A 56,541-nucleotide genomic window follows, 5' to 3' on the forward strand; every position below is an offset into this window, starting at 1 on the left:
GACTTCCGGCGGATTCGTGCTCGGACTCGCGACGACCATCGTCGCATTCATCGCCGCCGCCGTCGTCGTGTTCTTCGCGCCCGAAACGCGCGGCAAGGCGTTGTCATGACGATGGCCGCACAAACCGGCTTCGTCAGCAGACTGTTTCCGGCGCTTGCCGAGGCGTCGCTGCGACGCTACCTGAGCGGGCAGGTCGCGTCCGTGCTGGGAAGCTGGACGCAGAACGTCACGCTGAACCTGCTCGTCTATGACCTGTCGGGGTCGGCGGCGATTCTCGCGCTGCTCAATTTTTTGCTGTACGGACCTCAGCTGATCGTCGCGCCGATTGCCGGCTCGCGGATCAGTTCAGCCAATGCGAAACGCGCGACGTTGTGCGTGCTCACGGCGTCGCTGGTATTGACGGCCAGTCTTTTCACGCTGTCGCTGCTCGGCGTGCTCGGCGTGAAGCTGATACTCGCGCATGCGCTCGCCATCGGTGTGTCGAGCGCGGTCGAGACGCCTGCGCGCCAGGTTCTTCTGCTCACGAGTCTCGAAGATCCGGCGCATACGTCGAACGCAGTCGCGATGAACACGATGGTCTACAACGTCGGCCGCATGGTCGGCCCGACGATTGCGGGCTTCGTCTACCCGACGCTCGGACCCAGAACATCGTTTGTGATTTACGCGGTGGCGCTCTGCTTCATGGCGACGTGCGTGCGTTCGATCAGAACGGCCAGGGCGGCGCGGTCCGCGCGCGCGGACGGCAGCCTGCGCGACGCAGTCGGGTATGTGATGTCCGATGCGTTCTCGGCGCGCTATCTGCCGATTCTCGCGTGCATCGGTTTGTTCGCCGGCAGTTACCAGACGCTCGTGCCGCTACTCGCGGACCAGGGCTTTCATGACGCGGCGCGCTTTACGGGCGTGTTCTTCGCGTGCGCCGGCGCGGGTTCGTTGAGCGCGGCGATTCTGCTTTCTTCGGCGATCGGTCCGTTGGCGTCGCGAAGATCCATCGCGTGGGCGCCTTGGACGGCCGTCGGCGCCCTCGCGCTGCTCGCCGCGACATCGGAGGCGGCAGCCACGGTGGCGGCGTTTTACGCACTCGGTTTCAGCCTTACTTTCGCGGCCACGTCGACCAACGCGACCATCCAGCGGCAATGCCCGGAACACGTGCGCGGCGCACTCGTTGGCATGTACGGGATGGCCTACAACGGCACGATGCCGTTCGGCTATCTGCTCGTCGGAACCGCGTCCGAGGCGCTAGGGGTACGACACACGTTCGCAGCCATGGCAGTGGTGCTCGCCAGCGGCGTCATCGCCGTCATTGCATGGCAACGATTCACGAATCAGCGCGCAGGCGCACAATAAACGGAGACGAGGATGCAAACTGGATTCATGGACAAGTCCGCGATCGAGCGCCAGACGATACGAAAGGTCGTCTGGCGACTCATTCCCTTTCTGATGGTGTGCTATTTACTTGCCTTTATCGACCGGGGCAACGTGGGCATGGCGTCGCTGCAGATGAACCACGACCTTGGCATGTCGGCGAAGGTGTTCGGCTTCGGCAGCAGCCTGTTCTTCGTTTCCTACTTCTTTTGCGAGGTGCCCAGCAATCTCGCGCTGCAAAAGTACGGCGCGCGAATCTGGATCGCGCGGATCATGATTACATGGGGCATCGTGTCGGCGGCGACCGCGCTCGTGCATAACGCGACGTCGTTCTATGTCCTGCGCTTTCTGCTCGGCGCCGCCGAAGCGGGCTTTTTCCCCGGCGTGCTGCTGTATCTGTCGTACTGGATTCCGGCGTCGTATCGCGCTCGCATCGTCGCGACATTCATGGTTGCGATTCCCGCCGCGAGTTTCGTCGGCTCGCCGGTTTCGGCGTTGCTCCTGCAGATGGATGGCTTCTGGGGTTTGCGTGGCTGGCACTGGCTGTTCATTCTCGAAGGCATACCGACCGTGCTGCTCGGCGTTACATGTCTGTTCATGCTGACCAACAAGCCGGAGAACGCGAAATGGCTCGACGATGACGAGCGCAGGTGGCTCGTCAACGCGCTCATCAGCGAACACAAGGCGCCGAAGAAGGTGCCGTCGCTGCCGCTCGCGCAACTGTTCCGCAATCGCTATGTGCTGTGTCTCGCGCTCGTCGATACGTGTGCGTCGGCGGCGGGTAGCACGCTGTCCGTGTGGCAGCCGCAACTGCTCAAGTCGTTTGGTTTGTCTGTCATGCAGACAGGCTTGCTGAACTCCGTGCCGTACGCCGTCGCCTCCGTCCTGATGGTCTACTGGGGACGCCGTTCGGACCGGCTGGGCGAACGCCGCTGGCACACCGTCGTGCCAATGCTGCTGATTGGCGTGGGCCTGTTCGCGACGTCGCTGAGCGGCTCACTTCTGCCGACGATCTGCATGCTGTGCGCGGTGCTCGTCGGAGCCTATTCGTTCAAAGGCCCGTTCTGGGCGCTGGCCACCGACATGCTGTCGAACAGCGCCGTGGCAGCGGGGCTCGCGACGGTCAATGCGATCGCGAATCTGCTCGGCGGCGGACTGATGGTGAACGTCTACGGATGGGTGAAAGAGGCCACGGGTAGCTACGCGCTGGCACTCATGCCGCTCGCCGTTCTTACGCTCGTGAGCGTTGCGACATTGTTGCTGCTGACGCGCAATGGATCGGCAAACCGTCTCGCCGGCAAGACGGAGACCATCTGAGCATGAAAGCCGCTACGAGACGCGAGTTCCTCCAGTTCGCCGGCGTTGCGCTGATGTCGGCAGCGCTGCCGAAGCTGGCCGCTGCCGAACAGACGTGGTCGAGCGGCACGGAACGGCCGGCGTTCAGGTTGCCGGAAGGTGCCATCGACTGTCATATGCATATCTACGACGACCGCTTCCCGGTTGCGCCGGGCACGACGCTGCGTCCGCCGAATGCGACGGTCGCGCAATACCGGCTCCTGCAGTCGCGGCTCGGCGTGACGCGCAACGTGGTCGTCACGCCGTCGACGTACGGCACGGACAACCGCTGCACGCTGGAAGCCATCCGGCAGTTCGGCGGCAACGCGCGCGGCGTTGCCGTCATCGACAGTTCGGTCAGCGATGCGCAACTGCAGACCCTGGATCGGGGCGGCATTCGTGCGATTCGCTTCAACCTGAGCTATCCCGGCGCGACGACGCTCGACATGCTTGCGCCGCTTGCCGCGCGCATCGCCAATCTCGGCTGGCATATCGAACTGGTGGTGCAGGGCGCGCGACTGCCGGAACTCGAACGTCATTTGTCGGCGTTGCCTTGCCCGCTTGTCATCGACCATATCGCGCATGTTCCGCAACCCGGCGGGCTGTCGTCGGACGCGTTGCGTACGGCGCGACGCCTGGTCGAACAAGGCAATACATGGATCACGTTGTCGGGGCCGTACGTCGACAGCAAAACGGGCGCGCCCGCTTACGAAGACGTTGCGCCTGTCGCGAAAGCGCTGATCGATATGGCACCGGAGCGGATGCTATGGGGCACCGACTGGCCCCACCCGACGGAGAAGACCGACAAGCCGGATGATGCGAGTCTGGTGGACACCGTCGTGGCCTGGATCGGGCGCGCGGATTGGCAGCAGCAGATATTCGTTAGTAACCCAACGAAGTTGTACGGATTCGCATAGCGCGGAGATGATGTTGCGAACGGAGCGACCGACACCACTGCGGCCAGGCCGCGCAAAGGCCGCTAGCAGAGAGGGATTCATTCCGCAAACGAAGCGCGGGCCGTGAGTGCGCCAACACCCAGTAGGTTCGATAGGGCATACCTACACGAAGACAAGTAGGCGCAAGAATCGAAAAGCGCAATCAACACCAGGACCCCAATCAGAATTCGGCGTGAATCACGCGGCCTGCAGGGCATCATCCGATACCGCCTGCATCTCTCCGTTTAACGCGCCGCGCAGCATCCGCACCCGCGCGCCCTCGAGCCTGCCCGTCCGGGCCCCATCGCACAACGCGCTCCGAAACCCGGCAAAATCCGGCAACAGCGCCCGCACGCGTGGCACATGCTCGACACGCAGCGCGCCCGCGAGCCCCACCATCACTTCATGCGCACGCGCGATCTGCACCATGCTATCGAGCACGGCGAGCGGCACGCAGTGAAAGAGGCTGCCGGCTTCCTTGCGCTGCGTATCGGCCATCACACCGGCGAACCCCAACTCGCACGCATATTCAACCAGCCTGAGATCGAGCCCGTCGTCGCATAGCAGCACCGGCACCATGCTCCAGCGCAGCGCGCGCATGCGTTCGAGCGTCTCGCGCGCCGCGGGCCCAGGGGCCACGCCCGCCTTCACGTAATCCACGCCGCAGCGGCCGATACGGTTCGCATGATGCGCCACGGCCGCGTGGTCGCCGGGGCGCAGGTCACCGATCGTCGCGCTCACGGGCAGGCCCGGATAGCTCTCGTGCAACGCGTTGACGATGCTCGCGACGCGCGTAGCCGGCAACGCGCCCAGCGCACCCGCGCGCGGCTCCTTGAGGTCGATGAAATCCGCCCCTGCGGCGGCTGCTTCACGCGCCTCGACGAGGTCGCGCACACTGGTGAGGAGTCGGATCATGTCGGTTCGCGCATGCACGCGCGCTCGTTGTGTGAATCGTGGAGGGAATCGTGGTTTGAATAGAAAGCGGCCGTGGCTTCGCTCAGCCACCGCCAGGCTTCGCGCTCGGCGGGGCCTGCCGTTCTATCGATGGCGATCGTGAGCCACGCCATTTCCGTTTCGATCTTTTCGCGCGGCAGCAGATGCAGGCGGCTCACCAGCACGGCGGCTTCGATCACGGCGGCCTGCGCGCGGTTAAAGCCCGTGAAAGGCGCGTGCGTGGCCTCGGCCACGCGGCGTAGCGTCAGCACCGGACGGGCCGGGTCGCCGCTCGCGTCGACGAGGCGCAACTCGGTATGCGCGAGCGCCCCCGCGAGTCGCACGCCCGGCACCGTGCCGGCGGGCAGCGTCGGCCAGCCTCGGCGGCCCGTCACGCAGCCGGCGAACACGCGCACGTCGGTGGTGAAATTCATCACCGCGCAGCCGCTCGCCATGATGTTGTCGTAGGTGGTGGACGGCGTGAACGGCATCAGCACGACGCTCTCGCGCTCGAGGCGCGCGCCCATTGGCGCGATATGCGGCGTGCCGTCGGCGGAGCAGGTGGTGACTACGGTCTCGTGGATCATTCAGGCCTCCTTGCGCAGCGTCGTGCCTGGCGCGCATTGTTCGAGCAGGTTTTCCGCATCGCGCTCGGCGGCGCAGCCCCAGTCGAGCGACTGATCCTGCGCGTAGCGCTTGCCGAGGCGCCACGCCACTTCGGCGCGCGCCAGTTCCACGCCCATGTAGAACGCATGCGCACCGTCGCTTTCGAGCTTCAGGCGCGGCCAGAGCGCGAACGGGTCGACAGCCACATGATGGCCGTCGCGGTTGTAGACGTGCACGCCTGCGCTCGACACCTGCACCCGAAAGTTCGGATCGCGGATCGCGCGCGCGGTGTCGGCAATCTCCTCGGGCGAGTCGGGGAAGGGCCGTTTCGCATGAACGGTCATCAGCGCGTCCGAGATGCCCTTGGGCAGCGTGCGCTGCTCGCGCGCGGCGTACATCACGCGCCGCGCGACGTCCGCTTCGCGAATCGCGCGGCGGGTGTGCTGGCTGACCTGGGTCGTCAGGATGGCGGCAATGCCCAGCTCCGCGCCCATGCCGAGCAGCACGGCGTTGATGCCGCACGTATCGGCCTCGGTGAGCTCGGTGACGTTGCCCACGCCCATCATGATGGGCGCATCGGGGAACGCGTCGCGCACGCGCTGGTAGCGCACCAGCGACTTCAGGAGGCCGAATGGAATCGGGTCGAGAATCGGATCGGCAAGAAACGGCCGTCCCATCGCGCTCACGGTTTCGATCGCGGTGAAGAGCGACGATTCGTCGGCGGGCTCGCGCGCCACCAGGATGGGCGTCGATTCGACCTCGTTGAGAATCCACAGCGTCTCGGTCGAGAGACTGAGCAGATAGTCGGCGCCGGCGCGGCCGCCGCGCACGAGCTCCTTCGCGTCCATCGAGTCGACGCTGACCGTGAAGCCGCGCGCCTTGAGCGCGCGCACCGCGTCGGCCAGATGCGGGAATGGCGTGGAGGGCAGGCAGCCGAGATCGATCACGTTGGCGCCGTCGGCCTGGAGTTGTGCGGCACGCTGGCAGATGGCCTCGACGTCGAGGCGGGGCGCGTCCACGATCTCCGCGAAGATGGCGATGTCGTACTTCGAGAGGTCGACCGGCCGCGCTGCGCGGTTGAAGTAGGCCGGCAGATCCTTGAGCTCCTCGGGGCCGCGCGCGAAGGGGATGCCGTAGTGAGCCGAGAGCGCATCGAGGTCGCCCCGGCAGCGGCCAGGCACGATCACGCGGTCGGCTGCGATGGGCGCGCTCACGCGGCGGCGGATCATGTCGGCCGTCATGAGCGCGGCGACTTGCAGGCCGATCTCGCGGATCTCCCAGGTGAACGGCGCGGGCTCGAGGCTGCGCAGCACCCGTTCGAGCCCGGGCTGGGCGAGGCGTCCAGTGAGAAAGACGATGTGTTCCATGGTGTGTGAGTCGGGCTCGCTTTGAATCGTCGCTGGGGTTGTCGCCTGGGTTTGTCGCTCTTGAGCGTCTCTCTTGATCGTCGATCAACCGGCTTGATCAGGCACGGCCGCAAGCAGGCCGTGCGTTCTGTAACGCGTCTCCAGCGCCGCACGTAGCGCGTCGATCGAATTGGCCACCACGCAGTGGTCGATCTGGCGCAGGCGCTCGACGTTCTGCAGCTCGATGTTGCGCGGCCTCAGTTCGACCCAGTCCAGCGGGCTTTTCGTGACCACGACCGGTTCTGTGTCACATGCAAAGATGATGCCGGGAATGCCGAGCTTGCCAGCCTGCGCGAACAGGTTGGTCGGCAGCGTGTCCGAGATGCCGAAGGCGCATTTCGCCACCGTGTTGCTGGTGGCCGGGGCGATCACGAGCGTGTGATAGAGACCGGCTTCGTAGAACATGCCCACCGGCACGGCGCTCGCACTGTTGTCGCGGAACACGCGAAAGCGCGCCTTCAGTTGCGCGATGCCGATCTTGTAGAGCGGCAACACTTCCTCGGCGGCGCGTGAGAGAAACAGGTCGACGTTCGGCTGCTCGGCGGCAAGCGCGAGCGATTCTTCGAGGCAATGCCCCGATCCGGTGATGGCCCACGCAAGGCGAGGCCTCGCGAGCGCCGTATCGTCCCGGCCTTCGTGGGTTGGGTGCGCCTGGTTCGATGGATGGGCTCGGGTCATTGTCTGCCTGCTGTTGCTATCGGTTCGTGTTCGGTTCGTCGTCGGGTGGCTGCCGTGCGCGTGCGCCGTTCCACATGCGCTTTTTGATGGACAGGCAGCTTGCGCAGTTTGCGATACACAGTGTCACCGGGCGCGCGGCGTGCCAGATGCGCTTTGCCACGCTGGGACCGCGCTTTTGCTGTGCTTTTGCAGTGCTTTTGCCGCACAGTTGCGCTGCCGCGGACCTGCCGTGAACCACTATGCGGGTTTTGCTTGCGACATTCGTGCCTGGGACGGTTCTTGCATAAGTTCGTGCCAACCCATTCAGGGCAAGCGAGAGGAGCAAGCATGAACGCAATCGACACCAGCATGTTCGACCGGCCCGCGAGGCAGGCAGTCAGCACGGCGCGCCAGATTGAAGGCGAGGGTGCGCAACCGATGGACCTCATTTTTATCGAGGGTTTTACCGGCGAGACGGTGATCGGCATCGACCCGGAGGAACTGCACGACCCGCAACCGGTGCAGATCGATCTTTGGGCGGGTCTGCCGCGTAGCCGGGCGTGCGATACCGACGCGATTCACGACACCATCGACTATGGAAAAGTCCACGGTGCACTGCAGGCCTTGTTGTCGAATCATGGCGTGCAACTGCTCGAGGCGCTGGCCGAGGTGATTGCGCAAATGCTGCTGGTCGATTTCGGCGCGCACTGGGTGCGAGTCGCGCTCGTGAAGCCGAACAAATTCGCCAATGTGAAGGCGGTGGGCGTGACGATCGAGCGGCGCCGCGCGGGCGTGGCACCCGCGCACAAGCGCGAGGGCGTGGCGCTGGCGTTGCTCGGCGCGGGCATGTTTCCGCCGGAAGGGACCTTTTGAACGGGCGGCCGGACGGGGCTTGCCAGGACCCGTCCGGCGCCGCCCGCATGAGGTGCTGTCCGGTTCGTTGAGCGCCCTGGTTGGGCGCTTGGGTTGTGTGCCTTGGTTCCGCGCTTTGGTTCCGGGCGTGCCGCTCAGCTGGCGGCAAACGGATGCTTCGCTTCGCCCTTGCGGCGCACCACCTCGGCCGCGCGGGGTTCGCGGTTCACGGCGCGCTTGAGCGCCTCGCGTGTGGCGCGATAGTTGTAGTCCTGGATCTTCTGGTCGTCTTCGGCCTGCCAGTGAATGAATACGCCTACGCTGATAAAGACGTCGTCGGCTTCGTCGGCGGGAATCGTGCCGTCTTCCACACTGTCAGCGACCGCGAGCGCCACCGCGCGCTGAGCCGGGCCGAACATCTGCACGGCCTGCTTCGCGCCCTTGATCGTCACCTTGTTGAACAGCACCGTGTTGGGCTTGGCGACCAGGTTGGGCGCGACCACGGCGAGCAGCGAGGTGAAGCCGTCCTTATTGTTGGTGAGCGCGTTGCAGAAGGCGCTTTCCGCCGCCGAGCCGCGTGGGCCGACGATCAGGTCGATGTGCGCGACTTCGTTGCCAACGCCTACGAGCGATTCGCCAACTAGCACGCGATCTATCTTTGCCATGGGGTTGTCTCCGGTGACTCCAGTGAAAAGGCGGTTAAAGGCGTGATCATCGACGGGTCAAGGCAGGCGGCCGCGAAGAGCGTTGCGACCGTGAGGTCCGCGCTCGTGCCCGGATTGATCCCGCCGGCCTTGAGCGCGGCGTCCCAGTCGTCGAGCGTGCCGGGTGCGCACAGGCGCGCCTCGCCCTGCGCGAGCCACGCCGCCGCTTCGTCCGAAATTCGCTGCGCGCAGGCGTTGCCATGTTTGCGCGCGATGTGCGAATCGGGCCAGCGCGCGAGGAAGGCGAACCAGGTGAGCAGCACCGCGTCGGCGAGCGGCGTGGGCGAAGCGGACCGCGCAGCGCGGGCCGCGCGAAATGTGGCGAGGCCGAAGCTCAGCACATCGCGGAAGTCTTCGGCATACTGGCGCGCGATGCTGTCGCGATCGGCGGCAAGCGTCATGGCCGCGCGCAGATCGACCGTGGGTGTCGTGCCGACACTCTGGCTGTCCGCCTCGCCGAGCCCGCCTGGATTCGCGAGTGCGATCGCGCGATAGGCAGCACAGGCGTCCTCCACGTTCAACGCTCGCAGGACCTGTTGCAAGGATGCGGCGCAGGCGGGCAACGAGGCCGGCGGCGGGTTGGCTTCGAATGTGCCTTCGAATGCGGCAGCAAGCGGCGCGCAGAGCAGCACGATGCCGAGATTGGTGTTGCACCCGGCCACGGCACGCGTGCTGGCGATGGCCGCCTCGATGCGTGCGCCCACCGACGTGCCCGCGCGCGCGAGCGGCGCGCAGGCCGCTCGCGCGCTGGCGAGAAAATGGTCCGCGGTCATGCCGTGCCCGGCGGAGGCGACGCTGACATTGCCGGGCTTCGCGCACGCGACATCCTGCTCGCAGGCCCAGAGAAACGCGGCCTCGATCGCCGCCGCTTTCGTGACTGCTGTGGCTGCATTGGCTGCGGGGATGAGCTTGTGATCCGGCCGCGCGTTCATGCGACCGCCTCGCGCGGCGTGCAGCCGTACCCGAGCCTGCGTGTGAGCAAGTCGTCGACGATACAGCCCGCGATATCGAACGATGTCACGGACTGCAAACCGCGCCACGCGGCCACGCCGTTGACTTCGATGACCTGGGCGCCGGCGTCGGCGGCGCCGCAGGGCACCAGGTCGATGCCGGCATAGTCGAGCCCGAGCGCGGCGCTCGCGCGCTCGGCGAGCTGCGCGAGTTCGGGCGTAAGCGGCTGAGTTTCGCAGCGTCCGCCTTGCGCGACGTTGTGGATCCAGTGCTCGCTCACGCGCCGCATGGCAGTGACCGCCTTGCCGCCCACCACCAGCACGCGCCAGTCGAAGCCGGGCGTGGAGGCTGGCGGTACGAAGCGCTGCATATACGCGAGCCCGCCATAGGCCCGCAACGCAGGCAGCGCCGCGCAGCCGGTTTCCGCGCTGCGTGCCAGGCGCACGAGCCCCTTGCCCTGCGAGCCGAACAGCGGCTTGAGCACGACCTCACGGCCTGCCGCCGCCTCGCGCATCACGATGCGGCGCGCGTGTGGCACCGACTCGCCGGCCCACGCGGGCGGCGTGGGGATGCCGGCGCGATGGAGCAGGAACGACGTCATCGACTTGTCGACGCTGCGCTCGATCGCGCGCGCGTCGTTGTAGACCGGCACGCCCAGCTCGCGCAGCGCATGGAGGATGCCAAGGCGCACGGTCACCTGCTCGAACGTGCCGCCCGCGATGCCGCGCACGATCACGGCATCGGGCAGACCGCGGCCATAGCCCGGAATCACGAGGCCGTGCGCGGCCCAGGTGGTGTCGATGCGGCAGTCGGCGAGATCCACGCAGCGGCCCTGCGCGCCGCGCTCGCGCAGCGCGCGCTTCAGGCGCGTGGTATGCCAGCCGGTCTCGTCGGTCATGATGGCGATGCGCGGTCCGCCGGGGTTCGCGCTCGTGTTCGCGCTTGCGATCGCGCTCGCTTTCATGTCATGCCTCGCCGAGCCACAGCGGATGAAGCAGGTCGAAGCGTGTCGCGCCCGCGTGCCAGGTGCGGCCCGTCGCGAGACTGCTGACCCAGACCTCGGCGGGCGCGAAGAGGGCCGGGTCGATCTTGTAGAAGTCGTAGTCGTACTCGGTGAAGATCTCGGCGAACGAGCGGCCGAAGTCGCGCGAGGCCGACGAAGGCAGGCGCTGCGCGAGATCGCGCGCGTCGTCGTCGTTGCCGTTGACGCTCAGGTGGACGCGTCCGCCGTAAAGGATCGCGTCGTTGGTGCGGCCCATCGCTTCGATCGCTTCGCGCGCGGGGGGCGGCAGCGGCGCGCTTGCGCTGCCCTCGACGATGTCCCCGAGCGCGAAGCCCAGCACGTGCGCCTTGTGCAGCGCCACTTCGAGCGCGCGCGCGACCACTTGCGTCGTGCCTGCGCGGCTGGCGGTGGGCGTGAGGATCAGCGTGAGTTCGTGCGGCTCCAGCGCGCAATCGCGCAGGATCTTGTCGATGACGACTTCGGGCGGGGCCCGGTCCACCTCCAGCACGAGGCAGCCGCGCTTCGCGACGTCGCGATAACCGAGTTCCTCGTAAAGCGGCTCCTTGCAGGCGAGCGAGCGCGCCGGTCCCGAGCCGAGCGCGAAGAACTTCTTGGCGCCGGTCTCCTCTTTCGAGGCGGCAAGGCTCCAGCCTGCGTACTGGCTCGCGAGGCAGGCGAGCACGGGCTGCGCGCTCGCAATCTCGACCACGGTGGGCCATTCGTCGCGCGCGCCGGCGCCGCCGTTCGCGCGCACGCGCACGGTGCCAAGCCCGCCCATGCAGATTTCGGCGATCCCGGCGCCGGCGGCCACGCTGCCGGGCGCATCGATGCCGGCATCGACGATCAGCACGCCGCGCGGGTCGCGTCGCGCGGCGATGCCCAGTTCGGTCTGCCGTTCAAGGAGCGCGGCGAGCAAGGGCTGCGCGAGTGCGTTGACGCTGAGCGATGCGGCGGTAGTTGCTGACGCAACCGATTCAGCCGCTTCAACCGATTCAACTGAATCAACGACAGGCGAATGAGCGTTCATGGGACACCTTCAGCAAGGGTTCGATGGCGGCGGCGCGGGCGGCGAGGGCCGCGCGCACCGCATCCGCGGATGTGCCCGGCGCACAGGTCGCCGAGACGGTGCAAAGCGGCGTGCCGGCGGCAATCGCGCTGCCGGCGACGGGAATGTCGTGACACCAGCCAAGCCGCCGCGCCTGATCTTCGAATGCGGGGGTGACGGTATGGTGGTCTTGCGCGAACACGACCAGTTGGCCGCGCACGGGCAGCGCGCGCGTGTTGGCGCCGGGTTCCTGTTCGGCTTCGAATGCCGTGAGGGCTTCGCCCCGGCAGGCCCGCACGTGACGCGCGAGCAGCGGAGTACGGGGATCGCAGTCGTAGAGCGCCATCGTGGCCGACGGGCGCGCGTTGACTTCGAGGACGATGCAACGTTCGCCGTCGCTCAGGAAATCGAGGCTGTTGAGGCCGACGAGCCCGCTCGCCGCGACGATCGCCTGCACGGCGTGGCGCACTGCGTCCGCGAGGCGAGGGCCCACCTGCACGGGGCCGATCGCGCCGCGCCAGGCGAACGAATGCTCTCCATGCCGCGCGACGAGCTGCTCGTTGATGCCGAGCACGCTCGCGCGGCGTCCATCGGCGAGAAAGAGCGCCGACATCGGGCGGCCTTCGCAAAACCGCTGGTAATAGACGCCGTCGCGCACGTCATGGCCAAGGTCATGGCCCGGACCGTCGACCGGATCCACAAAGCGAATATGCCGGCCACCCGTACCCGAGGCTTCTTTGCGTAACCAGTCGCGCGCGTCGAGCGGGGGCTCCATCCGCGTTTCGGGGAAGGCAATGCCGTGCTCGCTCAACATGGCAAAAAAACGCGTGGGCGTACGCATGGCGTCATAGGCTGGCGCTGCGTTGCCGATGAGCGGCAACCCCGCGACGGGCGCGCTCAGCAGGGCCGGGCAGGCCTCGAAGCCGCTGCCCGCGATCCACCCCATCACGCCGGGCTCGAAGCTCGCGCGCTCGAGCGCCGCGCGCGTGCGCATCGGATCGAGCGCGAGCGCCGCGGCATGACCGACCGGATGCCAGCGCTGCGCAGCGCCTCGCGTGTCGCTGTCGCCGAACAGGTCGAGCGCGATGACGCGCCAGCCCGCGCGATGCGCGGACTCCGCGAGCATCCGCGCGGAGAGTCCGGCCACGACGATGGCGGGCCGCGTCATGATCGCGCCTCGCTGCGGTGATATTGGCGGCAGCAGCGGTAATGGGTGGGCTTCGCGTGGCGCATCGCGATTCTTGATGGGCTCACGCTGCCTGAACTTCACCCTCGGCCACGACCTCGCGGGCGAGCGCGAAGGCTTCCTCGAAACCGAGGTAGACCGGACTGGTGGTCGCAAGCATGCGTTCGAACAGGCGCCGCTGCACCTGGTATTTGACGTTGCCGATCGCCAGCGCGCCAATGCCGAGCGCACGGTGCATCCCGAACGGCTTGCCGTCGTCGGCGACGCCCACGCCGTCGATGCCCGCTGGCGGCACCGCATTCACGTCGGCGGCCACGAGTAGTTGGGAAGCCTGATCGACCTGGCGCGTGTTCATCACCTGCACGCCCGCCGCTGCGGTTGCGAACACCAGCTCGGCACGCGCGAGCGTGGTGTCGAGCGCTTCGGTCAGCTGGGCATCGGCGCCGCGCGTCTGCACGTCGAAGCGCGCGTTGATGCGGCCGCTCGCGGCCTGTGCGGCTTCGAGACCTCGACTGCTGGCAATCGAGACGTGCGCGCCCGCGCGCGCGGCCAGCACGCCCGCGATCACGCCCACGGGGCCCGTGCCGCCCAGCACGACGACGCGCTTGCCGTCGAGCGCTTCACCGTGCGTGCGCCGCAGATGCCACTCGACGCTGGCGACCAGCGCGGCCGCTGTCGTGTAGGCGCCGCTCGGGTCGGCGAATACCGAGACCTCGAACGGCGGCACCATTGCTTCGCGCGCGCGCTTGAGCATGTCGGCGGCCAGCACGACGTCGCGTCCGCCGATGAAGAGACCGGTGCGTGCCACGCCCTTGGGGCCGCGCGAAAAGATTGCGTCCTGCGTGAGGGCCGCAACGTTGTCGATGCCGACGTCGGCGTAGGGCACGACGACCTGGTATCCCGCATCGACGGCCATGTTCACGTCGAATGGGCTCATCTGCCGGGTCGGCGTGAACATGTGGAGAATGAAGGGACGTTCCATCGTTTGTCGGATGTGCAAGAGAGGTTGAAAGAGGGCGTCAGGCATTGCCCGGCGCATGAATGACGGTCGCGCCGGCGTTGCGCCCCTTGACGATTTCGAGCCGCAGCGTGGGACCGACCACACCGGCCTCGCGCGCCGCCGCCACGGCGTGGGCGGCCTCGTCATGCGAGGCCAGGATCGCGAAACCCGTGGGCCCCCATGAGCTTTGTCCGATGCCGGCGCGATGCCGCGCGCTGATCCAGTCGAGCACGCGCGCGACGGCCGCGCTCGTGTAGATGCCGCCTTGCGACGGCGCGAAATAGCGGCCGATGCGGTCCTGCAATTCGCTCACGCCGCGCGCGAACGGCGCGAAGTCGTGCTCCGCAGCGGCCGGCAGGATCTGCATCAGCGCGAGGTGGCAGGCGTGCGCGGCCAGCTCTTGCGGAAACGGCGGCAACGCGGCCATCGCCTTGCGTTCGGCGGGGCCGGACAAGCCGGTGTGCGCGTCGTCCAGCACCAGCAGCACGCGCCATTCGTCGGGAAACGGCAGGCGCGACAGCACGGGCGGCAGCTCCGTCGCCGAGCGCGGGCCGCCGTCGAGAATCAGCCCGCCTTGCTCGAAGCCCGCTACGCCAACGCCCGAGCGCGCGCCGCGCGCGAGTGCGAGCGCAAGCTGCGTGGCGTCGAGTTCGAGCCGATGCAGCCGCGCGAACGCATGACCGGCGCACAGCGCGAGCTGCGTGCCGGAGCCGAGGCCCGCATGAACCGGCAGTACGTGGCGCAAGCGCACGTCGAGCGGCTCGCGCCGGCCGCTCAGGCGCTTGAGCGTCTCCATATGCGCGCGCAGGCGCGGCAGCTCCTCGCTCGCGTAGGGCGGGGCGGAGTAATGATCGTCGTTGCTTTCGCTGCTATTGATAGCGTGATGGTTGCCGGCGAGCCGCATCTCGAGCGTCGTGCTGATGCCGTCGATCACGAGGCCGAGGCTGCCGAAGCGCCGGCCGAGCGACGCGCCCGGATCGAGAAAGCCGAGATGCAGTCGACCGGGTGCATTCACGGTGACGGCACTCGCGGCTTTCGTGGGGTATTGCGTCGTGGCGTATTGCGTCATGAGCGCTTCCTCGGTGAGCGGACGGCCTGGTCCGCCGACTCATGCAAGCGTCGTGCCATACGGACCGCGTGCGGTCCGCGTGTGTGTGCGGATCGACTCAAGCGCCTATCGCAGATCGCGCGTATCGAGCACGCCCTGGCGCGCAGGCATGGGAAGCGGCACGCTGCGCGAACACGCGCGTGCGCCGTATCGGTGACAGTGTGTCACTCGCCTTGGCGGATGCGCACGGGGTGAGTGGGCAGATCCACGTATTCGCCGGCCAGATACGTCTCGGTGTTTTCCAGTACGAAGCGGCGAAACGATTGACAGGTGGGCGAGAGTTGCCGCGCGTTCAGATGCACGATTTGCCAGGCGCGGTCGATCGGTGTGCCGCACACGTCGAGCAGCGCGATCTCGCGCGTGCGCAATTCGAGCCGCAGCGTGTGCAGCGAAAGCAGGCTGATGCCCATGCCCGCCATGACGGCCTGTTTGATGGTCTCGTTGCTGTCGAGCGTGACGACCTTCGCGGGCGTGAAGAGGTGATGCTTGAACATTTGCTCGACGACCGTGCGCGTGCCCGAGCCCGGCTCGCGCATGAGGAAGGTCTCGTGGCGCAGTTCCTGCACGTCGATGCGCTGCACCGCCGCGAACGCGTGATCGCGCGCCGCGACGATCACCTGCGGGTTATAGGCGAGCGGCTCGGCGACGGCGTCGAGATCGCGCGGCGGGCGGCCCATTACCGCGAGATCGATGGCGTTGTCCTGCAGCATGCGCAACAGCGGCTCGCGCGGGGCGATCGTGAAGCGCACTTCCACCTTCGGAAACTGGGCGCAGTAGCGCGCGATCAGTTGCGGCACGAAATAGCGCGCGGTGCTCACGAGGCCCACCGAGATCGCGCCGCTGTCTGCGAGCGAGAGCGACTGCAGCGCGTCCTGGGCGTCCTTCACTTCGCCCAGGATTCGCTGCGCATGATGCGCGAGCGTGGCGCCGGCTTCGGTCAGCACGATGCGGCGCGCGATGCGCTCGAAAAGCGGCAGGCCAACGGCTTCTTCGAGCTGCTTGATCTGCATGGAGACGGCCGGCTGCGTGAGATGCAGTTCCTGCGCCGCGCGCACGAAGCTCACGTGCTTCGCAGCGGCGGCAAAGATCTGCAACTGGCGCAGCGTGAGCGTGCGAATGAAGTTGAGCATGACGGAGACCACGCGAAGAAGCGCCAGAACGGAATGCCGAAGGGCGCGCGGGAACAGGTAAGGGATCCCTTATAGGATGACTAAGAATATCTGAATTTCGCTGATTCGATCAGCGCTTTATCGTTGAGCCGTGTTCCGGGGAGGCTCGCGGAACCTGGCAGGCATCTTGCTCGGTCTGGCTGTATTCGTGCGCGCCGCGTATTTCGCGTGGCGCGAAGCAAACTCCTGCAATGAGGCGACCATGCCATCCCGATACATGACGCTCGATGACTTCCTTGCACGCGCACTGGACGGCGAACACGACGAAGCCGGCGCATACCGCCTGCGCAGCGTAATCGGCGAGATCGCGCTTGCGGTGCGCGCCATCGCGGCGATGATCGAGAGGGTCATGCTCGATGGCAGTGCGGGCGCAGGCGCGGATATCCAGGCGGCCGCGCATGAATTGATGATGGCGCTGTGCGAGCGCAGCGCGTGCGTCGCGGGCTATTCAGCGGCGCAATCGAACGGCGCCCGGGCCGCGACGGTGACGGCGGCCACGGCGGCAACCGCACGCAACGGCTATCTGCTGACCTTCGAGGCGCTCGACGGGGCTGCCCAAATTGCGGAGAACGGTCTGGCGGGCAGCATTTTTTCGGTGCGCGAGGCGGCGTGCGGATCGATGGCCAATGAGATGGACAAGGACGCGCGCGAGACCGCATGGCGGCGCGGCGGCGATGCCCTGCGCGCGGCGGCGCACGCGCTCTACGGTCCTTCGACACTGCTCGTTCTGACACTCGGACGCGGCACTCATGGCTTCACGCTCGATCGCGCGAGTGACACGTTCGTGCTTACGCACCACGCGATGCGCGTGCCGGACGAGGGCCTGGAAGTCTCGATCGACGGCGCGCGCGAGCACGCCTGGGAGCCGCCGGTGCTGCGCTATGTGCGCGAATGCCGGGCGGGCAGCGTGGGCGTGCGCGAGCGCGACTTCAGCCTGCGCCATGGCGGCTGCGCGGTCGCCGATCTGCATCGCATCCTGATGCGGGGCGGAGTGAGCATTGTGCCGCGCGAGTCCCGCGACCTGCAGGATGCAAGTGGCCTGGACCTGGTGCACGCGGCACAGCCGCTCGCGTGGCTGGTCGAGCAGGCGGGCGGCGCGGCCAGCACGGGCCGCGAGCGTGTGCTCGATCTGCGGCCCGGCGCACTCGACGCGCGCACGGGTGTGATGCTGGGAACGACGCGCGAAGTCGCGCGGATAGAGCGCTACTACGGCGAGTACGAGCGCGGCGTGGACCGGCCGTTCGATTCGCCGCTCTTTAACGAGCGCTCGCTGTTCCGGCCCGAAGCCTGCGCCTGAGCGAGCAATCATGTCGATCAAACATCCGATCGTGGCGGTCACTGGTTCGAGCGGCGCGGGCACGACCACGGTGATGAACAGCTTTCAGCACATTTTCCGGCGCGAGAAGCTCAAAGCGCAGATCGTGGAGGGCGATGCGTTCCACCGTCACGACCGTGAGGGTATGCACATCGCGATGAAGGAGGCGGAGGAGCAGCGCAAGCAGTTCAGCCACTTCGGTCCCGATGCGAACGTGCTGGACCGGCTGGAGGATCTGTTCAGACAGTACGGCGCAACCGGCCGGGGGCGCGTGCGTAAATACATCCACGACGAGGCCGAAGCGCTGGAATACGATGTGGAGCCGGGCAAGTTCACCGCGTGGGCCGACGTCGAGCCGGACACCGACCTGCTCTTTTACGAGGGGCTGCATGGCGGCTTCGTCGGCCACGGCATCGACGTTGCGCAGCACGCGGACCTGCTGGTGGGCGTGGTGCCCATCATCAATCTCGAGTGGATCCAGAAGCTGCATCGCGACAAGACGTTGCGCGGCTACTCGCAGGAGGCGGTGATGGACACCATCCTGCGCCGCATGCCCGACTACGCACATTACATCTGTCCGCAGTTCAGCCGCACGCATGTGAATTTTCAGCGTGTGCCGACCGTGGATACGTCCAATCCGTTCACGGCGCGCGATATTCCGAGCGCCGACGAAAGCTTTGTGGTGATCCGCTTCGCCAATCCGCGGGGGATCGATTTTCCCTATCTGCTGACGATGCTGCAGGACTCGTTCATGAGCCGGCCCAACGTGATTGTCGTGCCGGGCGGCAAGATGGGGCTCGCGATGCAACTGATCTTTACGCCGATGATCCTCAAGATGATCGACCGGCAACAACGCGCGGCCTGAGAGCCCGAGGGCGCGCCTAACAACAGGAGATACCTTCATGCAAGTCATGTCGCGCAAACTGCCCATCGACGCTGTCCTTTTCGATCTTGCCAGCACCTTGCACGGCAAGCGCATCGGCGGCCTCTTCGCCGAGCTATTTCCCGATGTCGAGGTCGCGCTGGAGGGACTGCGGCGGATGGGGTTGAAGCTTGGCGTCGTGACCGACAAGGCGATGGATGCTGTCGAGCCTGTATTGCAGCAATTCGGTTTGTCGACGTGGTTCGATATTGTTGTGGACGGCGGCGCTGTCACGCAGCGCAAACCTCATCCGGCGCCGCTGTTGCATGCCTGCGAGGCGCTGGCGGTGCAGCCTGCTCATGCGCTTTATGTGGGGGATTCCACGAACGATGCGCTGGCCGCGCAGGCCGCCGGGATGCAGATGATCCGGGTGAGCTATGCAGAGGGCGCGGCTCGTTCCGGTGGTGGCGAGGAGGCAGATTTGCCGTGCCTGCGAGTGATCGATTCGCTTGGCGAGTTGCTGGAGTTGATTGGGAGTCCGCAGCAGCCCAAACGCACCAGGCGCGTGGTGCAGGCCGGCTATCGGCATGATGATTGGGCTGGGTTGTATATCTGAGTTTTCGTCGCGTTTCCTTGTATGCCGAGACGAATACAAGGAAACGCCGCATCATCGTTTGATACGAACACGCCGCATTTTCCGGTACAGCGTGTTGCGCGTGACACCCAGCGCATTAGCGACCTCGCTGACATTCCAGCGATGCGTATCCAGCAATCCCATCAGCGCCTCGCGTTCCGCCTGCAAGATGGCATTGAGTGGCTCGCAGTCGTCATCGCCGTCGTCGCTCTGATCGATGTTCCCATCGCCGTCCGATGCCATGGCAAGCGGCGCATAACCGTTTGCATCGCCCCTCTGCATGGCGGGCAGCGCCGCCCCTCTCACGAGCTCCGCGGGCAGATGCGCTGCAGTCAGCTCAGGCCCGTCGCACAGCGCGGCGGCCGTGCGCAGCACATTGCGCAGTTGGCGCACGTTGCCCGGCCACGCGCTCGCAAGCAGGATCCGCCGGGCGTCCCGGCCGAGCATCGGCGGGACTTCGTTATCCTGCTCGAGCAGATGAAGGATCAATTCGAGCTTGTCTTCGCGCTCGCGCAGCGGCGGCACGCTCACTGCCACACCGTTGAGCCGGTAATAGAGGTCTTCGCGAAACTGTCCGTTCGCAACAAGCGCAGCAAGGTCGCGATGGCTCGCGCTGATCAGCTGGAAATCGACCTTGATTGCGGACTCCGAGCCAAGCGGCGTCACTTCGCGCTCTTCGAGCACGCGCAGCAGCCGCGCCTGAAGTGCGAGCGGCATGTCGCCGATCTCGTCGAGAAAGAGCGTGCCGCCGTTGGCCTGCAGAATCTTGCCGCGCCGTCCCTCGCGCTGCGCGCCCGTAAACGCGCCCGCGCGATAGCCGAACAATTCGCTTTCGATCAGGTGTTCGGGCAATGACGCGCAGTTGATCGCGACGAACGGCCCCTCGCGGCGTGCGCTGGCCGCATGCAGCGCGTTGGCGAAGACGTCCTTGCCTGAGCCCGTCTCGCCGCGCACCAGCACGGCGATGCCGCGATCGATCACGCGCTCGCCAAGGCGCAACTGGCTCGCGAGATGCGTGTCGCCAAACTCGACACGCGGGCCACACGATGCCCGTCCGGGGTGGCGCGCAGTGGCGCGGCGCGGCGTGGCCGTTTCGCCCTCGTGCGGTTTTTGGGCATCTTGCGCGGCGACTGGCTGCGCCATGGTGCGGCCCATGCTCGCCGCGGTTTGCTTGAGCGGTGCTTGCGCGACGGCGAAGAAGCGATTCGGCGCATGGGCGCGATACACCGCAACGGGGTGAAACGAGCTCTGCACACTGCGCGCGACGAGGTCGGCGAGTGTGGCGCTAAAGAGGTCGGTGATGCGCTTGCCGGCAATCTCGGCCAGCGTGCCGAAGCCAAGCTGGAACAGCGCGCTGCGGTTCGCGGCGAGCACGAGGCCGCTCTCGTCGATCGTGAGCTTGCCGGCATGCAGTGTATTCACGAATTCCGGGCGGCTATGAAAGTGCACCATATGCGCCTGGGTGTGGCGTGCATCGAGTAGACGGTTTTCGATCATTTGCCGCGACATGCCCACGAGCACGAGTGAATGTTGTTGCTGCAACTGGGAGCGGCTCGTCACGTCGAGCACGCCTGCGAGCGCGCCGCGCTCGTCGAATACCGGCGCGGCCGAGCAGGTGAGGGCGGCATAGCGGGAGAAAAAATGCTCGTGCTGGCGTACGGCGAGCGCTTCGCCTTCGGCCAGGCAGGTGCCCATGCCGTTGGTGCCCGCTTCGCGCTCGCTCCAGACCGCGCCCACGCAAAAGCCCCAGTCTTCCACTTGCTCCGCGAAGCTCGCCGAGGACACCAGATGCAGGATCACGCCGTCCGCGTCGCTCAGCACGACCGCGAGGTCGGCGTCGCCCAGTTGCTGGTAGAGCGTTGTCATCTCGAGCTTCGCGCAGCCGATCAGATCGGCGAGGCGCTCGCGGCGCTGCGCGAGTTCGGCGCTCGTGAGCACGGGCGGCGGGCGGCACGCGTCGGGGTCGAGCCCGTAGTCGTTCAGGCAGCGCGTCCATGAGCGCACGATGGCAGCGCTCGGCTCGTAATGTCCGAGCCGCTGGCGCAATACGCCGTCGACGCCGCTCGCGCGGGCCGGCCGCTCAATACATTCCTCGGCATATTGGGTTGACTGCATGACACGTGTCTCCGGAGGCTCCGACTGCCAATAGTGGGCACATCGGCTGGCGCATCGCTCGTGAATGGCGGCGCTGCTGCCAGCTTGGGTCCAATTATTTGCACTCAAATTTCCGGTGACAATTCGCCTTATGGGGCTACCCCCTTGTGGGTAGGGGGGCATATCGCCGGGCCGATCCGGAGTTCGTCGGGCGACTGAGCCCGCTGCCGCTTCAGCGTTCGCGCGAGCCCTGCTCGTGGCGCCACACCACGGCTTCGAGCCGCGAATGCAGGTCGAGCTTGCGCAGCACGTGCTTAACATGGACCTTCACGGTACCCACGCTGATGCCGAGCTTGCGCGCAATGACCTTGTTGCACATGCCCTCGACGAGGTAGTCGAGTACCTCGACTTCGCGCGCGGTGAGGTCCGATTGCGCGGGCGCCATGCGCTGGCCGCCCGAGAGGGCCTGCACGAGACTGCCCGTGACCGCGTCGCTGAGCACGGCTGCGCCCGCCAATGCTTTCTGCAAGGTGACACAGAGGTCCTCGGGGTCCATGTCCTTGAGCAGATAGCCATGAGCGCCCGCACGCAGCGCGGCGACCACGTCGCGTTCGTGATCCGAGACGGTCAGCATGATGAAGCGCGCGTTCACGCCGGCATCACGCATCAATTGAAGGGTCTCGATGCCGCTGACTTCCGGCATGTTCAGGTCGATCAGCACGATCTCGGGCTTCAGGCGCGCGGCCATCTCTACGCCTTCGCGGCCCGAGGCGGCTTCGCCTGCGATCGAGAACAGCGGATTCATCTGGATGAGCTGCGCGACGCCTTTGCGAAAGAGGGCATGGTCGTCGATAAGCAAAACGGAATGGGGGGGCATGGCGTTTCCTTGGCGCGTTAACCAGACTGCCTGTCTCTACTGGAACGGCGTGATCCGCTCTTGCTACGCTGCTCGCGTCATTGCACAGGCATAGCGGCGCAGCAACCGGATTTTTTCTTGATTAGAGGATCAAGTCTACGGGTGGAATCCCGATGGACAATATTCACCAGCAAGAAAAAAAACGGGCCGGTCATGGCGAACCGGCCCAAATCTCTTCTCACTACCCCGCACTACTCAGAAACGCCTAAAAGTGACTGCGTAATTCCTCAGCGATGTCGAAAATGTCGCCCACGATGCCGTAGCGTGCGATTGTGAAGATCGAGGCTTCGGGATCGGTGTTCACGGCAATGATGTTGTCCACGTGCTTCATGCCGGCCATGTGCTGCACCGAGCCCGAGATGCCCATCGCGATGTACATCTTGCAGGCCGCCGCGGTCTTGCCGGATTGGCCGACCTGGTGCGCTTTGGGCAGCCAGCCCGAGTCGGCGATCGGGCGCGAGCAGCCGAGCGTGGCGCCCACGGTCTCCGCGAGCTCGCGGAATTGCTCGACGTGCGTTTCCTCGCCGATGCCACGGCCGACCGAGAGGATGAATTCCGCGCCCGGAATGTCGACATCGCCGCTCGCGGCCGGTTCCTCGAACGCCAGGTGCGTGCTGCGCGGCGCGAGCGCCGGCGCCGCGAACGTGCTCACGCTGGGGCTGCCGGCGGCATCGGGCGCTTTGAAGGCGCCGGGGCGCAGGGTCACGAGCGCCGTTTCCTTGCCCGGAAACTCGATCTCCATGTTGACCTTCTGCCCGTAGCCCGAGCGCGTCGCGAGCCAGTCCGAGCCGTCGCGCGCGAGCCCGAACGCGTCGGTCGTGAATCCGTAGTTGCCCTTGGCCGCGAGCGGGGCCGCGTAGCCTAGCGTGTCGATCGTATGCGGGAGCAGCACGAGCGAGGGCTTACGCGCCTCGATAACTGCGCGCGCAACGTTTTCGTAGATTTCCGGATCGAAGGCGTCGCTGCTCGTCTGCACGGTGACGATCTCGTCGACGCCCGCGAGCTTGAGGCTTTCCACGTAGACGTCGGGCTGTGCGCCCAGCACGGCGACCGTGACGGTTTCGCCGCTTGCTTCCTTCGCCTGCACGGCCGCGCCTAGCACTTCGAGACTGACCGGGCGCAGTTGCCCTTGACGGTGTTCCACCAGAACCAGAATGCCGCTCATTTCGCTTCTCCCCTGAATTCCTTGATCAGACCCGCCAGGCGCGCTGCCTGCTCGGCGGGCGTGCCTTCGATCATTTGCGCGCGGCCCGTGGCCGGCACGTAGACGCGCCGGATCCGCGAGAGCGATCCCGCCGCGCCGGTTTCACTGGCGGCGAGGCCGAGTTCGTCCGGCGTGAGCGTTTCGATGGGCCGTTGCGCGGCCTGCTTGATGCCGCGCAGCGAGGCGTAGCGCGGCGTGTTGATGCCGAGCTGGATGGTCAGCACGGCGGGGCACTGCACCTCGACGGTGGCGTACGCGCCGCCCTCCAGCTCGCGGCGCGCGGTGGCCGTTTTCGCGCCGGGCGCGTAATCGAGCCCCGCCACGACCGCCGCGTGCGGCCAGTCGATCAGGCCCGCGAGCGCCATGCCGGTCACGCCATAGGCGTGATCGGAAGCCTGCACGCCCGCGAAGATCATGTCCGGCGCTTCCTTGCGCGCGAGCGCGGCCAGCACCCGGGCGATGGCGACCGGGTCGGCGTCTTCGAGCTCGTCGCTCCAGATGCGCACCGCGCGGTCGGCGCCTTTTGCGAGGCACTTGCGCAATTCTTCGTCGGCGCTATCGGGGCCGACCGTGGCCACCACGATTTCGATGTCGCCGTTCGCGCCTTCCTTCAGGCGCATCGCTTCTTCCAGTGCGTAGTGGTCCCACTCGTTCAGGTCGAAGACGTGAAAATCGGCGCTGACGTCGCGGCCGTCGTCGTTCAGCTCGAAGTCTTCATCGAGCGAAGCGACCTGCTTGATTGTGACTAGTATCTTCATCTTGACTCCATGGTGTTCGTCGGACAGGGCGAATCGTGTTGCACGTCGCTTTCGTGTTGCTCGTGTTGCATTGCATCGTCATCCAGCGGATGGGGGGAAACGGCAGCGGGCTGCGTCGCCGCGGCGGCAGGCGCGAGCGGGCCTAGCGCGCGCCCGAAATGGCCGAACAGGCGCGCCCGGACCTCGCGGTCGGGGTCGAAACGCATGCGCCAGCGGTCGGCGTCCGTGAGGTTCGGATGTTCGAACACCAGCACGCGGTGCAGCGGATAGGGCTCGTGGCGCAGTTGCAGCAGCACGCGCCGCGAGGCCTCGCGATTCAGGATCACGCCGCGGCGCACGTCCGCCACCGGGTGGGCGGCGAGCCGTGCGAGCTGCGCCTGCGGGGTCGCGGGATGGCGTGCGATGCCGGAGAGCACGTCGACGTCTTCGTCGGCGGCGAGGCGCCGCAGCAGCGCGCCCGGCAGGTCTTCGCGCAGCGCGACGCCCGCGCGGACCCAAGCCACCGGGTCGGCGGCAAGCTGCGCGACGAGGCGCGCGGGGCAGTCCGGGTGGCGCGCCACCGCGCGGCGCACTTCCGCTTCGCTGTCGTTCACGAGGCGCTCGAGCCACTCGGCCGGGCAGGCCGGATTGCGCGCGAGCGTGCGGCGCACCCAGGGATCGTCGTTTGCGATCAGCCACTCGACGACCTTGAGCGGCAGGTCGCGGCGTGTGGCCACCACGCGGCGCACGATGGCTTGCGCATCGAAGCACAGGCCGATCAGCGCGCCGGCGGACGTGCTCGCATTGAGCGCGGCGGCGCGGCGCACACCGGGGTCTTCGTCGCGAGCGAGCTGCGCGAGGATCGCGGCGGGCGTGCGAGTCTGGAGCGCGAGGCTGCGCCGCTCGGCCGGCGATGAGGGCAGTGTGCGAAGCAGCGCATCGGGGCAGCACGGATGGCGCAGCACCTGGGCGCGTACCGCGCCGGTATGCGTGCTCCGCCAGAGCTGCAGCAGCGTTTGCGGATCGGTCGCGAGATGGATCGCGAGCAGGCGCTGCAGCACGGCGATGCCGCGCTGCTCGACGAGCGTCAGGAGTTCCGAGGGCACGCCGACGTTCTCGCAGAGCGCGCGCAGCACCTCGATGTCCTCGCTTTGCGCGGCGAGCGTGGCAAGCAGCGCGTGGGGCGCTTTCGCGTGCCGTGCGAGCAGGCAGGCGAGGCGTCGGTCCGGCGCTACGTGTTCGTCGACGAAAAGCGCCAGTGCCTCGCCGGGCGTGGCGGGGTTTCTCGCGAGGCGCATTTTCAGCGTCTCGTCGTGGTTCGCCGCCGCGAGCCGCGCGAGCTCGGCGAGCACCGCGCCGTGGGCGAACGCGCAGGCCGCGAGGGCGAGGCAGTCGCGCCGCGCCCCGAAGAGCCGCGCGCCGAGGCGCCAGCGGTCCGCGTCGTCCGCGTGCGGGTAGAGCGCGGCGGCCGCGTAGATGTCGTCGGCGGCCAGCGCGAGCTCGACCAGCTCGCGCCAGTGCCGGCGCATCGTCGGCGTGCGCGCTCGCCGCTGCCGCGCGCGTTTCTCGGGCATTGCGGGCATTGCGGGCATCGCGCGCTGTTCGTGCGTGTCGTGCATCTCGCGCGTGCCGTGCCGCGCGTGCCTGCCGTGCATCGCATGCGCGCGGTTTTGCGGAGTGGCGGAGCTGGGCGTCATCTCGGGCAGTCCTTGCCGGGGCTCAGTCAGGGCTCGGTTAGCGTTCAGTTAGCGTTCAGGCCGCGTTCATGCAGCGGCGATGGCGGCTACATCGCCAGAAGGGGCTGCATCGTCGCTGGCCGGTTCCGCCAGGCTTTCGGCGATCAGCTCGATCAGCTCGCGCACGACGAACTTGCCTTCGTAGCCGCTCGTCTTCAGCGCGTCCTCGAACATCGTCAGATCCTTGGGGCAGCACACCACGAACACCTCCAGTCCTTCGATGCGCGCCGCCTCGTGCATGCGGTTCTGCGAAGGCTTCTCCTTGCCGACCGGATCGCTCATCCAGATCCGGCCGCCGCCGGCGCCGCAGCAAAACGAGTTGTCGCGCGAGCGGGGCATGTCCACGAGATCGCAGCCGAGCGCCGCGAGAATCTGGCGGGGCGCGTCGTAGCCCTTGTTGAAGCGCCCGAGATGGCACGGGTCATGGAAGGTCACGCGGTAGCCGAGCTTGCGTTTCGGCTTCAACACGCCTTCGCTGAACATGCGCGCGACGAGGCTCGTGTAATGCTCGATCTCGAACTTGCCGCCGAAGTCGGGGTACTCGTTGCGGATCGTGTTGTACGAGTGCGGGTCGGTCGTGACGATGCTGCGGAAGTTCGACTGCCCGAGCAGCGCGATGTTGTTCTCGGCGAGCAGTTCGTAGAGCCCTTCCTCGCCCACGCGGCGCACGTCGTTGCCCGCGTTCGACTCGCCCTCGTAGAGCAGACCGAAATCCACTCCGGCGTTATGCAGCAGCGTGGCGAAAGCCTGGGTCACGCGCTGATTGCGCGGATCGAACGAGGCATAGTCGCCCACGAACCACAGCAGATCGACGCTCTCCTTGCGCGCGTCCTTGATCTGGAAGGGCAGCGGCTTGGTCCATGCGGCGCGCTTGCGCTTCGACTCGTTAAACGAATTGCCATTCTTGTGGATCGCCTGCAGCGTCTTTTGCACTTGCGGTTCCATCTCGCCTTCCTCGACGAGCTTGCGGCGCATCTGCACGATGATGGGCACGTGCTCGACCGCCACCGGGCAGATCTCCACGCAGGCCATGCAAGTGCGGCACGACCAGACGGTTTCCATGAACACCTGGCCGATGCCCTTGCCGTGCACGTCGAGCTTCACCTCGTCGGGCAGCGTGTTCTTTTGCAGGGCCTCGTTGGCGAACTCGCGCAGCGAGAGGATCACGTCGCGCGGCGAGAGCGGCGCGCCCACGGCGTTGGCGGGGCAGGCCTCGTGGCAGCGGCCGCACTTCGTGCAGGCGTCGAGATTGAGCAGGTGCTTCCAGGTGAAGTCGGTGATGGTCTTGTAGCCCACGCGCTCGCTGCCGGGCTGAGCGTCGCCTTTTGCTCCCGCGGCCCCCTCGGCGCCTTCCACAACCTCGGCGGCCTCGATGCGCGGCAGGCGCTGCGCGGCGAGCGGATCGCGCATCATCAGCGAGGCCGAGGCCGTGAAGATGTGCTTGACCTTGGTGTACGGAATCAGCGCGATGAAGGTGAGCGCGAGCAGGCCGTGGAACCACCAGAGGCCGGTACGCATCACATAGGCGGCCGAAGCGCTCACGCCCACGCCCTTGAAGATCTCGGCGAGGAGGGCCGCCACCGGCGACCACCAGCGCGTGTCCCACACCACGGCGCGATCTTGCAGCCAGACGAGGCGCAGCCCGCTCAGCACGAAGCCGGTAATGCCGATCAGCACGAGCGTCCAGAGGAATGCCCAGTCTTCGCGACGGTAGCCGCTGCGGTCGTAGTCGGGGTCGCCGGGCTGGCGGTCGGGACGCTTGTAGTCGAGCTTGGGCGGTTTGATCCAGCCGCGGCGCGCCATCATGTAGATGAGCCCGGCGATCATGGAGACGCCCGCCACGTTCATCGCGAGCTTGAACAGCAGATAGAAGTCGCCGTTCCAGAAGTGAACGCCGAGAAAGCGCGCGGTGATGTCGTAATCGACGGTGACGGTGGCGGTGCCGAGAAACAGCACCGCGAAGCCGTAGAAAATCATCCGGTGCGCGCGGCCCGCCGCGGGATCGCGGCGCGCGACGGTGCGGTGGCTCAGCACGACGCGCACCATGTCCTTGAAGCGCGCCTGCAGGCCGATCTTGCCGAACGATTTCGACAAGCGCTGCCCGCGCCGGTATTTGCGGATCTGGACGTAGACACCCCACGCGAATACGCCGATCGCCGTGAGGCCGATGAGATAGAACAGCGCGATCGCAAACGACGGGAAGCCCTCGAACAGGATGCGCGTGACGGTCGCTGGGTCGAAAGTCGCTGGGGTCTGCATGGCTCGTCCGTTTCGTCCGTTTATTGAATGGGGAAGGGCGCTTTTTTCAGGCAAAGCGCGCCCGTGCCAGGCCGTCGAGCGCGCCTGAGCAGGATCTGTGCACCGTGGCGCCCGGCGATGCGGGCGGCCACGGTGGCAGGGTGGGTCCCGGTCTCACACAGGGTGTGCCGGGACCGTGCCGCCTTACTTCTTGTAGTGGATCTGGTAAGTGCCTTCGGGCAGATGCGGCGTGCCCCAGACGGCCACTTCGCGCTTGTAAGGCAGCGGGAACTGCGGGTTGGACTCCTCGATCTCGCGTGCGACGCGGTGGCCCGTGAAGGTCGCATCGGCGATCAGGCGCGGTGCTTCGGCGTCGCCGATCAGGTACACGCCCTTGATGCCCTTGCTCTCCCACTGGTCCTGCTTCGCCTTGATCTCGCGATACAGCGTGTCGTTCGAGCGGCGGCCGGTGACGAGCACGAGCGAGTCGAACTCAAGCCAGCGGTGCGTCTTGTTCGCATCGCGCGGCAGCTGGCCCGCGCCCCGGTAGGTGCGCTTCGAGCCGTCACCCCAGATGTTGTAGATCTCGATGCGGCCTTTCTCGATGCGGCTCGCGAAGTGGTCGCCCAGTTCGGTCACATGCAGCTCATGGAGCCGGCGCATCATGTTCGGATACTCGAGCGTGAAGTGCATGTAGTTCGCCAGATGCACGCCGCTCACGATCGTGACTTCGTGGCCAGCCGCCGCGAGCTTTTCGGCGAGGCTCGGCGCCATGAAGTAGGTGTCCGCATTGAGAATCACGACACGCTTGCCGATCGGCTTCTTGCCGCCCAGCACCTGCTCGGGCGTCAATTGATCGGGCTGCGAAGCATCGGCGCCGGGGATCGGATCGTGCGTGAGGCAGTTGGTGCCGTCGGTCACCCAATGCGAACCGGTTGCGATAACAACTTTTTCCGCGCCGTACTCGAGCACGTCGTCGGCGGTAAGCGGCTTCACGCCGAGCGCGAGCTGGCTCTGCTTGTTCTTCTTGAGGAGCTTGGTGATCTGCGTTTCGCGATAGTCGCGGTGATAGCCCCATTCGCCGAGGCCAGGCAGCGTGACCACGCTGTTCAGATGGCCGCCGATCTTCTCGGCGCTATCCACGAGGTGGACCGTGTAGCCGCGCTGCATCAGCACGCGCGCGCACTCCGAGCCCGACGGACCCGCACCCACCACGAGCACCGAGTCTTCCGACTTGCACTCCTCGAACTTTTCCGGGTGCCAGCCGCGGCGATACTCTTCGCCGGCCGTGGCGTTCTGCGTGCAGATCATCGGCGGGCCGCCGATTTCCCAGCGCGAGATACAGACGTTGCAGCCGATGCACACGCGCACGTCGTCGACGCGGCCTTCCTCGATTTTCTTCGGCAGGAACGGGTCGGCAATCGAAGGACGTGCCGCGCCGATGATGTCCGCATAGCCCTTCGTGACGATCTCGGTCATCTTCTCCGGATCGGTGAAGCGGCCCACGCCCAGCACAGGCTTCTTCGAGACCTGCTTGATGAACTTGGTCCACGGGACCTGGTGGCCCTGCAGATAGAAGCGCGAGGGGCCCGCGTCTTCGCCCCATTCGGCGATGTCGCCCACGTCCACGTCCCAGAGGTCGACCAGCGAATCGGCCATTTCGACGAACTTCATGCCGTCCTTTTCGACTTCCACGCCGCCGGCGCCATAGAGCGAGTCCACGGCAAAGCGCGTGGCGATGGCACAGTCGCTGCCCACGGCGCGGCGCACTTTCTCGAGCGTTTCGAGCCAGAAGCGTGCGCGGTTTTCGAGCGAGCCGCCGTAGCCGTCGGTGCGCTTGTTGTAGTAGGGCGAGAGGAACTGCAGCGGCAGATACGAGTGCGCGCCGTACACATAGACGATGTCGAAACCGGCATCGCGTGCGCGCAGGGCCGCTTCGACATAGTATTGCTGCACATCGCGGATGTCGTCGAGATCCATCTCCTTGCAGTACGTGAGCGTTTCGAACTCCGAAGCGTACTGGCTGGGGCCGCGCGGCGTGGCGCGGCTTTCCATGCAGGGCGCGTGCGCGCCGCCGTACCACATTTCGATGCCCGCGAGCGCGCCGTACTTGTGGACTTCCTCGGTCATCGCGCGCAGGTTGCGCACGTCGCCTTCGTCCCAGATGCGTGCCGAGAGACGGTGCGTGTCGTCCGACTCCGGATGGATCGAGCAGTATTCGGTGTTCATTGCCGCCCAGCCGCCTTCGGCCTTCATCGAGCGGTGCGCGGCCTGGAAGCCGGGCAGATTGCTGCCCGCGCCGATGCAGTGCGGGACCTGGTAGAAGCGGTTGCGCAACGTCTTCGGGCCGATCTGGATGGGCTCGAACAGCACGTCATAGCGGGGATCGCGGGACATGGGAACGTATCTCCTGATGTGTTTGGTGTGCTTGTGGGGCTGCTTGCGTCGACTTGAGTCGAAAATCAGGCCGCTACGCGCGTGCGCACGCGTTGCGGGTCATAGAACGGCGTGCGGGTGACGGTGCCGGTGAAAGTGCCCGCGGCGTCGTGAATCTCCACCTTGGTGCCGAGCGCCGTATGCGAGGGCTTCAGGTGCACCATCGCGAGCGACTGCATCAGATACCGGCTGAACGTCGCGCTCGTGACAACGCCAACCTGCTCCTTGCCGATGAAGATCTTCGCGCCCGCGCTCACCGCGCCGTCGTGCTTCACGAGCACGCCGGCCTGCTTGAAGCGCTCCTTGCCGCGCGCGTTGAGCAGCGCCGCCTTGCCGATGTAGTCGCCGGGCTTCTCGACGTCGATCATCCAGTCGAGGTTCAGCTCCCACGGCGTGACGTCGCCCTCGGGCATGTCGAAGGGATAGAAGAGCAGGGCGGCTTCGATGCGCGCAAGCTCGAGCGAGGTCCATGAGGCCGGCACGATGCCGAGCGGCTTGCCCGCGTCGAGAATGGCGTCCCATAGCGCAATGGCGTCGCTCGCGCTGCACGAGACTTCGAATCCCTGCTCGCCGGAGTAGCCGCCGCGCGAAATAATGATCTTGCGGTCGAACAGTTGAGTTTCGACGTGCGCGAAATACGGCAGCTTCGCGAGATCGATGCCGATATGCGGCTGCAGGATGGCCGCGGCGCGCGGGCCTTGCAGCGAGAGCATGTGCACGTCGAAGTCCTGATGCCACTCGACGTTGCGGCCCTGCGCGGCGCGGCGCAGATGCTCCTGGGTCGTGCCGCCGCCGTGCGAGATGCGGTATTGATTCGGCGCGTCGTAGATCACCATCAGGTCGTCGCACACGACGCCGCGCTCGTCGACTTCCGCCGCCAGACGCGCGGTGCCGGGCTTCATCTTCGTGACGTCGATGGCGCAGATGCTGTCGATCACTGCGCAGGCATCGGGGCCGCTCACGCGCAGGATGTTCAGCGCGCTGATATCGTAGAGGCCCGCTGTCGAGCGCACCGCGACCACTTCGTCGTTCGGGTCGCTGTTGTAGTACCAGGGCAGCGGCATGTCGTTCCACATATCGCCGTCCAGCTTCGAGCCCAGTTCGCGATGGCGGATATTCAGAATTGATTGCCTTGTCATAGCGTTTTCCCGAGGTAGAACCTTGCGTGAATAAAGGCCGACGAGTCCGGACCGGTAGGTGTGGACCAGGGCCGCTGGATGGCAATCAGTCTCCTTCGTTAAAATCGGCGTCACAATCGCCCCGTGGCGCTACCTCCGAGTGGGTAGGCGCGCTACTTCGGTCCGCCACGCGAAGCTTTCAAATGCGCCGCAACATGCCTTGCCGTGTAAGCGCGCATATATACGCATGGGGCTGTGAAGCCCGCCAGACGGACATTCGGCTGCATGGCGCCCGCTCGGATGCACCCTCCTGGGCGTAGCGCGGGGGCTACCCCCAATGAATCATTGCTCTCCCTTTTTGGCTCGCCGATTCTGTTCGTACAGATTTGGAGCCACGATGAGGGATCAACCGGCATGAACGGACTAAACGGACCCAAGGCGATACCAGTACGCGTCGAACGTGTGGAGAGCATTACGGCCGATATTCGGCGCTTCACGCTCGTGCCCGCGCAAGGCGGCTCCCTGCCGGCGTATTCCGCCGGCAGCCATGTCGTCGTGACCATGCGAGGCGAAGCGCGTACCTGGCGCAACGCTTACTCGCTGACGAGGGCGGCGGGCGCGCGCGACGCGTATCAGATCATGGTGCGGCGCGTGCCAGCCTCGCGCGGCGGCTCGGCATTCATGCATGCCCAGGTGAAGGAAGGCAGCGAGCTTGAAATTTCGATGCCGTCGAACTTCTTTCCGCTCGCGCGGCGCGCGACGAAGCATGTGATCGTTGCGGGCGGGATCGGCATCACGCCGTTTCTTTCGATGCTGCCAGAGCTGGCCGCAAGCGGCGCGCGCGTGGAGATGCATCTGTGCTGCCGCCCGGAGGACGCCGAAGCGCTCGAGGCGCTGATTGCCGAGCGCATCGTGGGCGGTGTCGCCATCTACACCGACTTGCAGGATGTCGAAACGCGCTTTGGTTCCTTGCTGGCTGCGCAGCCGCCCGGCACGCATCTCTATACGTGCGGACCGGTGGGTTTGATGGAAGGGCTCGCACAGGTCGCGCGGGCGCGCGGCTGGCCCGAAAGCCACTTTCACCAGGAGAGCTTTGGCGGTGCATCGCACGGCGAGCCGTTCGTCGCGGTGCTCGCAAAGAGCGGCCGCGAGGTGGCGGTAGGCGCCGACCAGAGCCTGCTCGAAGCCCTGGAAGCGGCGGGCATCGACGCCCCCTATATGTGCCGGGGCGGCGCGTGCGGCACCTGCTCGCTCGAAGTGCTGGAAGGCGAGCCCGAGCATCGCGACTTCTTCCAGAGCGCCGCCGAACGCGCCACGAACTGCAACGTGCTGCCTTGCGTGTCGCGTGCGCGCAGCGCGCGTCTCGTGCTGAACATCTGACGAAAACGAGAGAGCCCAACGCCATGTCCATCGCCTTCAAGCCCGACGAATCGTTTCGCGACGCCTACGCGTATCGCAACAGCGAAGCAGCGATCCTGCGTTTTCCGTTTCCGTTCCCGGAAGACCGCTACATGTATTCGGTGAACATCGAGCCGCATACGAGCGGCGAGCCCGGCACGGTGTTTCGGGCCGCGTTCGACATCGACGAGCATTACGTTGCCGAATGCCGCGACCGCGCGCTCACGCTCGAAACCGACCCCTTGCGCTGCCAGGTGCTGGACCACATGGACACCGCTCAGTGGGACACGCTCGAACTCATCATGGAAAGCCTTGCGCGCGATTACCCCGAGTATTTCCAGCTCGAGCGCGATGGTGAAGACAGGGCGCGGTGGACATGGACGAACCGTCCGCTCGGGCTCACGCAATCGTTCGTGTTCGGTGACGCCGACACGCTGCCGTGTCCGCCGCTCGAGTACATCACGCGCCAGGCGCAGGGCGATTTCGTCCTGCTCGATCATCGCGACGACAACCTGTTCATGGACGGCGGCATGGTGACGACCCAGGCGGACTGGTCGCTCGATTTCGACCTCGGCATGAGCTTCATGGAGTGGCACGGTCCCGTGCCGCTCGCGCATCAGGCCGGCATTTTCGAGCGCGCGCTGAAATTCTTGTTGCGCCTGCAATCAGGTGCGCCGGTGCGCCGCCTGAACTGGACGATGACCGTCAATCCGCGTCTGGACACCTCGCCCGAGCATTACCCCGAGTGGGGCCCTGACCGTGCGAGCATCACGCCCGAGAACGTCGGCGGCAAGCTGCATTTGCGCGTGGAGCTTCAGACGCTGTTCAGGCTGCCGCGCAGCAATGCGATCCTGTTCTGCGTGCGCTGCTATCTGATCAGCCTCGACGAACTCGCACGCGTGCCCAAATGGGGCAAGCGCCTGCATCGCGTGTTGACCACGCTGCCGCAGGAGTTGTCCGAATACAAGGGGCTCGTGCGCTATCGCGACACGGCGCGGCAATGGCTCGCGCAGTTCGACGATGGGGCGCCAACCACGCCCGGCACCCAAGCCGAGGTCGAGCGCTTGAGTCCGCCCGTTAGTCCGACCCTTGACGAGTCCCACACCCGGCCGAGTTTCGCCGGATCCTGAGTCCTTCGTGGTCGTGTCGCGTGCCGTGTCCGGCGCCGAGCTTCAAGCGGCGCTGGTTTTCGATGCGCGGCGCGGCGGCGGTCGCATCTCCACATAGCCGTATTCCGGCCGCCGCCCAGCGGTCCCTCATCAGAGAAAGGAAGAGACATATGAATACGATTTCCGAAGAACTCGTTGTCGAACCGGAGGGTTCGTTACAACGCAAGATCAGTTGGACCGGCGCATTCTGGGTAGCTAGCGGAGTGCCCGCGCTGGTGCTGTTCTCGATCGGCTCGATTGCGGCAACCGTGGGTAAGCTTTCATGGGCTGTCTGGATCATCTCGATCGGCCTTGGCTTCATCCAGTCGTTTTCGTATGCGGAGATTGCCGGGCTCTTTCCGCACAAATCGGGCGGTGCGTCGGTCTACGGCGCCATTGCATGGGTACGCTATTCGAAGCTGTTCGCGCCGCTTTCGGTCTGGTGCAACTGGTTCGCGTGGTCGCCCGTGCTTGCGATCGGCTCGGGGCTCGCGGCGGGCTACGTGCTGTCGATCCTCTTTCCCGCGGACTCTGCCATCAACACCTGGCAGATCACGCTCGTGAGCCTCGACTGGCTGCGCTCGGGACTGAGCCTGCGCATCAATGCGACCTTCATACTGGGCGCGGCGATCCTGCTCATCACGTTCGCGATCCAGCACCGCGGCATCATGAACGCGGCGCGCATCCAGACCATCCTGGGCGTGGCGGCGCTGGTGCCGCTGATTCTCGTCGGCATGGTGCCGCTCTTCACCGGCGACGTGGCCGCGCACAACCTGTTTCCGCTCGTGCCGCTGGCAAAGGACGCCGGCGGACAGATCATCGACGGCACGTGGAACATGGCGGGCATCACGCTGATGGCGGGCGGGCTTTTCGTGGCGGCGTGGTCGACCTACGGGTTCGAGACGGCCGTCTGCTACACGCGTGAATTCCGCGATCCGAAGCGCGACACCTTCAAGGCCATCCTGTATTCCGGTCTCCTGTGCATTTTCGTTTTCACCGTGGTGCCGCTTTCGTTCCAGGGCGTGCTCGGCCTCGGCCATCTGGTGACGCCCGACGTCAAGGACGCCGCCGGCAACGTGGTGACGCCCGCGGTCTACAGCGGCATCCTCTCGCCGGACATCTACAGCGGCATGGGCGTGGCCAAGGCCATGGCGCCGATGATCCACGGCGGCTTGCTGGTCGAGCGCGTGCTCGTGGTGATGCTGGTGCTCGCACTCGTGCTGGCGATCATGACCTCGATGGCGGGCTCCTCGCGCACGCTGTATCAGGCCTCGGTGGACGGCTGGCTGCCGAAGTACCTCTCGCATGTGAACGAACACGGCGCACCCACGCGCGCCATGTGGACCGACCTCTGCTTCAACCTGATCCTGCTGCTGATGTCGGATTATGTGTTCGTGCTCGCGATTGCCAACGTCGGCTACATCATCTTCAACTTCCTGAACCTGAATTCCGCGTGGATTCACCGGCTCGACCGCAAGGACTGGGTACGGCCGTTCCGCGCACCCAACTGGCTGATCGTGCTGGGCACGCTGTTCTCGTTCGTCAATCTCGCGCTGCTCGGCATGGGTGCGGATACGTGGGGCGCGGGCACGCTGGTGTCGGGCCTGGTCTTCGCCGCGCTGATCCTGCCGGTGTTCATGTTCCGCCACTACGTGACCGACAAGGGGCATTTCCCGGACACGATGAAAGAGGACATGGAGCTGCTCGGCAACGGCAAGGTCGCCAAGCGCGCCGGGATTCTGCCTTACGTGACCGTTGTGGCCGGCATCGCGGTGATCTGGATCACCCATGCGATCGCGGTCTACTGACACTCGTACCAACGGAGGGAGCTTTCGATGATGACTTCGCCGATCATGAGCCGCCCGGTGTACGCGGCGCTCGAAGCCGATCCGCTGGGCACGCAGCACTGGCTCCTGACTGCGGGCGCCACCGCGGAGGATCGCGTCCGCGTGCTGAAGGCATTGAGCACGCTGGGCACGGCGCCGCTCGAGGTCTGGTCCGTCGACGAGGACCTGGCGCACGCGGGTGCTGGCAGTGTTTGCGAGCTGCCGCATGCGGTGGCGCGGCGCTTCGATGGAGAGGGCGAGTTGCTGGGCGCGCTGGGTGAGGCGCTGCGCGGTGCGCAGGTGGGAATTCGGCTCTATGCGCTCGGCACCGAGCCTTTCATCGGGTCGGTGCGGCAGATCGCGGAGCGCGCCGGTATCGCGCCCGAGGCGGTGAGGGCGGAGCATAGCGGCAGCCTCCGGCGACGCGTGTATTGCATTCACTGCCGCTCGATGAACGAAGATGTGACAGCCAACGTGACGCCGTGCGGCGGATGCGGCCGGAAGCTGTTCGTGCGCGATCACTTCTCGCGGCGGCTGGCGGCGTTCATGGGCGTGCAGGCCGACGCCGAGGTGCCTGGAGAGATTCCTGCTGTCGAGCACGCTTATTTGTAGCCGCGTTGAGATTGCGTTTTGCCGGGGCTCATGCGCGTTGCCGCATGAGCCTTTTTTCATTCCAGTTCGTACTCCGTCCCTTTCTCCACGCTACCCCCAAAGTGGAATCCCCTCTTGCAGATTGCCGTATCGCAGGCGCGCGCCATACTGGAGGCGTTCGGCCTTGTGCCGTCATGCAGGAGGAAAGGGTATGGAATCACTTACCACAGTGCTTCTCGTCGACGACCACGCGCTATTCCGGCGCGGTGTGGCGCAGCTCATCGAGATGAACCCGGCCTTTCGCGTCGTTGGCGAGGCGGGCTCGGGGCGCGAAGGCGTGGCGATGGCGCTGGAGCTTGAACCGGACGTGATGCTGGTCGATCTGAACATGCCGGAGATGAGCGGCATCGAGACCATTGCCTTGCTGCGCGACCAGGGTGTGAAGGCACGCCTTGTCATGCTCACCGTCTCCGATAACGAACGGGACGTGGTGGCCGCGCTGCGTGCCGGAGCGCACGGCTATCTGCTCAAGGACATGGAGCCCGAGGAGCTGTGCGTGAATTTGCAGAAGGTGTTGAAAGGCACCGCCGTGCTCAGCGAGTCCGCAACCGGCAACCTGGTCCAGGCGCTCTCGGGCAGCCAGTCGTTCCGCGCGAGCGAGACGCTGCTGTCGGCGCGCGAGCAGGAAGTGCTCGACTACCTCGTCGAGGGGCTCTGCAACAAGGCGATTGCGCGCAAGCTCGACATCAGCGTCGGCACGGTCAAGGTGCATGTCAAACATGTGCTGCACAAGCTCGACCTGCATTCACGGCTCGAGGCGGTCGTGTGGCACCGTGAGCACGTCGGGCGGCGTTTCGTTTCAGGCAGCTGAGCGTGCAGGCGGCTGAGCGCGCAGGCGGCTGAAACCCGCGGGCCGCGCTGGCTAGCGCGTGGTGCTGCCCGTGCCGATGCGTGCCTGCTGCGCGAAGGAGGCCGGCACGAAGGTCACCACGATGCGCGAGCCCGGCTCGTTCGAGCGGATCTCAAGCTTGCCGCCGAGGCTGCGCGAGCGCTCGCGCATGATCGAGAGCCCGTAATGGTGCTCGCCGCCCGATTCCGTGACGATGCCGCGGCCATCGTCTTCGATGGACACGGTAACTTCGCGCTCGGTCGACGAGAGCGTCACGAGCGCGCTCGATGCGCGCGCGTGGCGCACGACGTTGGTGAGCGCTTCGCGCACGATCTGCCCGATATGCAGCTCCTCGTTGACCGTGAGGCGCACGCGGCGGATGCGGTTGTCGACCGAGATCTGCACCTCGCTGCGCGAGGACAGCTCTTCAGCGACTTCCTCGAGCGTCGCCGCGAGTCCGCGCGCGTGCACCGAGGTGCGGAACGTGGTGAGCAACTCGCGCAACTGCCGATAGGCGCTGTCGATCCCTTCGCGGATCGCCCGCGCGATCTGGCCGACGTCGCTGTGCGACAGCTCCTCGGGCAGCACGGCCTGCAGCCGCGCGAGCTGGATTTTCATGTACGAGAGCGATTGCGCGAGCGAGTCGTGGAGTTCGCGCGCGATGGCGTTGCGCTCTTCCAGCAGCGTCATGCGCCGGTCGCGCACGTCCCGGCTCAGGTTGGAGATGGCCTGCGCAAGCACGCTCGCGATGGTCTCCAGCAGATGCAGATGGCGCTGCTCGCTGCGCGTGTCGGTGTCGCTTTCGCAGATCAGCACGCCATAGGTGCCCGATGGCACGCGTACCGGCGCCGCGAGGATCGTCAGCAGTTCGTCCGACTGGCTGTGCGGCAGCGAGCGCACGCCGGAAAGCGACATCAGCTCGTTCACGACGCGCTCGCGCACGATGTGCGGTGCAAGATCGGCGGGCGCCACGATGGTATCGACGCCAAGCAGCTGCGCCGAAGGCTCGGAGAGCACGAGCGCGATGCGCTGCACGCGCAGGATGCCGACGAGACGTTGCAGCAGCGCTTCGAGCGTACCCCCCGTGGGAGCGTCTTCGGCGAGCTGGGCGCAGATATAATGCAGCAGATCGAGCGACTGGTCCGCAAAGGCAATATGGTCCTCGACGATACGCTTGAGCCGGGCCGATTCATCCTGCTCGCTACGCAGTCGCGCGACCAGCCCGTTGAGCACCGTGATCAGGCGATCGATCTCGTCGCGTCCCGCGGGCACTTCGTGGCCGACCTGGTTGAGCATGTGCAGGGGCAGCGCAGGGCGCAGCACGAGCGCGCGCCGCGCGCCCCATGCCAGCGCGAAGATGCCCGCGAACAGCAGTGCGGCGGTGCAGGCTTCGAGCAGCGTGATGACGGCTTCGAGCGCATCGCCCTGGCGGTCGATCTCGATACGCAGGGCATCGAGCATGTCCGGGGCTGCGTGCTCGCCCGCGAGCGTTTGCAATTGCGTGGCGATGAGCGGCGTGGGCGCGCCCCGTTGCCGCCAGTGCGTCAACAAAGTATCGTTGCGTACGAGCGACGTGGCGTGTGCATTGAGCTTGAGCGCGGCATCGGGTGCGGAGGCCGCGATGCTCGTTGCGATGCGGCGCAGCCTGGCGGCATCGGCGAGCGAAACGGCGGCCTGTTCGTAGAGGGCCTTGTTGTCGAGCTGGACGCGCGTGCAGACGAACAGCAGCGCGATGAGCGCGACGAGGCACGCGAGGACGACACAGGTCTTCGCGTAGAGCGGATAACGGCGCAACCAGGCGCGGTCGGCGGCATTCATCTGGAGACAAGTAGCGAAGAAGGAACTGACGGGCGCCGTTCTTTTGCAACGTAACGGCTACGCAATTGCGGCGCCCGGATTGCGGATTCGCGAGGCCAATGCATGATGACAGTGTATCTGTTTTCCACCACGCTGCTGGTGCTTGTCGTGGGGCTGGTGCTGCCACGACTCGGTCCGGGCCAGGGCGCCGACGTGCTGCTTTATATCGCCATTGCCTTCGCGCTCGCGCTGGCAAGCGGGCTGCTCGGGCTCGCTTTCACGTTCGGTGCGAAGCGGGCAGTCAAGCGCGGCATGCGCAGCTCCGCGGCGCCCGAGCTCACTGCCTTCGCGGAAAATCTCTCCACGCCCGCGGTACTGCTCGACAATGACGCGCTGGTGTTCGTCAACGGCGCTTTTCTGAAGCACGCGCGCTGGGAACATCATGTCGACGAGATCGTCGGCATGCCGTTCGGCAATCTGGTGCATCCGCAGTCGCTGCTGGAGTTGACGAAGCTGCTCGCGCAAACCGGCGTCGATGACGAGCGCACTTCGGGTTCGTTGCGCCTCGCGTATGGCGACGGCACGTTCCGGCGCCATCCCGTCACCGTGCTGCGCGGCCGGGGTTCGCGCCTGACGCTCCTGCAGTTTCCCGCGCCTTACGCGAGCGCCGAGGCGCAGCGCAGCGAGGCGCAGATCCAGCAGCACTGCCAGGACGTGGTCGCGCAGCTGCCGCAGGCGCTCTTTCGCATCGACCGCGAGCAGAACCTCATCTTCGTGAATCCCGCATGGCGCAGCATGCTGCGTATCGTCGGCGGCGGTGGCGACGTTCCTCCGCTTGCCGGCTTCGTGCATCCCGAAGACCGCGCGATGCTGACCGCGCGGCTCACGACACTGCTCGACGGCCATATCAGCGAGCTCATCACGGTCGTGCGCATGATCCGCGCCGACGAAACCATGTTTCATGTCGAACTTCGCTGCCAGGCGGTGGCGGATCAGGAAGGACACCTGATCGGCGCGGTGGGTCTCGCGCTCGACGTGTCGAACAGCCGGCGCAACGAGGAAGCGCTGCACGCGAGCCGCCGCAGCCTGCGCATGTTGCTCGCCAACGTGCGCGCGATGATCTATCGCGGACAGAACAATCGCCTGTGGTCGATGGAGTTCGTGAGCGAGGGCTGCTTCGAGCTGACCGGCTATGAAGCCAACGAGCTGCTCGACGAATCGCTCATGAAGTTCGTTTCGCTCATTCATCCCGAGGACCGCGAGTTCGTCTGGAATGAAATTCAGGCGCGCGTGGCGGTGGGCGAGCCCTATGAGATGACTTACCGTATTGTCGACCGCGCGGGCCAGACCAAGTGGGTATGGGACCAGGGGCGCGGTATTTTCTCCGCGCGCAACGAGCTGCTCGGTCTCGAAGGCTTCATCATCGAAGTGACGCGGCGCCAGCTCGCCGAAGAGAGCGCGCGCCGCCGCCTGGTGTTCGACCGTTCCACGGGCCTCACCAATTCGGCGATGTTCATGGACCGGCTGAATTTCGCCCTCGCTTGTGCGCGCCGCAACGCGCAGCCGTGCGCGGTGTTTGCCATCCACGTGATCAACTTCGACGAGGTGACCGGACGTTTCGGCCCGGAGTACGCAGATCGCGTGCTGGTGCAGCTGGGCCGGCGCCTGCAGGCGATCCAGAGCGACCTCAATGGCGCGACATTGCTCGACAAGCAGGATTTTGCGATCATGCTCACCGACTTCTCGACGCCGGCGCTCGACTGGTGCGAGTGCGCGGCTCAGGTGGCGGCGCTCGCGGCGGAAAACAGCACGGCGGCCATGGAGCTTGTCGCCGAAAGCTTGCGCGCGATGGTGGGCCGGCCGTTGCGCGTCGAGGGGCACGAATTCCGTGTCATGGCACAGGTGGGCTGGGCGCTCGCGCAGAGCGAATTCCCGAACGCGCTCGATATGATCGACACGGCGCTCGCGGCGGGCGAGGCCGTGGACAACGGCCACACGCCGGGCGCGTCAGGCAATCTGGATACGCCAAACCAACAGGGACAGGCAAATGACGAAGCGGGTTGAGCAGGTTGAGCGGGCCGAGGCAGACGCGCCAACGGCCGCAGGGGAGGCGCCCGATCACTCGATGTCGATCGAACATTTCATCGGCAAGGTCGTGCGCGAAAACCGCACGAATCAGGGGCTCACGATTGCCGAGCTCGCGGAACAGAGCGGGCTCTCGCGCAGCATGGTGTCGAAGATCGAGAACGGCCAGGTATCGACGAGCCTCGAGTCGATGGTGAGCCTCGCGCGCGCGCTGGGTATCTCGATGTCCACGTTGTTCCGTAATTTCGAAGGCCAGGAGGGCACCGCGCAGCACGTGAAGGCGGGCAAGGGCATGGAGGTGGTCCGGCGCGGCACGACCAAAGGGCACACCTATCATCTGCTGGCGTACGACCAGGGGCCGGCCAAGCTGTTCGAGCCGTTCCTCATTACGATGGACGACGAGTCCGAGATCTTCCCGACGTTCGAGCATCCGGGCACGGAATTCATCTACATGCTGCAGGGCAAGATGGAATACCGGCACGGCAATCGCAGCTACCTGCTGCAGCCGGGCGACGCCTTCACGTTTCGCGGATCGGTGCCGCATGGACCCGAGCGCCTGATCAAGCTGCCGATTCGTTTCATCACGATCATCATGTACGGGCACACGGGCGGTTCAGACTTCTGAGCATGGATCGCTCAATAATGCTTCACGAAGCGAAGCGCGCAAATGAGACTCAGCAGACTGAGGCCGGCGATAATCGCCACGGCCAACGTATCCGCGTGCGCATAACCCCAAAATTCATTCATTGCCTCGCGCCCTCATTGCGTCAATAGACCGGTATCGCGCATGCGCGCACGGCCGAAATCGGTGAGCCGATAGCGGAACAGCACCTTGCCGGCGCCCAGATGCGTGCCGTCGTCGAGCTTCTCTTCGAGACGTTGGAGCAGGCCGCCCGCCGCCAGCTCGTCGAGCGCGACGCGAATCGTGTTGATGGCGTAGCGGTTCGATGCGCCGTATTCGCTCAGCGCTTTCTCGACGAGTTCGTAGTCCCAGGCGTGCGCCACGCGGCTGATCTGAACGAGCAGGAAGCCCTTTTGATGAAGTTTCATGCGCATCACTCCGCTTCGACCATGGCCTGATTGCCGCTCGTCACGTCGCGCAACGAGGCAACCGATTCGGCGGGTTCGCCGAACATCACGAAGCTGCCGGTAATCGACAATGCCAGGCCGATCAGGAAATACCAGGCCGGCATTTGCAAGGTGAAGCACGCAATGAAAATGAGTGCGAGCACCGCATAGAGATTGCCGATCCCGCCCGTGCGGCTCACCCCGATCAGCGACGTGGCCTTGTACCAGCTCGTGTAGCAATAGGCATGTGTCGAAGCCGCGAGAAAAATCCAGAGCAACGCGCGGCCGTTCGCGAGCGTGTCGACCAGCAGTCTGCCGACGGGCATATCGGTGAAGAACGTGAGCGCCGGGAGAATCAGCAGGCCCCAGAAAAAAACCTCGAACGAGAACCGGCACTGCAGGCCGACATCGTCCATGGCGCGCGCGGCCACAGCCCCCTCGGCGCCCCAGCCGAGCGCCGACATGATGCCGCCGACGTAGCCAAGCCATGCATCCGGTTGCGTCGATTGCAATTGCCCGAACAAGCCGGGGCCGTACACGGCCAGACCGCCGAGAATGATGATGCCCATGCCGAGCGCGGCTCGCCTCGTGATGCGCTCCTTGAACCAGAGCGCCGCGATCACGGTTCCGACGACGGGAAAAAGCAGCGAACTGATGGCTGCGAAGACGGGACCGGCATAGGTCATCGCCATGTACGAGCCGAAAATGGCCATCGGCCCGCCGCACAGCGAAGCGAGTGCATACCATTTCGAAATGCGCCGGAAACGGACCATGGTGCGCCCGTAATCCCTGATCTTGCCGAGCATGCCATTCCAGAGCAGCAACCACACGAATACGCCGATTGCGTGCACCCAGGTCATGACAGCGGTAGCCGTCAGGCGCAAAGCGGTGGCGTCGGCTGGAATGTCGACATACGGGTGCTCGAACCAGAGCGCCGTGCCGGGCACATACCACGCGCCCCATAGCACGGCCATCCAGATGGCCCAGATGAATCCCCAGCGCTGATTGCGCACATAGTGCCGCTTGAGCGCTTGCTCGAGTGCTACGGCTTGCATAGGGGAAATTCCGTGGCTGTAACTCAAGAAGGGAGATAAATCAGTCAGCCCGATTTAAACCGGTACTGTAAGGCGTTAGCAATACCCCCATTTTGGTAGTGCTTTTACGGGCATCGGTGCAGCCTTCAACTGAATACGAAGTGCAGTAAGCCAGCGGAATGGATTCCATGCGCGCGAGCGCATGGTTCGGCGAAATGACCGTGCCGAGGCTCGTGTCCATTTCCCAGAGGCTTTCGAGTTGCGCCGATGGCGGCAGCCATTGCGCGAGCCGCTGCGCGCCGTCCGGCACCGATGCGAGGCGATTGAGCTGACGCCGGATGCGCTTCGCTGTTGCGGTGGCGACCATTTTGAGGAATATCAACGGAGAGAAATATTTCCTGGGCTTTCATGCGCCCTGAATTTCCGTTTAACCGATTTTAAGAATTTTCGTGTATCGGGCGAAAAGCAGCCCTTTCAGGGTAGGCGGCCACGGCGGCGCGAGGCGTAGTTCTCATCGCAACGCCTTGCCATCCAGGGAGGTGCTGACAAATGAAAGACGCAGTAACGGGGCGCGACGTTGCGCGCCTGGGCGATATCACAGACCACGGCGGCGAAGTCATTGAGGCCGCGCCAAACCTCACACACCAGGACATATCGGTCGCGCTCGACGGCCACTTTGTACGGTGCGCGAAATGCGGCGGCGATTTTCCAATTGTCGCTAAGGGCAGGCGCACGCATGGCGGCGTGCGTGTGGCGTTCATCGGTGACACCACAACCTGCGGCGCGACATTACAGCGGGGGACCTGAGCATGTGGTTCCCCAGAAAATACAACACCCCCGTGCGCATGCGCGGTCCCGAATTGCCCGTACGGGAAATCACCCTGCAAAGGGGGAGACGGGAACAGGACTACAGTGAGGACGTCCTGCTGCCGCGACGCATTACAGGCCATGAAGCCATCGGGCAGCTTTTCGAATATCGCATCGAGGCGGTCAGATCCGTTCCCCACCCGGAGTGGTTTGCCACCGACGAATTCGAAGTCGATCTCGACGCCATCAAGGGCTCGGCCATCACGCTGACATTCAAGGACCGTCGTCTATGAATTCGTGCTGCGTCCGATCTGGTGGTGCGCGACGCTGTGCAAAAACTCGCGCATCTTCATCGATAAAAGCATCTGTGACATTCTCCATACGATCCTTAAATCGTACAGCCACGATATCAAATTTCGCATCGAGAACACGCCGTCTCCGCGACGCGATTTCATCCGGCAGGCATCGGAAACGGACTGGAACTTCTGCATGCGCCTGTGCGAGGAATTCGGCTTTCTGATCTGGTTCGAACATAGTAAAGGCCGCCATTTCCTTGTCATCGCGGACAGCATCCGTGCCTGCAAGGCGCAGACCGCGCCCTACGCAACGCTGCCTTATCGTCCCAATGGCGGGTATCTCGACAGGGAATATGTCACGCATCAGTCCTGGCGCACGTCGGTTGCGCTCAACAGGGTCGTAGTCCATGACCACAGCTATATTTCGCCGCGACTGAGCGCGAACAGCGCGCCATATCGCGAAGAGTACGGTATCAAGCACGGAAATGGCCATCCAGACATCTTCGATAGTGAACGAATCGAGTCCTACGAGCCCGCCGAATACGCGCAGCCGGAAACAACCCGCTACCACTCGAAACCGGTGGATAGTGCGGGACCGGAGGAAGCAAAGGCCTGGCGCAAGGAGGCCCAGCATCTCGCGCGCGTGAAGCTCGAAGCCGCCCGCTGTGGGCGCATCCGTGCGAAGGGCCAGGGCGCGCTGCGTGGTATCGAATCGGGCAGGACATTCACGCTGACGGACCATCCGCACGCCGGGGCGAACGGCGAATATCTCGTGCTCGATTGCAGGATCGATATCCGGGGAACTCAGGGGCTGTCGTCAAAGCTCGACGGTGGCGTGGCGGAATATGAGTTTGACGCCCAGTTCGAACTGCACCCCACGCGAGAGCCCTATCGCATGCCGCAGGTCACGCCGCGTCCACGCATCGAAGGATACGAAAATGCGGTGATTGTCGGATGGGAGCAGCACCCGATAATGGTCGATGCCTATAACCGTGTTGCGGATCCAGTACGCCTGGGACCGGGAGGGCAACTATCACGGGAATACGTCCATCTGGGTACGCCTCGCGCTGCCGTGGCAGGGCGACCAGATGGGCGTGGTGATGCACGGGCGGCCCGGTCAGGAGGTGCTGGTCGCGTATGTCAACGGCGATCCTGATCGGCCCATTGTCGCTGCGTTCGTGCCGAATCAGGACAACATGCCACCGTGGAAGCTGCTGGCAAATCGTGCGCTCACCGGCATCGTGAGCCGCACCCTCGGTAACGGTAATACATCGAACCATCTCGTGCTGGACGACACGGAGAATCGTCAGCAGGCGCAACTGGCATCGGATCATGGTAAGAGCAGCCTGAGTCTGGGCTATATCACGCGCATCGAAGGCAGCGAAGGGCGGCACGAAGGGCGCGGCGAAGGCTTCGAGCTACAGTCAGAAAAGCAGGGCGTCCTGCGCGCACTCGGGATGCTGCTGACCACCATTGTGAAGCTCGGCGCGGCGGGCAAGATGAAGGAGATGGGCGAGACCATCGCCCGACTCACGCGTGCGCGCGACATTCACGAGAGCATGGCGCGGCAGGCGCAGCGGCACGGCGCGCAGGACGCGGGCAGCGATCAGTCCAGCGTGACCGCAAGCATGCGCCGCGACAATGCCGAGTTGCGCGGCAAGCCTGCTGCCGGGGCGCATCCGGGCGTGGACGATTTCCCCGAGTTCGAGGCACCGCACCTCACCCTTTCGAGCGCGGCGGGCATCCAGACGGCGGCGGCGGGCAGCACGCACATTGCGAGCGACGAGAACACCGCGATGACCGCTGGCCGGGACGTCTCGGTTGCCGCCGGTAAATCGTTCTTCGCTTCGGTGCGCGAGACCATCTCGCTATACGCGCAGAAGGCGCTGTCATTTGTCACGCCGGGTCCGGTTCGTATCGAGTCGCGCACCGACTCGATGACGCAATCGTCCCAGAAGGACATGACTATTACGAGTACGCAGGGCATCGTGGAGATAACGGGAAAGAACGGCGTGGATATTCGCTGCGGCGGAACGTTGCTGCGCATGCGCCCCGAAGGTCTTACCATCTATACCGATGGAAAATTCCTCGTTCACGCGGGGGACCATGCGACCGACGATCCGCAGGCGCGACCGGTTGATTTCCCCGTTACGCCCGACAACCCCGGCAAGTACGCAGCGCATCATGTACTGGTTGAGGACGGCGGCGGCTTCGCGGTGGCGAATCAGCCGTACCGCCTCACGCTCGATGATGGACAGATCATTGAGGGCGTGACGAGTGAGCTGGGCGAATTGCAGATGGTGACAAGCAATACCATATCGTTCGGCGTGGTTGAGTTGATGTCGCAAAGTTCGCCTGATGACGTAATCGGCGTGACCCATGTAACGGTCTACGACGATGGCAGTCGCCCGGTTACCCCGCCATCGGAGCCTCCCGCGAAACGCACTACGGCCATTGGCGGCAAGAGCGCGAGTACCCCCGATGAAAACGTCACGTCACAAGCCAAGCAGCCTGAGTACTTCACCTGCGATGCGCTGAATTTTGGTCTCCGGCGATATCGACTTCTCAAAGGCGCAACAACGGAAGACACACCGTTGAAATATCAACGCCGCGACAACATCGAATATCCGGTCGCGAAGACGTATACAGCGGCAATCAAGACGGCACTTGAAGCGATAGACTGGGTAGGACTGGATAAAGGTCCGTCGAACGTATTCTACGAAACGATCGTTTCAGCCATTCAGCCGTCGCTATGGGCTGCGCTTCAGGACGGACCGTTCGGATTGCGTGCTGGGTCCGAAGAAAGATACGGTGCTATGCCTGAAGTCGTGATTGTTGGACCGGAAGGGTATCCGAAGTACGGAATGAAAGCCGACTACGCAGGTGGCTTTGTATCGGAATATTGGACCATCGCGATCAACACAACACGCATGGACAGGATTGTGAGCTACGCCAAACCATTGGACGATAAATCATTGACAGGTGAGATGACTTGGCAAAAATCGGCATGCACCGGATGCTGGTATTCGACTACTACTGGAGGATTTTTGGAAAAACAACGAAGACCAATCCGAAGCTTGCACCGATCCTGAAGGATCTCGACATTGTCGAACAGGAAGTATGCAAGTTGAGGAACGTTACGCCGGAAGTCGCGAAACTGATGGTAGATGAAAAGAAAGGCTATAGGAGTCAGTTACATGAAGAAGACGCGTGGACGTGTGGCGAGATTGTTACTTCATACTGGCGTGATCCTGATGGTAAGTTCCGGGTCAATCCAGGTGCATGCACAAAGCAGTACGGCGATACAGTCACCGCAATCGGAGGCAAGCCCAATGCATGAGCAGAACATGGACAAGCAACATGAAGCCATTCTCGCATTGCTCGATGAGGCCATGACGATCCTGCGTGACGGAAAATCATTCAATCCGGAAAGTGGAATTTTTGGAGCAATCAGATCTACGGACGAAGGCCCCGAGAATACAGGACGTGTCTATCGATATGAAAACGACACGATGCCACCATCGAAACTCGTAATGACTACGGAGGCTGATCCATTGAATTACTTCGAGGACCGATCAAAAGTAGCAGTTGTGCCGTCACAACTTCTTCTCCGATTCTATAAGCCGGTTCGACCGAAATACAAAGGCGGCTCGATCTAGCCGATTACTGGGTCGATACAGGCGGTAACAGGCAGGAGGGCAACTGCTTTCCTGCGTCGCCGCCTAACGACTGGATCACAATCTGTCGCTACCGCGCGAACGAGCATATCGATAGCCGCTTTCCCGTCAATGTCGATTTGGGCTTCTTCGGCCCGACAAAGGAAGGTATGTATGACCTTGACCGCGTAACGATCCGCCGCGCCTACCCCTACCTGACACCCGAAATGCGCAAGCAGAAGCGCGAGGAAAAAGCCCAGCGCATCCGCGAGAGCGGCTACACGGGGAAGATTGACGAATGATGAACTGATCAGTGCTGGCGTAACCCGACAAGGTGCCCCGCTGGTGCGGGGCTTATCAATGTGAATGTCTATATGCGACGCTTCCTGAAATTTACACTTGTATCAATCATCACGGTGTTCGCCAGTTACGCATCTGCTTGCAGCTACTTTAGAGAGGTGACGTACTACTTCGGTACTGAAGATTACATATCAGACGATGAATATTCGATCGATTTTGCGGTAGCAAAAAGGATAAAAAATAACCGTGTCATTGTCTTCGATGACGGTCCGAAGCTGCGCGAGCATCATGGACTTTATATGCGAAATGGTGTGCTTTTCGTAAAAGGCATACCGACGGATCGCATGGATGAATCGTTTCGCTATCTCGACAACGGATATTACACGATTCATGGAAATATCTACTATCGTGGAAGATTTGAAGCTACTTATCCGAAGGATGGCAGCGTCAGAACGTGGAATGAAATGCGGGCGGATTTCGTCCCACCGCGACAGCCTGGAATGCCACCTGTTATCTCGCCCTGCGGAGATACGAGCTCACCGTGGTTTATTCTTGAATCAAGCAACGGCCTTCATCTGGAACATAAGGAATCGGGTAGCTTGATGGTGCGACCATTTCCCAGAGGCGATATAGGTGAGAGTGTGACGGGTTACTCCTGCGCGCAAATGAGGGTGTACGGCCAGCTTGACGAAAAGCGAGAGAAAATGCTCGAAAATATCGACAATTGATCGCTAATTCGTACCAACACATTGCGCCACCTCCTAACGGTCGCTTTCGTTCGTTGTAGGCGCATGCTCGCGTATCCATTCGAGCGCGATGCGGTGCGCATCAACGTAACTGCGCGTAGGGTGCGTACCGGTATCGACACCGTAGCGGTGCGCACGCCCGATTCACGCGCGCAGGTTGTTCGGCAGCCGGTACCAGTGCGTGCGACAGCCCCACATCTAACGGGGTCGGGTCACATGCAGCGGCGTTTCATCTCCAGGCCCTCCCATATTCGCGAGCGTCGAGCACAACGAGTATGTCCTTCTGCTCGCCGTGTAGCACGAGTACCGTAATGCAATGCCCATCGACTGAGCAAACCACTGCGGGAATCCGTCGTCATGTGAACCTGCTGCAAGGCGGCCTTTCGGTGCCGGTGGGCGTGGGCAGCATACTGGCCTCATATGCGTGGTCGCGCGATAACAACAATTTGAATCAGGCGCCGGCATTCGCACACGGTTCTGATCAGCGCGTCGAGCCCATCGGCTCGGCATGAGTTGATGACAAAGATGCATTAATTAGTTCTGAAATTTCGTTTGGCGTTCTGTCTCGTTAATCAATACACTTTGCCGGCGTCGAGATGTGTGGCACCAACAGCCGGCGTTTTTCCGGCTGCGGGTGTTCCGTGCGCGGCCGGCACCACGATGATGGCGACACGCAAGTCGGCCGGTTCAGTGCGTCCATGTCGCGAGAAAGTGGCAGCAGAACCAGACCTGCGTCGTCGTCAGAGACAAACAAGGAGACAGCGCCCGTCATGCGTTCACAACCCGACAAACCTTCCCCGAGTCCATCCGGTTCACGATCGAAGCAACCTGTGCTTCATCGCGCTCAACGCGTTGTCGGTGCGTGGTTTCGGCGAGGCGGAATATTGGTTCGCGTTGATCAAGGTCGTGACCGTGATTGGGTTCATCGCCGTGGGCGTCCTGATGATCTTCGGCATCGTGAAGGGCGGCCCCACCGACGGCTTCGAAAACTTCTCGATCAAGGATGCTCCATTCGTCGGCGGCTGGGTTTCGATGCTCGGCGTAGCGATGATCGTGTGGCGCGGCCTCGCATCCGCTTTTCCGTTATTTCGAAGTCCAATCGCATGCAAAACTTCTACGAATCCACTGTCACTCGCGAGCCTTACCCGCAACTGAGCGGCAAGCTCGATGCACAGGTCTGCATCATCGGCGGCGGTCTCGCGGGCCTGAACACGGCGCTCGGGCTCGTCGAGCGCGGTGTGCGCGACATCGTCGTGCTCGATGGCGAGCGTGTCGGCTTTGGCGCGTCGGGCCGCAACGGCGGCTTCGTTTTCGGCGGCTACAGTCTCGACAATGGCGACCTGCTCGGCACGCTGGGCCCGGGCAAGGCGCGCCATCTGTACGGCCTCACGATCGACGCCGTGGACCTGATTCGTGCGCGCATCGCGCGTTACGGCATCGATTGCGATCTCGTGGATCGGGGCGTCATGCTCGCAAACTGGTTCGACGATCAGCCGAAGCTGGATGCATTGCGCTCGTTGATGAAGCGCGATTTCGGCGTCGAATGGGAACCGGTGGCGAAGGATGCATTGCGTGCGCGGCTGAAGACCGAGCGCTATCACGGTGGACTCTTCGAGCCCAACGCTTTTCATTTTCATCCGCTCAAGTATGTGCTCGGCGTCGCGAATGCAGCGGCGCAAGGCGGCGCGCGCATTTTCGAGCAATCGCCGGCACGCTCGATCGAGCGAGTCGCTGCGGGGTTCGTTGTGCGTACACCGAATGGCACGGTGTCGGCCAAGGACGTGGTTTTCGCGTGCGGTGGCTATGCGCGCGGCGTCGTGCAGCGGATCGAGCGCGCGGTCCTGCCGATCGCGACCTACGTGATCGCCACCGAGCCGCTCGGTGCGCGGCTTCCCGAAGCGATCGACGCGCCCTATGCGGTCTATGACACGCGCTTCGCATTCGACTACTACCGTCCGCTCAAGGACACCCGAATTTTGTGGGGCGGCCGCATCTCCGTGCTCGATCGCGGTCCGGAGGCCATTGCGCGGCTGCTCAGGCGCGACCTCATACGCGTGTATCCGCAACTGGCGGACGTGAAGGTCGAGTATGCATGGGGCGGGTTGATGAGCTATGCGCGGCACAAGATGCCGCAAATCGGCCGTGACGGCGACGGCGTCTGGCACGCCATCGCCTTCGGCGGGCACGGCATGGCGCCCACCACGGTCGCCGGCGAAACGCTCGCCGATGCGCTGGCGCTGGGCCAGGCGGTGCCGGCCGGTTTCGCCGCGTTTGGCCTGACACGCACGTTCGGCCTTGCCGGGCTCGCGGCCGCGCAGCTCACCTACACCGCATTTCAGGCGCGCGATGCGCTCGCCTCATACCGGCGCTGAACGCGCCAAACGCTCTGTTCCTGCACGGAGCCGTCAGCCGGCTGGGCGCGCTAGCGCTCGATGCCGGCGTATGCCCCGGCCTGTTCCAGCAGCCACGCGCGAAACGCCTCGAGCGGTTTGCCGTGGCTGAGCTCCGTTGGATAGACGAGATAGTAGGCGGCATCCGAACCCGCATTCCGCGCCGCGGGTGATTCGAACGGAATCACGAGGCCCAGGTGCTTGAGCTGCCCTTCCACGAGGAACCGGGGCACGAGTGCGATGCCCAGCCCCGCCGCCGCGCCTGCGGTGAGCATCGTATGCAGTTCATATCGAACGCCCTGCATCGTGGCGTTGTCTTCGACCCCCTGCGAGGCAAACCATTGCGACCACCCGTGAGGCCGGGTGGTCGAGTGGAGCAGCGGGTACGCAAGCAGTTCATGCACTTTCCTGATCGGCTTCTTCAGCAGGCCCGGCGAGCAGATCGGGACCACTTCTTCGCCGAACAGATAGTCGGACGTCGTGCCGGGCCACGTGGGTTTCCCATAGTGAATCGCGGCTTCGAAATGCGATTCGTCGAACGAAAACGTGTCTGTTCGCACGCCCATGTTGATCCGCACGTCGGGAGTGCGGTCGTTGAAGTCTTTCATGCGCGGAATTAACCACTCTGAAGCGAAGGTCGGCAAGACTGCGAGTTCGAGGTAACCGCCGCCGCTGCCGTGCACGATGATCGAGAGGGTGTCCTTGTCGAGATTTTCCAGCGAGCGGCGCACCTGCATGCCGTAGAGCTTGCCCGCGCGGGTCAGGACCACGCGCTGCTTGGCGCGCACGAACAGGCGCACGCCGAGGCCCGATTCGAGCGTGGCGATTTGCCGGGACACGGCGCTTTCCGTGAGAAAGAGCTCCTTGGCGGCCTGAGTGAAACTTTCATGCCGCGCGGCCGCCTCGAAGGCGATCAGCGCGCTCATGTTGGGGATCCGGAATTTACGCATGATAGTTCCAAAAACTCATCGACTGCTAATTTTATGTCACTTTACGGCGGGCGCGGCGTTTTGAATAATTTATAGATGCACTGCGAGGCGTACTGCGGGGAATGAATAAATCCCACGCCCGATTTTCTGTGATCTGGGAGATGGCAATGAGAAATTCGAATGTTGAAAGGCTGCTGCACAATTTGCTCGGCGCGGAAAAGACCGGCCGTCTCTTCGCAACGCTGAACATCCCTGCACTGCTGCAGGAATGGGAAGACGGCATCGTCACGCGTGCCGAACTGGCGCAAGCGATGAATATGGCGCTGTTCGAGGATTTGCTCGAGCGATCACCCAACGGCCGCAATTACACCAACGACGCGATTGCCCAGGGTGGTTCGGTGTATTTCGACCATGGCGCGCTGCGCACGGTGCGCTGGGCGCAGAGCGGCGCGCTGCCGCCCGGCGAGGCCGCATTCACGCGCATCCTGCTGCCGCTCGGCTTCAAGCTCAATGGCCGCTACCCGCTGGACAAGCTCGGCATGACGGGGCGCGCCTATGCTCACGAGGACGCGCCCGACGAGATCGCACAGTTCTTCGTCAGCGAACTGCATCCGGAGCGCTTCTCGCCGGAATTTCAGCAGGCCGTGTCCAACGTGCTGGGCTCGTCGCGCGATCCGCTCACGCCGCTCGCGTGCTCGCAGCTTTCCGAGCTCGCGCGCGACGGCCATTTGCCGCTCGAAACAGCGCAGGAACTGCTGCCCGTGATCGTCGGCGCATTTGCGCGCCAGCACGATGCGCCGAGCGTCGACGACTACGAAACCCTGTTGCGCGAATCGGCCGAAATGGCGTGGATTTCGACGGAGGGCAATGCGTTCAACCATGCGACCGATCGTGTTGCCGATGTGTTCAAGCTTTCCGACGACGAGAAGGCGAAGGGCCGGCCGATGAAGCCCGATGTCGAGCGCTCGCGCTCGGGCCGCGTGTTCCAGACGGCGTATCGCGCCGATATCGTCCTGCGCGATCTACGCCAGAGCGATGGCGGCACAGTGAAGCGCGAGGTGCCGGGCTCGTTCTATGAGTTCATCACGCGCAAGCGCACCTTTAATCAGGCCACGCGCCAGTGGGAGACCGATCTGCGCTTCGACGCCGGCAATGCCACCGGCATCTTCAAGATGACCGCCAACACCGGGACGTAAATTGAAAGCCGCCACTCCGTTTCAGGCCAGCGAAGACATGCTGCAAGGCGTTCAAGCCGATCTGCGCCGCTCGCTGCGCGGCGAGGTCCGCTTCGACGCCGGGTCGAAGGCGCTCTACGCTTCGGATGCTTCGAACTATCGGCAAATTCCGCTCGGCGTGGTTGTTCCCGCCGACGTGGAAGACCTTGTCGCCGCAGTGGCGGTTTGCAAGCACCATGACGTTCCGTTCCTGACGCGTGGCGGCGGCACGTCGCAAAACGGCCAGTGCGTGAACGTGGCGGTGGTGGCGGACGCCAGCAAATACGTCAACCGGGTCGTTGCCGTGGATCCGGTCGCCAGAACGGCGATCGTGGAGCCCGGCGTGATCTGCGACTCGCTTCGCGATGCTGCCGAGGAGCACGGCTTGACGTTCGCGCCGGACCCGGCGACGCATAGCCGCTGCACGCTCGGCGGCATGATTGCGAATAACTCATGCGGCGCGCACTCGGTCATGGCGGGCAAGACGGCGGAGAACGTGGAGGCCCTGGAGGTCCTGACGTACGACGGCGCGCGCTTCTGGGTCGGGCCGACGAGCGAAAGCGAACTGGACGCGATCATCGCCGGGGGCGGCCGTCGCGGCGAAATCTATCGGCGCCTGCGCGCATTGCGCGACCGCTACGCAAACTATATTCGCAACGAATTCCCGCAAATCAAGCGCCGCGTGTCGGGCTTCAATCTGGACCAGTTACTGCCTGAGAACGGCTTCAACGTTGCGCGTGCGCTCGTGGGAACCGAAGGCACGTGCGCGATCACGCTGCAAGCGAAGGTTCGGCTCGTGCATAGCCCGGCATGCCGCGTGCTGCTGTTGCTCGGCTTCAAGGACATCTACGTCGCGGCCGATGCCGTGCCGCACTTCAGGCGCTTCAATCCGATCGCCATCGAAGGGCTCGATCGCGGCATCGTGCGCGGCCTGCAGGCGCGCGGCCTCAAGAGCGAGGAAATCGCGCTGCTGCCGCCCGGCGACGCGTGGGTCGTGCTCGAGTTCGGAGCCGACTCGATGGAGGACGCGACGCGTCAGGCAAAAGCCGCGGAGCGCTATTTCCTGGCGGGCGAGGCGGGCCCGGACGTGAGTGGCTATGTCGCTGCGGAGAAGGCGCAGCAGCAGAGGATCTGGTCGATTCGCGAAACGGGTGCTTCTGCCGTTTCGCTCTCGATCGATCCCAGCAAGCCCGATCCGATGGTGGGCTGGGAAGATGCCGCCGTCGATCCGGAGCGGCTTGGCGACTACCTGCGCAACTTCCAGGCGCTGGTGGATCGCTACGGGTATGAAACCTGCCTGTACGGCCATTTTGGCGACGGCTGCGTGCACGCGCGCATCACCTTCGATATCCGCACGGCCGAAGGCGTCGTCAAATGGAGAGGATTCCTTCGCGAAGCCGCGCAGCTGGTCGTGGATTTCGGCGGCTCGCTCTCGGGCGAACATGGCGACGGCCAGGCCAAGGCAGAGTTCCTGCCGATCATGTATGGTCCCGAGATCATGCAGGCGATGGAGGAGTTCAAGGCGATCTGGGACCCTGCGAATCGCCTGAACCCCGGCAAGGTCGTCAACGCCTGGCGTGCCGATGAGAACCTGCGCATGGGGCCGTCGTACAAGCCCGTCACGCTGACGACGAAGCTGACCTTCGAAAGCCCGGAAGGCGACGGCATGCAGCGTGCGGTCGAGCGTTGCATCGGCATGGGCAAGTGCCGCTCGCTCGATGGCGGCATCATGTGCCCGAGCTTTCGCGCCACCCGGGAAGAGCGCTTCTCGACGCGCGGCCGCGCGCATCTCTTCTGGGAAATGCTCCAGGGAGAGGTGATTACGGACGGCTGGAACAGCAAGGAAGTCAAAGCTGCACTCGACGCATGCCTCGCCTGCAAGGGGTGCAAGTCCGATTGCCCCACGCATACCGACATGGCTTCGTACAAGGCAGAGTTCCTGTCGCACTACTATGAAAATAATCGCCGGCCGAGGCAAGCGATGTTCATGGGGCGCATCGGACAATGGGCGCCCTGGGCGAGCCGTCTCCCGCGCCTTGCAAACTTCGCGATGTCTGCGCCGCCGCTGGCCCGCCTCGGCAAATGGATCGCGGGCGTGGCAGCGGAGCGCGCGCTTCCCGCTTTCGCGCCGAAGTCGTTCAGGGCGCTGAGCGACAGGAAGCGCACGGCATCCGGCGCCGGTTCGAATGGGGCTCGCCAGAAGGTGATCCTTTGGGTCGACACCTTCAACGATCATTTCTCGCCGCAGGTCGCGGCGGCTGCGATGGAGGTGCTCGAGCGCGTCGGCTATGAGGTCGTGCTGCCCCGCAAGCGGCTTTGCTGTGGCCGGCCGCTCTACGATTACGGCCTGCTGGATGAGGCGCGCGCGCTGCTGACCGGCATTGTCGAAGAGCTCGCAGACGAAATCCGCAGTGGTGTGTCCGTGATCGGGCTCGAACCGGGTTGCCTGTCGGTGTTCAAGGACGAGTTGCTGAAGCAGCTCCCGACCAACGAGATTGCGCGGCGGCTCTCGGAGCAAAGCTTCCTGTTCTCCGATTTCGTCGCAAAGGCGCCATTCGAATGGCCGTCGCTCGACGCCGATGTGATGGTGCATGGGCATTGTCATCAAAAGTCGCTGTTCGGCATGAAGGGCGAAACCGCCTTGTTGAACAAACTGGGGGTGCGCTGGACGCTTCTCGACACCGGCTGTTGCGGCATGGCCGGCTCGTTCGGCTTCAACGCCGACCACTACGCGCTGTCGATGAAGATCGGCGAGGACAAGCTCTTGCCGCTCGTGCGGCAGGCGCCACGCGAGACCCTGGTCGTGACGAATGGCTTCAGTTGCC

At 64.6% G+C, this 56,541-nt stretch carries 51 protein-coding genes and 1 pseudogene (2 of these 52 cut by a window edge); 27 read left to right on the forward strand and 25 right to left on the reverse strand.

The window, feature by feature from the left end; all coding sequences use genetic code 11:
- The 4 genes in view from PWP93_RS23655 to PWP93_RS23670 are tightly spaced (at most 12 nt apart) and all read left to right on the forward strand, a layout consistent with a single transcriptional unit that may run on beyond the window.
- On the forward strand, positions 1-109 hold the 3' portion of the coding sequence (locus PWP93_RS23655; protein ID WP_421046248.1) for an MFS transporter. The gene continues 1,172 nt to the left of window position 1, outside the view; only the last 109 of its 1,281 coding nucleotides appear in the window; its start codon lies beyond the left edge, outside the window; it ends in the stop codon at positions 107-109.
- Positions 106-1,344: an MFS transporter gene (locus PWP93_RS23660; protein ID WP_421046249.1), complete on the forward strand. Its 1,239-nt coding sequence runs from the start codon at positions 106-108 to the stop codon at positions 1,342-1,344. Before PWP93_RS23655 ends, PWP93_RS23660 begins: the two co-directional genes overlap by 4 nt.
- A gap of 12 nt (positions 1,345-1,356) precedes the next feature.
- Positions 1,357-2,679: an MFS transporter gene (locus PWP93_RS23665; RefSeq protein WP_421046250.1), complete on the forward strand. Its 1,323-nt coding sequence runs from the start codon at positions 1,357-1,359 to the stop codon at positions 2,677-2,679.
- A gap of 2 nt (positions 2,680-2,681) precedes the next feature.
- Entirely contained in the window at positions 2,682-3,614 is a 933-nt protein-coding gene (locus tag PWP93_RS23670) for an amidohydrolase family protein (RefSeq protein WP_421046251.1), read from the forward strand.
- A gap of 216 nt (positions 3,615-3,830) precedes the next feature.
- Here the strand turns inward: PWP93_RS23670 and PWP93_RS23675 are convergent, their stop codons facing one another.
- The 4 genes from PWP93_RS23675 to PWP93_RS23690 form a co-directional block, all read right to left on the reverse strand.
- Positions 3,831-4,547 carry a (5-formylfuran-3-yl)methyl phosphate synthase gene (locus PWP93_RS23675; RefSeq protein ID WP_421046252.1) on the reverse strand — a complete coding sequence of 239 codons (717 nt, stop codon included), beginning with the start codon at positions 4,545-4,547 and terminating at the stop codon, positions 3,831-3,833.
- Entirely contained in the window at positions 4,544-5,152 is a 609-nt protein-coding gene (locus PWP93_RS23680) for a DUF447 domain-containing protein (RefSeq protein WP_421046253.1), read from the reverse strand. Before PWP93_RS23680 ends, PWP93_RS23675 begins: the two co-directional genes overlap by 4 nt.
- The gene (locus tag PWP93_RS23685) at positions 5,153-6,538 is read right to left on the reverse strand and encodes a DUF6513 domain-containing protein (protein WP_421046254.1); all 1,386 of its coding nucleotides are present in this window, start codon (positions 6,536-6,538) and stop codon (positions 5,153-5,155) included.
- 84 nt (positions 6,539-6,622) lie between these two features.
- Positions 6,623-7,255, reverse strand: a complete 633-nt coding sequence (locus PWP93_RS23690) for a flavoprotein (protein ID WP_421046255.1) — start codon at positions 7,253-7,255, stop codon at positions 6,623-6,625.
- A 327-nt stretch (positions 7,256-7,582) separates the two neighbouring features.
- Here PWP93_RS23690 and PWP93_RS23695 point away from each other — a divergent pair, with 327 nt between their 5' ends.
- Entirely contained in the window at positions 7,583-8,107 is a 525-nt protein-coding gene (locus PWP93_RS23695; protein WP_421046256.1) for a dihydroneopterin aldolase, read from the forward strand.
- A gap of 134 nt (positions 8,108-8,241) precedes the next feature.
- Here PWP93_RS23695 and fae read toward each other — a convergent pair whose 3' ends face one another.
- The 8 genes from fae to PWP93_RS23735 form a co-directional block, all read right to left on the reverse strand.
- Positions 8,242-8,751: a formaldehyde-activating enzyme gene (gene fae, locus PWP93_RS23700; RefSeq protein WP_421046257.1), complete on the reverse strand. Its 510-nt coding sequence runs from the start codon at positions 8,749-8,751 to the stop codon at positions 8,242-8,244.
- A complete protein-coding gene (locus PWP93_RS23705; RefSeq protein ID WP_421046258.1) occupies positions 8,739-9,722 on the reverse strand; it encodes a triphosphoribosyl-dephospho-CoA synthase in 984 nt (327 codons plus the stop codon). The genes fae and PWP93_RS23705 overlap by 13 nt, the downstream gene beginning before the upstream one ends.
- Positions 9,719-10,705, reverse strand: coding sequence for an ATP-grasp domain-containing protein (locus PWP93_RS23710; RefSeq protein ID WP_421046259.1), 987 nt, complete (start codon positions 10,703-10,705; stop codon positions 9,719-9,721). The genes PWP93_RS23705 and PWP93_RS23710 overlap by 4 nt, the downstream gene beginning before the upstream one ends.
- Before the next feature lies 1 nt (position 10,706).
- Positions 10,707-11,771 carry a methenyltetrahydromethanopterin cyclohydrolase gene (gene mch, locus PWP93_RS23715; RefSeq protein WP_421046260.1) on the reverse strand — a complete coding sequence of 355 codons (1,065 nt, stop codon included), beginning with the start codon at positions 11,769-11,771 and terminating at the stop codon, positions 10,707-10,709.
- On the reverse strand, positions 11,746-12,957 hold the full coding sequence (locus PWP93_RS23720; protein WP_421046261.1) for an ATP-grasp domain-containing protein: 1,212 nt from the start codon (positions 12,955-12,957) through the stop codon (positions 11,746-11,748). The genes mch and PWP93_RS23720 overlap by 26 nt, the downstream gene beginning before the upstream one ends.
- An 82-nt stretch (positions 12,958-13,039) precedes the next feature.
- Positions 13,040-13,957 carry an NAD(P)-dependent methylenetetrahydromethanopterin dehydrogenase gene (locus tag PWP93_RS23725; RefSeq protein ID WP_421046262.1) on the reverse strand — a complete coding sequence of 306 codons (918 nt, stop codon included), beginning with the start codon at positions 13,955-13,957 and terminating at the stop codon, positions 13,040-13,042.
- A gap of 37 nt (positions 13,958-13,994) precedes the next feature.
- Entirely contained in the window at positions 13,995-15,044 is a 1,050-nt protein-coding gene (locus PWP93_RS23730; protein WP_421046263.1) for a beta-ribofuranosylaminobenzene 5'-phosphate synthase family protein, read from the reverse strand.
- A gap of 203 nt (positions 15,045-15,247) precedes the next feature.
- Complete coding sequence (locus tag PWP93_RS23735) at positions 15,248-16,213, reverse strand: LysR substrate-binding domain-containing protein (RefSeq protein ID WP_421027475.1); 966 nt, start codon at positions 16,211-16,213, stop codon at positions 15,248-15,250.
- 241 nt (positions 16,214-16,454) lie between these two features.
- Here PWP93_RS23735 and PWP93_RS23740 point away from each other — a divergent pair, with 241 nt between their 5' ends.
- Genes PWP93_RS23740 through PWP93_RS23750 form a run of 3 tightly spaced genes read left to right on the forward strand, consistent with a single transcriptional unit; the run spans position 16,455 to position 19,045 of the window.
- Positions 16,455-17,549: a fructose-1,6-bisphosphatase gene (locus PWP93_RS23740; protein ID WP_421046264.1), complete on the forward strand. Its 1,095-nt coding sequence runs from the start codon at positions 16,455-16,457 to the stop codon at positions 17,547-17,549.
- 10 nt (positions 17,550-17,559) lie between these two features.
- Positions 17,560-18,432, forward strand: coding sequence for a phosphoribulokinase (locus PWP93_RS23745; protein WP_421046265.1), 873 nt, complete (start codon positions 17,560-17,562; stop codon positions 18,430-18,432).
- A gap of 37 nt (positions 18,433-18,469) precedes the next feature.
- Positions 18,470-19,045 carry an HAD-IA family hydrolase gene (locus PWP93_RS23750; protein WP_421027478.1) on the forward strand — a complete coding sequence of 192 codons (576 nt, stop codon included), beginning with the start codon at positions 18,470-18,472 and terminating at the stop codon, positions 19,043-19,045.
- A 51-nt stretch (positions 19,046-19,096) separates the two neighbouring features.
- Here PWP93_RS23750 and PWP93_RS23755 read toward each other — a convergent pair whose 3' ends face one another.
- From PWP93_RS23755 to PWP93_RS23790, 8 genes are all read right to left on the reverse strand, one after another.
- Entirely contained in the window at positions 19,097-21,178 is a 2,082-nt protein-coding gene (locus PWP93_RS23755) for a sigma-54-dependent Fis family transcriptional regulator (RefSeq protein ID WP_421046266.1), read from the reverse strand.
- 211 nt (positions 21,179-21,389) lie between these two features.
- A complete protein-coding gene (gene narL / locus PWP93_RS23760; protein WP_213307637.1) occupies positions 21,390-22,034 on the reverse strand; it encodes a two-component system response regulator NarL in 645 nt (214 codons plus the stop codon).
- 244 nt (positions 22,035-22,278) lie between these two features.
- Positions 22,279-23,238 (reverse strand): electron transfer flavoprotein subunit alpha/FixB family protein, encoded by a 960-nt coding sequence (locus PWP93_RS23765; protein WP_421046267.1) that lies wholly within the window; start codon positions 23,236-23,238, stop codon positions 22,279-22,281.
- Positions 23,235-24,035: an electron transfer flavoprotein subunit beta/FixA family protein gene (locus PWP93_RS23770; protein WP_421027481.1), complete on the reverse strand. Its 801-nt coding sequence runs from the start codon at positions 24,033-24,035 to the stop codon at positions 23,235-23,237. The genes PWP93_RS23765 and PWP93_RS23770 overlap by 4 nt, the downstream gene beginning before the upstream one ends.
- Entirely contained in the window at positions 24,032-25,711 is a 1,680-nt protein-coding gene (locus PWP93_RS23775; protein WP_421046268.1) for a hypothetical protein, read from the reverse strand. Before PWP93_RS23775 ends, PWP93_RS23770 begins: the two co-directional genes overlap by 4 nt.
- A 66-nt stretch (positions 25,712-25,777) precedes the next feature.
- Complete coding sequence (locus PWP93_RS23780; protein WP_421046269.1) at positions 25,778-28,009, reverse strand: heterodisulfide reductase-related iron-sulfur binding cluster; 2,232 nt, start codon at positions 28,007-28,009, stop codon at positions 25,778-25,780.
- Between the two features lie 183 nt (positions 28,010-28,192).
- Complete coding sequence (locus tag PWP93_RS23785; protein ID WP_421027484.1) at positions 28,193-30,385, reverse strand: FAD-dependent oxidoreductase; 2,193 nt, start codon at positions 30,383-30,385, stop codon at positions 28,193-28,195.
- A 65-nt stretch (positions 30,386-30,450) separates the two neighbouring features.
- Positions 30,451-31,563 (reverse strand): aminomethyltransferase family protein, encoded by a 1,113-nt coding sequence (locus tag PWP93_RS23790; protein WP_421046270.1) that lies wholly within the window; start codon positions 31,561-31,563, stop codon positions 30,451-30,453.
- Between the two features lie 393 nt (positions 31,564-31,956).
- On the opposite strand from PWP93_RS23790, the gene PWP93_RS23795 reads away from it, so the two are divergent.
- The 5 genes from PWP93_RS23795 (at position 31,957) to narL (PWP93_RS23815) (ending at position 37,376) form a co-directional block, all read left to right on the forward strand.
- Positions 31,957-32,922: a PDR/VanB family oxidoreductase gene (locus PWP93_RS23795; RefSeq protein WP_421027486.1), complete on the forward strand. Its 966-nt coding sequence runs from the start codon at positions 31,957-31,959 to the stop codon at positions 32,920-32,922.
- Between the two features lie 23 nt (positions 32,923-32,945).
- Complete coding sequence (locus PWP93_RS23800) at positions 32,946-34,070, forward strand: heme-dependent oxidative N-demethylase family protein (protein ID WP_421046271.1); 1,125 nt, start codon at positions 32,946-32,948, stop codon at positions 34,068-34,070.
- A gap of 149 nt (positions 34,071-34,219) precedes the next feature.
- Positions 34,220-35,896, forward strand: a complete 1,677-nt coding sequence (locus PWP93_RS23805) for an APC family permease (RefSeq protein WP_421027488.1) — start codon at positions 34,220-34,222, stop codon at positions 35,894-35,896.
- Between the two features lie 27 nt (positions 35,897-35,923).
- Positions 35,924-36,526 (forward strand): dimethylamine monooxygenase subunit DmmA family protein, encoded by a 603-nt coding sequence (locus PWP93_RS23810; RefSeq protein WP_421046272.1) that lies wholly within the window; start codon positions 35,924-35,926, stop codon positions 36,524-36,526.
- A gap of 190 nt (positions 36,527-36,716) precedes the next feature.
- Positions 36,717-37,376: a two-component system response regulator NarL gene (gene narL, locus PWP93_RS23815; RefSeq protein ID WP_421046273.1), complete on the forward strand. Its 660-nt coding sequence runs from the start codon at positions 36,717-36,719 to the stop codon at positions 37,374-37,376.
- A gap of 51 nt (positions 37,377-37,427) precedes the next feature.
- Here narL (PWP93_RS23815) and PWP93_RS23820 read toward each other — a convergent pair whose 3' ends face one another.
- Positions 37,428-39,212: a histidine kinase gene (locus tag PWP93_RS23820; protein ID WP_421027491.1), complete on the reverse strand. Its 1,785-nt coding sequence runs from the start codon at positions 39,210-39,212 to the stop codon at positions 37,428-37,430.
- 102 nt (positions 39,213-39,314) lie between these two features.
- Between PWP93_RS23820 and PWP93_RS23825 the strand changes: the two genes are divergently transcribed.
- Together PWP93_RS23825 and PWP93_RS23830 are read left to right on the forward strand one after the other, a co-directional pair.
- Positions 39,315-41,255, forward strand: coding sequence for a PAS domain-containing protein (locus tag PWP93_RS23825; RefSeq protein WP_421046274.1), 1,941 nt, complete (start codon positions 39,315-39,317; stop codon positions 41,253-41,255).
- A 61-nt stretch (positions 41,256-41,316) separates the two neighbouring features.
- Positions 41,317-41,901 (forward strand): helix-turn-helix domain-containing protein, encoded by a 585-nt coding sequence (locus tag PWP93_RS23830; protein WP_413185581.1) that lies wholly within the window; start codon positions 41,317-41,319, stop codon positions 41,899-41,901.
- Positions 41,902-42,035: 134 nt separating this feature from the next.
- On the opposite strand, the gene PWP93_RS23835 is transcribed toward PWP93_RS23830, so the two are convergent.
- The 3 genes from PWP93_RS23835 to PWP93_RS23845 are packed head-to-tail and all read right to left on the reverse strand — an operon-like array spanning position 42,036 to position 43,745.
- Positions 42,036-42,326: a hypothetical protein gene (locus tag PWP93_RS23835; RefSeq protein WP_421046275.1), complete on the reverse strand. Its 291-nt coding sequence runs from the start codon at positions 42,324-42,326 to the stop codon at positions 42,036-42,038.
- A 5-nt stretch (positions 42,327-42,331) separates the two neighbouring features.
- Entirely contained in the window at positions 42,332-43,399 is a 1,068-nt protein-coding gene (locus tag PWP93_RS23840) for a DMT family transporter (RefSeq protein ID WP_421046276.1), read from the reverse strand.
- 40 nt (positions 43,400-43,439) lie between these two features.
- Entirely contained in the window at positions 43,440-43,745 is a 306-nt protein-coding gene (locus tag PWP93_RS23845; protein ID WP_421046277.1) for a hypothetical protein, read from the reverse strand.
- Positions 43,746-43,927: 182 nt separating this feature from the next.
- On the opposite strand from PWP93_RS23845, the gene PWP93_RS23850 reads away from it, so the two are divergent.
- From PWP93_RS23850 to PWP93_RS23895, 10 genes and pseudogenes are all read left to right on the forward strand, one after another.
- The gene (locus PWP93_RS23850) at positions 43,928-44,185 is read left to right on the forward strand and encodes a PAAR domain-containing protein (protein ID WP_421046278.1); all 258 of its coding nucleotides are present in this window, start codon (positions 43,928-43,930) and stop codon (positions 44,183-44,185) included.
- A gap of 2 nt (positions 44,186-44,187) precedes the next feature.
- The gene (locus PWP93_RS23855) at positions 44,188-44,478 is read left to right on the forward strand and encodes a hypothetical protein (protein ID WP_421046279.1); all 291 of its coding nucleotides are present in this window, start codon (positions 44,188-44,190) and stop codon (positions 44,476-44,478) included.
- 4 nt (positions 44,479-44,482) lie between these two features.
- Entirely contained in the window at positions 44,483-45,637 is a 1,155-nt protein-coding gene (locus tag PWP93_RS23860; protein WP_421046280.1) for a type VI secretion system Vgr family protein, read from the forward strand.
- Positions 45,570-47,573, forward strand: a complete 2,004-nt coding sequence (locus tag PWP93_RS23865) for a DUF2345 domain-containing protein (RefSeq protein ID WP_421046281.1) — start codon at positions 45,570-45,572, stop codon at positions 47,571-47,573. Before PWP93_RS23860 ends, PWP93_RS23865 begins: the two co-directional genes overlap by 68 nt.
- Before the next feature lie 105 nt (positions 47,574-47,678).
- A complete protein-coding gene (locus PWP93_RS23870; RefSeq protein WP_421046282.1) occupies positions 47,679-48,140 on the forward strand; it encodes a hypothetical protein in 462 nt (153 codons plus the stop codon).
- A 167-nt stretch (positions 48,141-48,307) separates the two neighbouring features.
- Positions 48,308-48,439 carry a hypothetical protein gene (locus PWP93_RS23875; protein ID WP_421046283.1) on the forward strand — a complete coding sequence of 44 codons (132 nt, stop codon included), beginning with the start codon at positions 48,308-48,310 and terminating at the stop codon, positions 48,437-48,439.
- Between the two features lie 72 nt (positions 48,440-48,511).
- The gene (locus PWP93_RS23880; RefSeq protein ID WP_421046284.1) at positions 48,512-49,165 is read left to right on the forward strand and encodes a hypothetical protein; all 654 of its coding nucleotides are present in this window, start codon (positions 48,512-48,514) and stop codon (positions 49,163-49,165) included.
- Positions 49,166-49,494: 329 nt separating this feature from the next.
- Entirely contained in the window at positions 49,495-49,695 is a 201-nt protein-coding gene (locus PWP93_RS23885; RefSeq protein WP_421046285.1) for a hypothetical protein, read from the forward strand.
- A 331-nt stretch (positions 49,696-50,026) separates the two neighbouring features.
- Positions 50,027-50,236 (forward strand): annotated as a pseudogene (locus PWP93_RS23890) (lysine transporter); the annotation flags it as partial.
- Positions 50,237-50,286: 50 nt separating this feature from the next.
- Entirely contained in the window at positions 50,287-51,555 is a 1,269-nt protein-coding gene (locus PWP93_RS23895; RefSeq protein WP_421046286.1) for an NAD(P)/FAD-dependent oxidoreductase, read from the forward strand.
- Positions 51,556-51,605: 50 nt separating this feature from the next.
- Here the strand turns inward: PWP93_RS23895 and PWP93_RS23900 are convergent, their stop codons facing one another.
- On the reverse strand, positions 51,606-52,523 hold the full coding sequence (locus tag PWP93_RS23900) for a LysR family transcriptional regulator (protein ID WP_421046287.1): 918 nt from the start codon (positions 52,521-52,523) through the stop codon (positions 51,606-51,608).
- 146 nt (positions 52,524-52,669) lie between these two features.
- Between PWP93_RS23900 and PWP93_RS23905 the strand changes: the two genes are divergently transcribed.
- Positions 52,670-53,698, forward strand: a complete 1,029-nt coding sequence (locus PWP93_RS23905; protein ID WP_421046288.1) for a DUF1338 domain-containing protein — start codon at positions 52,670-52,672, stop codon at positions 53,696-53,698.
- Between the two features lie 37 nt (positions 53,699-53,735).
- A protein-coding gene (locus tag PWP93_RS23910; protein ID WP_421046978.1) for an FAD-binding and (Fe-S)-binding domain-containing protein crosses the window boundary here: on the forward strand, positions 53,736-56,541 show its 5' portion. It continues 152 nt past the right edge of the window; only the first 2,806 of its 2,958 coding nucleotides appear in the window; it begins with the start codon at positions 53,736-53,738; its stop codon lies off the right edge, out of view.

The organism is Paraburkholderia sp. A1RI-2L, from assembly GCF_048957375.1.
Taxonomy (GTDB): domain Bacteria; phylum Pseudomonadota; class Gammaproteobacteria; order Burkholderiales; family Burkholderiaceae; genus Paraburkholderia.

What these genes read in the sequence shown, in the direction of transcription:
- fae (WP_421046257.1), bottom strand. Translation starts at nt 8,751, where the DNA reads ATGGCAAAGATAGATCGCGTGCTAGTTGGCGAATCGCTCGTAGGCGTT.
- PWP93_RS23800 (WP_421046271.1), top strand. Translation starts at nt 32,946, where the DNA reads ATGTCCATCGCCTTCAAGCCCGACGAATCGTTTCGCGACGCCTACGCG.
- PWP93_RS23685 (WP_421046254.1), bottom strand. Translation starts at nt 6,538, where the DNA reads ATGGAACACATCGTCTTTCTCACTGGACGCCTCGCCCAGCCCGGGCTC.
- narL (WP_421046273.1), top strand. Translation starts at nt 36,717, where the DNA reads ATGGAATCACTTACCACAGTGCTTCTCGTCGACGACCACGCGCTATTC.
- PWP93_RS23705 (WP_421046258.1), bottom strand. Translation starts at nt 9,722, where the DNA reads ATGAACGCGCGGCCGGATCACAAGCTCATCCCCGCAGCCAATGCAGCC.
- PWP93_RS23785 (WP_421027484.1), bottom strand. Translation starts at nt 30,385, where the DNA reads ATGTCCCGCGATCCCCGCTATGACGTGCTGTTCGAGCCCATCCAGATC.
- PWP93_RS23895 (WP_421046286.1), top strand. Translation starts at nt 50,287, where the DNA reads ATGCAAAACTTCTACGAATCCACTGTCACTCGCGAGCCTTACCCGCAA.
- PWP93_RS23690 (WP_421046255.1), bottom strand. Translation starts at nt 7,255, where the DNA reads ATGACCCGAGCCCATCCATCGAACCAGGCGCACCCAACCCACGAAGGC.
- PWP93_RS23735 (WP_421027475.1), bottom strand. Translation starts at nt 16,213, where the DNA reads ATGCTCAACTTCATTCGCACGCTCACGCTGCGCCAGTTGCAGATCTTT.
- PWP93_RS23670 (WP_421046251.1), top strand. Translation starts at nt 2,682, where the DNA reads ATGAAAGCCGCTACGAGACGCGAGTTCCTCCAGTTCGCCGGCGTTGCG.
- PWP93_RS23765 (WP_421046267.1), bottom strand. Translation starts at nt 23,238, where the DNA reads ATGAGCGGCATTCTGGTTCTGGTGGAACACCGTCAAGGGCAACTGCGC.
- PWP93_RS23835 (WP_421046275.1), bottom strand. Translation starts at nt 42,326, where the DNA reads ATGAAACTTCATCAAAAGGGCTTCCTGCTCGTTCAGATCAGCCGCGTG.
- PWP93_RS23830 (WP_413185581.1), top strand. Translation starts at nt 41,317, where the DNA reads ATGTCGATCGAACATTTCATCGGCAAGGTCGTGCGCGAAAACCGCACG.
- PWP93_RS23820 (WP_421027491.1), bottom strand. Translation starts at nt 39,212, where the DNA reads ATGAATGCCGCCGACCGCGCCTGGTTGCGCCGTTATCCGCTCTACGCG.
- PWP93_RS23740 (WP_421046264.1), top strand. Translation starts at nt 16,455, where the DNA reads ATGCCATCCCGATACATGACGCTCGATGACTTCCTTGCACGCGCACTG.
- PWP93_RS23710 (WP_421046259.1), bottom strand. Translation starts at nt 10,705, where the DNA reads ATGAAAGCGAGCGCGATCGCAAGCGCGAACACGAGCGCGAACCCCGGC.
- PWP93_RS23750 (WP_421027478.1), top strand. Translation starts at nt 18,470, where the DNA reads ATGCAAGTCATGTCGCGCAAACTGCCCATCGACGCTGTCCTTTTCGAT.
- PWP93_RS23665 (WP_421046250.1), top strand. Translation starts at nt 1,357, where the DNA reads ATGCAAACTGGATTCATGGACAAGTCCGCGATCGAGCGCCAGACGATA.
- PWP93_RS23660 (WP_421046249.1), top strand. Translation starts at nt 106, where the DNA reads ATGACGATGGCCGCACAAACCGGCTTCGTCAGCAGACTGTTTCCGGCG.
- PWP93_RS23675 (WP_421046252.1), bottom strand. Translation starts at nt 4,547, where the DNA reads ATGATCCGACTCCTCACCAGTGTGCGCGACCTCGTCGAGGCGCGTGAA.
- PWP93_RS23885 (WP_421046285.1), top strand. Translation starts at nt 49,495, where the DNA reads ATGCAATGCCCATCGACTGAGCAAACCACTGCGGGAATCCGTCGTCAT.
- PWP93_RS23865 (WP_421046281.1), top strand. Translation starts at nt 45,570, where the DNA reads ATGGGCGTGGTGATGCACGGGCGGCCCGGTCAGGAGGTGCTGGTCGCG.
- PWP93_RS23755 (WP_421046266.1), bottom strand. Translation starts at nt 21,178, where the DNA reads ATGCAGTCAACCCAATATGCCGAGGAATGTATTGAGCGGCCGGCCCGC.
- PWP93_RS23875 (WP_421046283.1), top strand. Translation starts at nt 48,308, where the DNA reads ATGTATGACCTTGACCGCGTAACGATCCGCCGCGCCTACCCCTACCTG.
- PWP93_RS23855 (WP_421046279.1), top strand. Translation starts at nt 44,188, where the DNA reads ATGTGGTTCCCCAGAAAATACAACACCCCCGTGCGCATGCGCGGTCCC.
- PWP93_RS23780 (WP_421046269.1), bottom strand. Translation starts at nt 28,009, where the DNA reads ATGCAGACCCCAGCGACTTTCGACCCAGCGACCGTCACGCGCATCCTG.
- PWP93_RS23805 (WP_421027488.1), top strand. Translation starts at nt 34,220, where the DNA reads ATGAATACGATTTCCGAAGAACTCGTTGTCGAACCGGAGGGTTCGTTA.
- PWP93_RS23720 (WP_421046261.1), bottom strand. Translation starts at nt 12,957, where the DNA reads ATGACGCGGCCCGCCATCGTCGTGGCCGGACTCTCCGCGCGGATGCTC.
- PWP93_RS23850 (WP_421046278.1), top strand. Translation starts at nt 43,928, where the DNA reads ATGAAAGACGCAGTAACGGGGCGCGACGTTGCGCGCCTGGGCGATATC.
- PWP93_RS23880 (WP_421046284.1), top strand. Translation starts at nt 48,512, where the DNA reads ATGCGACGCTTCCTGAAATTTACACTTGTATCAATCATCACGGTGTTC.
- narL (WP_213307637.1), bottom strand. Translation starts at nt 22,034, where the DNA reads ATGCCCCCCCATTCCGTTTTGCTTATCGACGACCATGCCCTCTTTCGC.
- PWP93_RS23725 (WP_421046262.1), bottom strand. Translation starts at nt 13,957, where the DNA reads ATGGAACGTCCCTTCATTCTCCACATGTTCACGCCGACCCGGCAGATG.
- PWP93_RS23730 (WP_421046263.1), bottom strand. Translation starts at nt 15,044, where the DNA reads ATGACGCAATACGCCACGACGCAATACCCCACGAAAGCCGCGAGTGCC.
- mch (WP_421046260.1), bottom strand. Translation starts at nt 11,771, where the DNA reads ATGAACGCTCATTCGCCTGTCGTTGATTCAGTTGAATCGGTTGAAGCG.
- PWP93_RS23770 (WP_421027481.1), bottom strand. Translation starts at nt 24,035, where the DNA reads ATGAAGATACTAGTCACAATCAAGCAGGTCGCTTCGCTCGATGAAGAC.
- PWP93_RS23680 (WP_421046253.1), bottom strand. Translation starts at nt 5,152, where the DNA reads ATGATCCACGAGACCGTAGTCACCACCTGCTCCGCCGACGGCACGCCG.
- PWP93_RS23795 (WP_421027486.1), top strand. Translation starts at nt 31,957, where the DNA reads ATGAACGGACTAAACGGACCCAAGGCGATACCAGTACGCGTCGAACGT.
- PWP93_RS23695 (WP_421046256.1), top strand. Translation starts at nt 7,583, where the DNA reads ATGAACGCAATCGACACCAGCATGTTCGACCGGCCCGCGAGGCAGGCA.
- PWP93_RS23840 (WP_421046276.1), bottom strand. Translation starts at nt 43,399, where the DNA reads ATGCAAGCCGTAGCACTCGAGCAAGCGCTCAAGCGGCACTATGTGCGC.
- PWP93_RS23745 (WP_421046265.1), top strand. Translation starts at nt 17,560, where the DNA reads ATGTCGATCAAACATCCGATCGTGGCGGTCACTGGTTCGAGCGGCGCG.
- PWP93_RS23810 (WP_421046272.1), top strand. Translation starts at nt 35,924, where the DNA reads ATGATGACTTCGCCGATCATGAGCCGCCCGGTGTACGCGGCGCTCGAA.
- PWP93_RS23905 (WP_421046288.1), top strand. Translation starts at nt 52,670, where the DNA reads ATGAGAAATTCGAATGTTGAAAGGCTGCTGCACAATTTGCTCGGCGCG.
- PWP93_RS23790 (WP_421046270.1), bottom strand. Translation starts at nt 31,563, where the DNA reads ATGACAAGGCAATCAATTCTGAATATCCGCCATCGCGAACTGGGCTCG.
- PWP93_RS23900 (WP_421046287.1), bottom strand. Translation starts at nt 52,523, where the DNA reads ATGCGTAAATTCCGGATCCCCAACATGAGCGCGCTGATCGCCTTCGAG.
- PWP93_RS23845 (WP_421046277.1), bottom strand. Translation starts at nt 43,745, where the DNA reads ATGGTCGCCACCGCAACAGCGAAGCGCATCCGGCGTCAGCTCAATCGC.
- PWP93_RS23775 (WP_421046268.1), bottom strand. Translation starts at nt 25,711, where the DNA reads ATGACGCCCAGCTCCGCCACTCCGCAAAACCGCGCGCATGCGATGCAC.
- PWP93_RS23870 (WP_421046282.1), top strand. Translation starts at nt 47,679, where the DNA reads ATGAAGAAGACGCGTGGACGTGTGGCGAGATTGTTACTTCATACTGGC.
- PWP93_RS23825 (WP_421046274.1), top strand. Translation starts at nt 39,315, where the DNA reads ATGATGACAGTGTATCTGTTTTCCACCACGCTGCTGGTGCTTGTCGTG.